A 56,699-nucleotide genomic window follows, 5' to 3' on the forward strand; every position below is an offset into this window, starting at 1 on the left:
TGTGCGGCGGCGGCCTTGGGGTGGGGTTTGTTTGTTCGGGTTTTGTGGCGGGGGGGGGGGGCCGGCCCCCCCCCCCCGGTGGCGGCCCCCGCCCGGGGGGCCCCGGGCCCCGGCCCCGAGGCCCAGTATCTCATCGCCCTTGTGCAGGACGCTGCCGCGTACGCTCGCCGCCGGCGGCAGAAGGCCGGTGGCGCCGAGCAGCGACACACTCTTGCCCGAGCCCGATTCGCCGACGATGGCGAGTGTCTTGCCTGGCCCGACTCCAAACGAGACGCCATGCACCACGTCCACGCCGCCGAACGCGACGCGCAGATCGGCGACAGAGAAGATGGGCACGCGCGCCTCCTTTTGCCGGTCCGGCCTTGCTACTGCTTGAGAGCGATGTTGGTGATGTCGGCATTCACCGCCAGCGACGACCACACCCAGTTGGCGAGGCGATCGGAAGTGACCACGACCTTGCGCTTCTCGAACAACGGAATCCACGGCAGATCGGCGGAGACGAGCTTGTCGGCCTTCGTCCAGATCGGCCCCGGATCGTCGGAGGGATAGGCCTGTGCCGCGAGCTTGTTGAGTTCCGGATTGCTGTAGCAGATGGCGTGGACGTTGCCGGTGCCGCAAGGTGCCGCGTCCGAATTCAACCAGCCGCCAAGCAGCATGCGCGTGCTCGGTCCCTGCCAATCCGGGGAGAATGTTCCGCCCAGGGAAAGATCCCAACGGCTCTTCGGATCCTGGATGAAGGCGTACCACTGTGTCGGCGGGATCGGGATCAGGTTGAGCGTGATACCCGCTGCTTCCAGATCCTCCTTCAGGGTCACGGCAATCGCTTCGAACTGCGCGTTGCCGCGATAGATGGCGTCGAAGGCGATGCCGTTCGGATAGCCTGCCTCGGCAAGCAATTGCTTGGCCTTGGCCGGATCACCCCTGTAGCCTTCGGTCGGGTACGGGTCGAACTTCTCGAAACCGAGGATGGTCGAGGTGATGATCTGGGTGAGCGGCACGGCGCCGATCGAGCCGGCCTGGGTCTGCGCCAGATGCTCGCGGTTCACCGCATAGGTCAGCGCCTGCCGGACCTTCAGCTTGCGCAGCGCCTCGGCCCCGTCGCTCTTGACCTCCGGCCGCTGGTTGAAGGTGATGAAGTTCGCCGATCCACTGTTCGTCACATGGATGTCGGGGCTCTTCTGCGACAGGAAGCGCTGGATCGTCGGAATGGGCGGGATGTCGAGATAGAGCGACAGATCGGCCTCACCGGCGATGATCTTCTGGACGACGCTGTCCTCGCTGTTGGCGGTGAAATCGATGTCGATCTCATCGGCATAGGCCTTGCGCGCCTGGTCGGACTCCGGCTTGAAATTCTTTGCCTTCTTCAGGACCAGCTTCTGACCCTGCTCGTAGGTGTCGACATAGTAAGGGCCGCTGGACGGCAGGTTCTTGCGCGACTCCAGCGAGTCCGGGAAATATTTGGACGCGATCTCAGGCGCCACCGGCGACACGAAATTCATCGAAAGGATGTTGAGGAAGTCGTAGTTCTTGGTGTCCGACTTGATGACCAGCGTGTGCTCGTCGGGAGCCGAGACGCCGGCAATCTCGTGCGTGTCGGTGAAAGCCTTGGTCGCCGCGAGATCGCCTGTCGGCACTTTCGCGAATTCCTTGCAATAGTCGACGAAGCCGGAGATCACGAGGTTGAAATAGTTGATGGCGGCGACCTGCTTGTTGGGATCGCAGAAGCGCTTGACGCCATAGACGAAATCGCTGGCGACGATCTTGCGCTCGAGGCTGCCGGAGAAGAACACGTCGTCCTTCAAATGGAAGGTGTAGACCTTGCCGTCGTCGCTGATGTCCCAGGACTTGGCGAGATCCGGCACGAGCGTGGTGTCCTCCTTGAGGCCGGCTGGCGAGCCGGGATAGGTCACCAGCTGGCGCGTTGTTGCGCGCAGGATTTCCCAGGAATCGATGCTGTAGCCGGTGAGCGGATCGAACGCATCGAGATCGGACTGGATCGAAGCAATGCGCAGGACCCCACCAGGCTTCAGATCTTCCGCCTGCGCGGATGAACCAAGAACATAAATCGACAGAATGCCACCTGCAATTCCCAATAGTAACTTACGCGCAACATGTGTTGTCATTACTTCTCTCCGATTATAAATAATTCTTCAAAATACCATTGCATTTAGCGAGAATAATTTTGAGATAAAATTACCCATTTTTCAAACACACTTTCAAAATACATTTTATATTAGCTCCGCCTGTCAAAACATTGTTCCGGAATGAGGCAAGGCCGGCGCCGTGAACAGCGTGTCGAGCGTTTCGACCGCAGCCCGGTCGAAGTCGCCGAGGCGCCCCGTCTGCGCGAGCTGCCACCACTTCACGCCGCCGAGATAGGCCGCCGAAACCGCGGCCACGTCCGTCACCACGGCGGCGGACAGATTGGTGCGCTCGGCTCCTTCTGGCGAGAGGCGCAGCCTGGTCGCGTTCTCGGGCAGGATGGCATCGGAGACTTCCAGCACGACGCTGCCCTGCCCGGCATAGGACCGGGCTGTTAGAGCCTTTTCAGCGTCCAGGAGCCGCAGCCATGTTTCGTCGCGCGCCGCCGAAACGCGAACGCTTCGAAAATCCTCGAACAGCCACGGCAGCAGATCGTCCGCGGGACGGCTCCAGAAGACGATGCGATGCGGCAGGTCGACCGCCAGCAGATGTGCGACCAGCGCGACATAGGCGGCCGGACTGTAGGCCACGATATCATCGACCACGATGGTGCGTTCCGAGCTGGTGAACCAGCTGTCGAGGCCGACAGGGTGATAGCGCACGAACCCGGTTTCCGAACCCTTGTCGCCGTGAACGGCGACGTAGTTAGGCGTGCCGCTGTGCGTCTGGCGCAACGCCTGAAAATCCCACCAATAGGCCGAGCGTGTGATGACGCCCGCGCGCGAAACAGGCTGACCCGCGTAGATGCGCGCCTGTATCGCCCAGGCATCGTCGCTGTCGATCAGCCGAATCTTGTCGGAGTACGTCAGCCCTGCCCGCAGGCGCGCGCGCTGGGTGTCGACTTCCAGGCTGACAGAAGTATTGGCGATCGCATAGCCAAAGTTGCCGTAGATGCGCGCGTCGGAGGCCCGCAAGGTGGCCGCCGCCTCGCCCTGTTCGCGCGCGGCGCGCAGCTGCGCCTTGAACAGCGCCGTGGCGGCGCCACGCCGCGTATGGGTGGGCAGCACGCCGACATGGGTGACCGCGGCCTGCGGCAACCAGGCGCCGCCGGGAACCGCGATCCGTCCCGAATAGGAGTCGGTTGTGCCAACGAGCGTCTCGCCGTCGAAGGCGCCCCAGGTGCGATCCGGCTCGAACAGTCTGTCGATCAGCGCGTCGTCGATCGGGCCGAGCGGCGGCAGGCCGACCATGGCCGTGCGGAAGGTGCGTGCGGCCTGCGCGAGTTCGGCCTTCCCGGTCAGCAGGCGCACATCCGATATCATGATGCCTTCCGCGTGGGCACGGCTTCAGGCTTGTGCGCTTCCGGCTGCGGCGGCTGCGCATAGGTTCGCGGTCTCGGCAGCGTTTCGGCCAGCAGATATGTGCCGACCTCGCGCGCCCGGTAGGAGACCGGATCGTGGACGGTATGGGTGCGCGCGTTGCGCCAATAGATGTCGAGGCCATATTTGTTGGCCGTCGAGCGCGCGCCCGTCGCTTCGAAGATGCGCGCCGTCACGTCGAGCACGACGTCGTTGGCGACGATCTTGCCCTGGTCGATGATCGTTGCGAGTTCGCCCCATTGCTGCGCCGTCACCGACGCTCCGGCATGCAGTGCCGCCTCGTAAAGCGCCGCGGCCTTGTCGGCGATTGCTATGCCCGCCGCAATGCCGGCGGATAGCCGGCCGAACAGCACCAGATGGTAGGGATCGTCGATCGCCCGTTCCAGCCCGGACTCCGGCCAGGGCCGGCCGAAGCGGCGGACATGATCGGCGGCGGCGGCAAGAGCGCCCTCGGCGATGCCGAGATAGAAATTGATGAAGATGAGCTGGCTGAACAGGACGCGCAGGCCGTCGCGCAATTCGACATCGCCCTCATAATCGTCGAGGGCGCTGAGCAGCTCATCCTCGAAGACTTCGACACGGTCGAAAATGACACTGCCGCTCGCCGTCAGTCTCTGGCCGAGATTGTCCCAGTCGCCGCCGAAGCTGATGCCCTGGCGCGTCGGCGGGATCTGATAGTGAGCGCGTTTGCCGTTGTCCCAGAGGCTGACGGTGATGACTTGGGCCACCGAGGCGCCGGTTGCGAAGGTGCGTCTGCCGTTCAGGAAGCGGCGGTCGCCGACATGCTCGATCTCGTTCCACTGGTCGCGCGGGTTGCTGACGCCGCCCTGGAACCAGCCTTGTGCGCCGACGCCACGCGCCGTCTTTTCCCACTGCTGACGCGTGCCGAGAATGTAAGTCCAGACACCGTTGGAATAATGATACGCGATCAACTGTCCGATCGAGCCGTCGGCGGCCGCGATGATGCGGCTGATCTTGAGCGCCTGGACGAGGTTTGCGCCGGCGCCGCCGAATTCGCGTGGCGCAGCCAAGCCGAGCAGGCCGCTGTCGCGCAGCAGCGCCAGTTCTTCCACCGGGTCCTTGTTCGCCCGGTCGCGTTCGAGCGCCGTTGCCGCGAGTTGCTGCGCCACGTCGCGGGCCTTCTCGGCCCAGGTCTCGAATTCGGCGTCGCTGAGGCCCGGATAGATCTGAATGTCCGACATTGTCTTCTCGTCATGCTCCATTGTCGCGTCCACCTGAGGCCGCACATGTTTCAGGCTGCGAGCAGCCCCTTCGATTTCAAGACCGCCAGCGCGCCTTCGGCGAAATGATAGGCTTCCTCGACATGCGGCTGGCCCGACAGGATGAAGTGGTCGAAGCCGACGGCGTGGTACTCCTCGATGAGGGACGCGACCTGCTCGTGGCTGCCGACGATCGCCGTGCCGGCGCCGCCGCGAACCAAGCCGTAGCCGGCCCACAGATGCGGCGATATTTCGAGATCGCGCACGCTGCGCGCGGTGAGCGCCGCGGTGCCGCTGTCGCTATGCAACGCGTTCATCCGGCGCTGGCCGGCCGATTCCGTGCGCGCCAGGATTGCCTGCGCCTGCGCGATCCGCTCCGGCGTCAGTCTCTCCAGCAGCCTCTCGGCCTCCTCCCAGGCCTGCGCCTCGGTATCGCGACTGATGACATGCAGGCGTATGCCGAAGCTTAGTTTGCGGCCCTGCGCGGCGGCGAGTTCCCGCACATGGCCTATCCGGGCAGCCTCGGTTGCCGGGCTCTCGCCCCAGACCAGATAGGTGTCGACATGGCGCGCGGCGACCGCTTGCGCAGCACCACTTGCGCCACCGAAGAAGATATCGGGAAGCGGCCATTTGCCGAAATCGATCTGGGCGCCTTCGATGTCATAGTGCTTTCCCCTGAAATCGAAGCGCCGGCCCGAACCGGCTGGCAGGACCACGCCGCGCAGGATCTCGAGGAACTCTCCCGTGCGTTCATAGCGCTGGTCGTGGCCGAGATGATCGCCGAAGCGTTTCTGCTCCCGCGGATCGCCTCCGGTGACGACGTTGAGCAGCAGCCGCCCACCCGATATGCGCTGAAGGGTCGCCGCCTGGTGGGCGACCAGCGTCGGCGAGATCAGGCCGGGACGGAAGGCGACGAGGAACTTCAACCGCGTCGTGACCTGCGCCAGTGCTGCCGTGACTATCCAGGCATCCTCGCACCAGGTTCCGGTCGGCGTCAGCACGGCTTCGAAGCCTAACGTCTCCGCGGTCTTGGCGACCAGCGAGAGATAATCGAGGCTCGCTTCCCGAAACCGCGATCGTGACGGGCCGTTGCCGAGATGGGAATCATCGCCAGAGCCGACGATTTCCCGGCTGTCGCCGTTGGTCGGCAGATACCAGTGGAGATGGATGCCGCTCACTCGGCCGCCTCGACGATGGTACCCCAGTTCGAGCGGTCGCGTGCGGCTGTTCCCGGGTGGTCGTCGCGCAGCAGCCGCTGGCCCGCTCCCTGGAAGCGCTCGCGGATCGTGGTGCCGGGCGCGCCACGTTCCCGGATGCGACCCCGCCGCCGCAGCTCCGGGACGACGAATTCGATGAAGTCCTCGAACGTGCCCGGACTGACGACATAGGCCAGGTTGAAGCCGTCGACGCCGGATTCATCGGCGATGCGTTCGAGCTCGTCGGCGATCCTCTGCGGTGAGCCGACCAGCTTGGGATGGATGCCGCCGAGCCCGATATACTCGGCGATCCCGGCCACGGTCCAGCGCCGGTCGGCATCGATCCGCGTCAGATTGGCAAGGGCTGAACGGCCGGCATTTGTCTCGATATATTCGAGCGGGTGGTCGAGTGGGTATTGCGACCAGTCGACGCCGGTCCATGCCGAAAACAGCGCCAGGGCCGCTTCGACACTGGTGTAGGATAGATAGTCCTTGTGCTTGGCCTCGGCCTCTTCGTCCGTGGCTCCGGTGATGACGGTGACCGCGGTGATAAACTTTATCGCATCCGGCGCCCGTCCGAGTTCGACGGCGCGGGCACGGATCGCCTCGACCGAGCGGCGGATGGAGGCCGTGCTGGTGCCGCCGAGGAACACCACCTCGCCGTTGCGAGCAGCGAATTCGCGCCCGCGCGGCGAGGTTCCCGCCTGGAACAGAAGCGGCGTGCGCTGCGGACTGGGCTGCGCGAGATGCGCGCCGGGCACGGAGAAATATTTGCCGTGATGGCCGATCGGATGGACTTTGGAAGGGTCGGTGTAGAGCCCCTTCTCGCGATCGTGCACGACCGCCCCGTCCTCCCAGGATCCCTCCCAGAGCTTGTAGGTGACATCCAGGAATTCCTGCGCCAGATCGTAACGCTCGTCATGGTCGATCTGGCGCTCCAGGCCGAGATTCTTCGCCGCCGATTCCAGAACCGAGGTGACGACGTTCCAGGCGATGCGGCCCTTGGTCAGATGATCCAGCGTGGTGAACTTGCGGGCCAGGAGATAGGGCTGCTCGTAAGTGGTCGACACGGTGATGCCGAAGCCGAGATGCCTGGTGGCGGCGGCCATTGCCGAGACCAGCAGCAGCGGGTCGTTGACCGGCGACTGGGCTGCGGTGCGCAGCGACGCATCCGGTGTCCCCCGGAAGACATCGAGGTGGCCAAGCGCGTCAGCGAGGAACAGCGCGTCGAAGCCGCCGTCGTCGAGCAGCTTGGCCAGCGAGGTCCAGTATTCGAGGCTGGTGTAGGTGTTGGCGCGGTCGCTCGGATGACGCCAGAGGCCCGCCGACACGTGACCGACCACGGTCATACCGAAGCCGTTGAGGATGAGAGGCTTGACCGCCTTATGGGTGGAACTTGCCATGCTTCGGCTCACGAATAGTAGGTTGGCGGCGGCACACGGCCGTTAAGCGCGAAGTCACCGACTTCCAGCACCTTGTAGTGGACGGGATCATGCAGGCTGTGGGTGCGGACGTTGCGCCAGTAGCGGTCGAAGCCGAACGAGCGCGCCGTCGAGCGGGCGCCGGTGAGCTCGAATATCCGCGACGTCACTTCTAGGGCGACCTCGGTCGAATGCACCTTCGACTGGTAGGCGATTGCCGCGGCATGGCCACGCTCTTCCGCGGTGAGATCCCTGCCTCGCTCGAAGGCGCGCTGCACGGCCTCGCCGGCGGCGTCCGCGAGCGCCTGCGCGGACGCCAGCGCGATCGAAAGCCGGCCGAAGCGCTCGACAACCAGCGTGTCCTCGGAGGCTTTCTTTGCCGGCGAGGACAGCCATGGCCTGCCGCGTTGGGTGATGTAATCCCTGGCGTCTTCCAGGGCAGCAAGGGCGGTGCCGAGATAAAGTTCGCCGAAGGCTGCATGAACGATCGGCACATGCAGCGTGGCATGCGGCGGATGAACCGTATCATCAGGCCAATGCCCGACCAGATCGTCGGCGGATGCGGCGACATTTTCGAGCGCCGCACTGCCGCTCACCGTCAGCCTCTGGCCGATATTGTCCCAGTCATTGCCGAAGCTGAGGCCTGACGTGGGGTTGGCGACGATGAACTGGCCGATATGACCGCTGGCATCGGTGCCGGCGATCCGCGTGCTCCCGGCAAAGCGCACCCAGACCTGCAACGTGTCGGCCACTTGTGCACCACTGGTGAAAGGCTTGGCGCCGTTGAGCACGAAACCGCCGTCCACCTGCCTCGCCTCGACAAGCGGCTCATAGGCGGCCTGCGCGATGCCGGCATGAAACCAGCCCTTGGAGAGAAAGCCTTGAAGCCGTCTTTCGATCAGGGACTTGTTGTCGCCGTCCAATCCGATTGCCGTGCCGAAGAGATGGTAGATGACGATCTGGGCTATCGATGTATCGCCCCTGGCCAGGATGCGGACGATCCTGAGCACTTCGGCCGGCGTCGCGCCACCGCCGCCAAATCGCTTCGGAATATAGATCGTCAGCAGGCCGGCCAGACGCAAAAGGTCTATCTCGGCATGCGGGGCGGCCCCGGCCAGATCGCGCGCTGCAGCTGTTCGCTTGAGTTCGCGCACGACCTCCTCGGCCTTCTCGGCCCAGCCTTGGAAATCGCTGCGCTGTTCATGCTGAACGGTGGCGTGGATGGTCATGATGCCAAAGCCTCCGGCTGACGGCCCTGCGAGAAAGCGTGTTGCGCCGCCGGATGATCGGCGGGCACCCGGTTGTCACGCCCGAAGAGCCTGGACCGCAGCGAGGGACCGACATCCTCGCGAATTCGTCCGCGCTTCCGCAGCTCGGGAACGACGTGGGCGGAGAAATCGATGAAGCTGCCGGGGCTGACCACATGCGTCAAATTGATGCCGTCGGTGTCGGTGGCTTCCAGCCATTGCTCGAGCTCGTCGGCAACGGTCTTGGGGCCGCCGACAAAGGACTTGCCGCGCCCGAAACCGCCCTCCGGCGAGAACGCCTGGCGCAAGGTCCACTGGCGGCCCGACGACGGGTCATCGAACATGCGCAGCAGGGAACGGTTGGAATCGGTTTCGGTGTAGCGGATAGGCTGGTCGAGATCGTGCCTGGAAAAATCGATGCCGGTCGTTGCCGAATAATGCACCAGCGCGCCTTCGACATCGTAGTGCGACCTGTAGTCAGCGAGCTTGGCGGCCGCGGCGGCGTCGGTTTCATCCGTGATCACCGAGACCGCGGATATGAACTTGATGCTGCCTGGAGCCCTGCCTTCATCGCGGGCAAGCCGCTTCACCTCAGCGACATTGCGGCGGATGCCATCGACATCGGCGCCGGCGACAAAGACCACCTCCGCGTGACGAGCGGCAAAGCGCTGGCCGCGCGGCGAACCGCCCGCCTGGAACAGCACCGGCACCCTCTGCGGACTGGGCTCCGAGAGATGCGGACCCGGAACGTTGAAGTAGCGACCGGAATGAACGATCGGATGGACCTTTTCCGGATCGGTATAGAGACCGTCCGGGTTGGCGGCGCTGCCGCGATCACGCACCAGGGCACCGTCTTCCCAGGAACCCTGCCAGAGCTTGTAGGCGACATCCATGAACTCGTCGGCGATCTCGTAGCGCTCGTCATGCGCCACCTGCCTGTCGAGACCGAGATTGCGCGCCGCGCTGTCGAGCTGCGAGGTGACGACGTTCCAGGCGATCCGCCCCTTGGTGAGATGATCGAGCGTGGTGAATTTGCGCGCCAGCAGATATGGCTTTTCGTAGGTCGTCGAAACGGTGACGCCGAAACCCAGCCGGCTTGTCGCGCCGGCAAGCGCTGAGACCAGCAACAGCGGATCGTTGACGGGGGACTGCACGCCCTTTGCCAGCGAGGCGTCGTACCCACCGCCATAGACGTCGAGAAGGCCCAGCGCGTCGGCGATGAACAAGCAATCGAAGCCGCCCTCCTCCAGTGCTTTGGCAAGCTCGATCCAGTAGTCGAGCTCGGCATGTCGATAGGCCTGGTCGGCCGGATGACGCCAAAGGCCGTAGGCGACATGGGAGACGGCATTCATGGTGAAGCCATTGAGAATAATAGGAGATTTTGCCATATGACCACCCAGACAAACGCGCTCAGCACGGGATCGATCTTTGTCTATGGATTTAGTGTAATTCAAAGCATCGCGCGTGGAGATTTTTCCTAAAGATCGCGGTGTTTGTGACAATCCATTACTGGATGGTGTCGAAGCGGCCAGTCTCGAGCCGCATCACCAAGGTTGTCGTCAAGCCATGCGGACAATCCATGCCCAGCTTCGCCGAACTGCGGCAGCGCATGGCTGCCCTGCGCGATGCGACCCAGGGCGTTTCTCATCAATGTGGCATACAAGCACCGCGGGAGTGCAAAACCGGCGCGATAGTTTCAGATTCTGCCAGCCGAATTGAGGGAACCACTCAAGCCAGTTCGAACCGCTCGATGGCGCGCATGATGCCACGCAGCTCGGCGAGGCCTTTCAGCCGGCCGATCAGCGAATAGCCGGGATTGATCCTGGTCTTGCCGATATCGTCGGCGAGCAGATGGCCATGGTCGGGCCGCATCGGAATACGCCAGTCGGCACGGCCCTCCCGGCGGCGGCGCGCCTCTTCCTGCATCAGAGCCAGGATCACATGCGCCATGTCGGTGCCGCCCTCGAGATGCTCGGCCTCGTGGAACGAGCCGTCATCCTCGATGGTGATGTTGCGCAGATGGACGAAATGGATGCGGTCCGCGAACTCCTTGACCATGGCGACGATGTCGTTGTCGGCGCGTGTCCCATAGGAGCCAGTGCAGAACGTCAGGCCGTTGGCGGGGCTGTCGACGGCGTTGAGGATGAAACGCGCATCCTCGGCGGTCGAAACGATGCGGGGCAGGCCATAGAGCGAGAAGGGCGGGTCGTCGGGATGGATGCACATGCGCACCCCCTCCTCTTCGGCCACCGGAATGATCTCGCGCAGGAACCAGGCAAGGTTGTCGCGCAGCTCCTTTGGTCCGATCGCGTCGTATTCCGCCAAGGCCTCGCGAAAACTGTCCCTGTTATAACTGCGCTCGGTTGCCGGCAGGCCGGCGATCAGGTTGCGCTCGATCCTGTCGATAGCTTCGCTGCTCAATTCCTTCAGCCGCGCTTCCGCCTCGGCGATGCGGGCGGGGGTATAGCCGGCCTCGGCATTGACGCGCTTCAGCACGAACAAATCGTAGGCCGCGAAATCGATGGCGTCGAAACGCAGTGCATAACCGGTCGTGGGAAGCCGATAGGCGAGATCCGTGCGCGTCCAGTCGACCACCGGCATGAAATTATAGCAGACCGTCGCAATGCCGGCCTTGGCGAGCGCGCGGATTGAGTCGCGATAGTAGCCGGCGTAGCGCTCGCGTTCCGGCGTGCCGATCTTGAAGGAGTTGTGGACCGGGATGCTCTCGACCACCGACCATTTCAGGCCGGCGGCCTCGATGACACGCTTGCGCTCCAGAATGCTCTCGAGGGCCCAGGCGCGCCCGTCATAGATATCGTGCAAGGCGCTCACCACGCCGGTCGCACCGGCCTGCCTGACATGATCGAGCGTTACCGGGTCGTTCGGTCCATACCAGCGCCAGCACTGTTCCATTGCCGCTTCCTTCTGCGAGAGAACGGCAACCTATTGTTGGACCACGATGGGTGTCAAACTAGGAACGGTTTCGGACAGCGAATGAAGGAGTTTTCCCAATGAAGGATTTCGACGGCAAGGTGGCTTTGGTGACGGGCACGACCGGGATTGGCCTCGCAACCGCCAGACGCCTCGCTGCAGGGGGTGCTGCGATCGTCGCCTGCGGCATCGACCGCGCGGCCAACGCTGCGCTGAAATGGGAACTGGAAAGCTCCGCAGCCGGGGCGCTGGTCATAGACGCCGACGTCTCCGTGCCCGATCAGGTTCGCGACGCGGTCGCGACTGGCGTCGAGCGGTTCGGCGGCCTCGATATCATCGTCAATTCGGCGGCGGTGCATCCGTACGGAACCGCGACCAGCACCGATTTCGAGACCTGGAACAAGGCGATGTCGGTCAATGTCGGGTCGATCTATCTGACAACGCATTTCGGCATCCCGGAAATGGTCCGAAGGGGCGGCGGCGCCATCGTCAACGTCGCTTCGGTGCAGGGCTTTGCCTGCCAGCAAAACGTCGCCGCCTATGCCACCACCAAGGGCGCCATCCACACGCTGACGCGTGCCCTGGCCCTCGACCATGCGCGCTCGGGCATCCGGGTCAATTCCGTCAGCCCCGGCTCGATCCGCACTCCGATCCTGGAAAAGGCCGCGCGTGGCGACAATGGCAGCGATGCCGATGTAGAGGCCGCCTACAAGCGCTTCGGCGAAGCGCATCCCATCGGGCGCATCGGCGAGCCGGAGGAGGTGGCGGAACTCATCGCTTTCCTGTGTTCGTCGAAGGCCGGCTTCTGCACCGGCGCGGACTACAAGATCGATGGCGGCCTGACCGCCGGCATCGGCGTGAAGTAAATCATGAGGGGTCGGGCGACCGGGAGTCGTTGACGTCCGACTATTTACACTTCGCCATTGAAGGCCGAGACAGGCTGCACGGTGAGCGCGCCCCGGCGCCGCACCCTAGCGAAACTTCGGAAACGCGCCGCCAGCCGGCGCGTTGGCCCAGCTCTGCAAGGTCTGGCCGCCGTCGATCAGCCAATCCACGCCTGTGACGTGCCTCGCCTCGTCGGAGGCCAGGAAAGCCACGGCGGCCGCGACATCGTCCGGCTGGCCGATGCGGCGCAACGGAATGCGGTCGGCGAAATGCTGGACGCTGCTCTTGAATTCGCCGTCGCCGGAAACCGGCACGCCAAGCGTCGTCTCGATCACGCCGGGGCAGATGGCGTTGACGCGTATGCCGTAAGGCGCGGCATCGAGCGCTGCGACCCGCGTCAGGCCGACCACCCCGTGTTTGGAAGCGACATAGCCGGCACCACCCGAAAGGATGTCCCAACCGGCCATGGACGAGCCCATGTTGACGATCGAGCCTTCGGTCCCGGCCTCGATCATCGCCCGAAGCGACGCCTGCAGCACGAGGAAGATGCCGCGCAGATTGATGCGGATGGTCGTATCCCAGTCTTCGACCGGCAGGTCGTGAACGGGAGCGACGACGCCGGAAATTCCGGCATTGTTGAACACCACGTCGAGGCCGCCGAACGCCTCGACGATCGTTGCGACGGCGCGCCGCACATCCGCTTCATCGGTGACGTCAGCCTCGATCGCCAGGGCGTCGTCGCCGAGGGAGCTGGCCAATTGCCGCGCCGCCGCGCCATTGCGGTCGACAATGGCGACCCGCGCGCCTTCGTCAAGGAAACGCCGCACCGCTGCGCTGCCGATCGCGCCGGCGCCGCCGGTGACGAGGACCTTTTTCTGGTCGAACCGTTTCATCCTTCGGTCTCCGGCTTTGGATAGGAACGCCATGAATACTTTGGTTCGAAACCGATCGTTTCGCGCGCATGGACCGTGTCGAGCACGGCGCCGAAGCCGGCGATCGGCCGCGACAGAGCGACATCAGGATAGACCCGGCGCACGAGCGCTTCGGTCTCCTCTTCCATGAATGTGTCGGCGGCGCTCAGGAGGACGCGCAGATGGCCATCGCCTTGCCATTCAAGCGCCCGCAGGAAGCCCTGCCCGGCGTCGCGCGCATCGAGATAGGCCCACAGGTCGCGGGCACTGTCGGCGGTGGCGCGGCGCGGCCCGACGCCCTCGAAAAAAGAACCCGGCGTCTGGATCCACGGCATGCGGATACTGACCGCCGAGAAGGCCCCCCGGCGCACCGCCGCGTCGACGATTTCCTCGCCCAGCCATTTCGACAGGCCGTACGGGTCCTGCGCGCCGACCGGATGGTTCAAGTCGACCGGCAGATAGGGCGGCCGCACAGGTTTCTCGAAAAAGGGATAGCCGAAAACGCTGAAGGACGAGGCATAGACGAAGCGCCTGGCGCCGGCCATGGCAGCTGCCTCGACCACATTGTAGGCGGTCGTGATGTTGGTCTTGAACACCTCGCCGCCGGCCCGGCCGGTCGGCCGCGGAATGGCCGCGACATGCACAACGGCATCGCAATCGCGCACCAGCTGCAGTGTCGATCCCAGATCGGTCAAATCGGCGGTTGCGTGGCGCCATGCGACCTCACCCGGCACCACGGCATCGACACCAAGCACATCGTGGCCGGCCGCAACCAGAGCCTCGGCCACATGGCGGCCAAGCAGGCCGCTGGCTCCGGTGACGATGGTTTTCATATCTCGGCCTCGGCTCCGCAATTAAGCGGCTTGAATATTGTTGATGGTCATACAAATCGAGCACATGCCTGACAAGCGTTGTCAAGGCCATTTCGCGATGGACAAATAGCGCATACGCTTGTCGGAGCGCGGTGCGCAAGGCCGACCAGCACGCTTTGCGTCGAACGGGATTGACTTGGCATCCGCTAGGGTTTTTTGTATGAGCATCAACGATCGGTCAAAGGAGCTCGCCATGTCCGTGGACAGTTTTTCCTCACATCGGCACGATGACGCGGTGCGCCTCGATCCACGCCGTGTAGCCGTTATCGTCATCGATATGGTCAATGAGTTCTGCAAGCCCGGCGGGGCCATGGTCCTGCCTGGGTACGAGACGCTGGTCGCGCCGCAACTGGCCGTGATCGAGGCCGCGCGCGCCGCCGGCGTGCCGGTGATCTGGGTCCATGACAGCCACCGGCCGGGCATGCGACGCGAGCGCGAATGGCTGAAGCGCACACCGCATTGCCTGGATGGAAGCTGGGGGCCGGAGATCATCGAGGATCTCGGCGCCCGCGATGACGAGATCCATGTGATCAAGCGGCGCTACTCGGCCTTCTTTCAAACCGACCTCGACCTGACGCTGAAAGACATGCAGACCGATCAGTTGATCATCTTCGGCGTGGTCACCAACATCTGTGTGCGCTCGACCGTCCATGATGCCTTTTTCGAGGGCTATGAGGTGGTGGTGCCAAGCGATTGCTGCGCGGCGACGGGACCACGCGAGCAGGAAAGCTCGCTCTATGACATAGCGACCCATTTCGGCGTGGTCAGCGATTCGGCTGATGTCGTCGCAGCCCTCCGCGACGGGAGGTCGCTTCAACCAGCGGAGGTCGCGGCTTGAGCTTTTTTCAAACCGGCGACATCCAAGACAGCGGCGATAGGAGTCCGGTGTGACGACTGAAAAGAAACCGCAATCCGAAAAAGGCGCGACGCCGAAAACGCCGAGCGGCTATGCACCCCCGAGCCGCGAGCAAGTGCTGCAACAATACGCCGAGACCGGCTATGAATTGGACCGCCACCCGGCGCACGTCATCCGCCGGGCGCATCAGCGCGCGACGTTGCGCTTCCAGCAGGTGATGGCCGGCGAAGACCTTTCGCCAACGCAATTCGCGGCGCTCGCCACGATCCTCAAGCATGGCGAAGTCTCGCAGAACCATCTCGGCCGGCTGACGGCGATGGACCCGTCGACCATCAGCATCGTCATGCGCAAACTGCTCAAACACGGGCTGATCACGCGCAGCGCCTCCGAAACCGACCAACGCCTGACGATGATCGCGCTGACCGGCAAAGGGACCGACTATACGCTGGAGCGGCTCGAACGCAGCGTCGAGGTCGGGCGGCGGTTCCTGTCGCCGCTCTCACCGGCTGAGCAGGCGACGCTGCTTCGCCTGCTCCAGCGCATCAACGACGACGACCCATCGAATGGCGACGGCGGCAAATAAGCCGCGTCCAGTCCTTTTTTCCATAACAGCAAAAGTGAGAACCGATGTCGTCCGACTCCCAGTCGTCTGCCAACACGCTCGTCGTCCGCAATATCGGTCTCATGCTGAGTGGCGATCTCGCACAACCGATCATCGACGCCGACACCATCGTCGTGAGCGATGGACGCATCACCAGCATTGGCAAGGCAGGCGACATTGATGGCGGCAGCGCGGCGACGATCATCGATGCGATGGGCTGTGCGGTCTCGCCGGGTCTTATCGATAACCACGCCCATCCGGTGGCCGGCGACTGGACGCCTCGGCAGAACCAGATCGGCTGGATGGATTCGACTGTGCATGGCGGCGTCACCACCATGATCTCGGCGGGTGAAGTCCACACGCCGGGCCGACCGCGCGACCTTGTCGGGCTGAAGGCGCTGGCGATCGCTGCCCAACGCACCTTCTCCAACTTCCGTCCGAACGGCATGAAGATCCTGGCCGGGGCACCGATCCTGGAACCCGGCCTTACCGAGGAAGACTTCCGCAGTCTCGCCGAGGCCGGCGTGACGCTTGTCGGCGAGGTCGGACTTGGCGGCGTCAAGGACGGGCCGACCGGCCGGCAGATGATCGCCTGGGCGCGCAAATACGGCATGACCTCGATGACCCACACGGGCGGTCCATCCCTGCCCGGCTCCGGCCGCATCGGCGCGGATGTCGTGCTGGAGGTCGACGCCGACATCGTCGCGCACGTCAATGGCGGGCCAACCGCCCTGCCCGACGCGGAAATACGGCAGATCTGCGAGAAGGGCTCGAGGGCGCTTGAAATCGTCCATAACGGCAATTTGCGCACCGGACTGTTCGTGCTCGACCTGGCAAGGCAGCGCGGCGAACTTTCGCGCGTCATCCTCGGCACCGACAGCCCGGCCGGATCCGGCGTGCAGCCGCTCGGCATCCTGCGAACCCTGACCATGCTGGCTTCGCTGGGTGGTATCGCGCCGGAAGTGGCGTTCTGTCTTGCCAGCGGCAACACGGCGCGTGTGCGCGGACTGGATGATCGCGGCATCATCGAGGCCGGTCGCGCCGCCGACCTGATCTTCATGGATCAAGCGATCGGCGGTGCCGGCGACGGGCTGCTCGACAGCGTGGCGCTGGGCAATCTTCCAGGCATTGGAATGGTCGTCATCGACGGCGTGGTGCGGACCGGCCGGAGCAGAAATACGCCTCCGGCGATGCGGGTGCCGGAAGTCCTGGCGGCCTGACGGTCAGCCGACGCCGTCAATCCCGACAATCTTGTCCTTGGTCAGCCCGCCGACGCGCGGGTGCGGCCTGCCGGAATCGGTGACGGCGATAGCGACGACGATCTCGTCGGCCCGCGGTGCGTCGGGAACACGAACCTCCATGCCGTCGAAATGGCTGCGCACCCGCGCCGCATCCTTGTGACCGAGCGGAATATCGAGCGGCACGCCGAGGCCGCCGCGCTTCTTCGATGAAGGAATGAGCGCGGCCCCCTTGCCGAGCACATCGCGGAACGGGGCACCGAGCTTTGGATGAAGGATGGCGGCGGCATGTTCGAGCTCACCGTCGGCGCCGACGGCGGCGGCCTTGCCGAAGCTCTCGACCCGGTCGCCGGCAATGCCCAGAGCAGCGACGGCGCGCTTGGGCAAGATATCTCCCAATGCTTCGCCTATGGCGCTCAGTGCCGACAGGTCCTCGACGTAGGTACCCGCATAGGGGTTGCGGATCACCGCGATGGCTGCGGCACGCCGCGTCGGCGGATCGACGGGCCGCCCGCCTTCGATCCGGGTTTCCTCGACGATGGTGATGATACGGCGGATTTCCGGGTTCATCGCAATCCGTCCCCGCCCTTTTTGGCGGCGGCGCAATGGCCCCCGACCCGTGCATGAACGCGTGCGCCGGTGGTCATCGCCAGGATGACGGCCATTTCGTCGCCGCGCGGCGCATCGGCAATGCCGATCTCGATCGCATCGAAATGGCTGCGCACATAGGAGGCGTTTATGTGCGTGATCGGGATATCGATGCGCGTTCCGGGGCCGCCGACCTTCTTGGTCGAAGGCACGATCGCCTTGGCATTGCCGAGCAGTTCACGCATCGCATAGCCGCCCGGATTATGCCAGAGCGCGCCGTGTTCAAGCTCGCCGGCGGCGCCGACTATGGCACCCTTGCCATAGCCTTCGATGGCCTGGCCGCCTTCACCAATGGCGTCGATCAGGCGCCGAGCCATATCGAGACCGAGCGGCTTCAGGTCTTCCATGAAGCCAGTGATCTCTTCGACATAACGTCCGGCAAAAGGGTTGGCGATGACCGCGACGACCGCGCCCCGCTTGAGCGGGCGTGCCGCGTGGGGTCCGCCCTCATGGAATATCTCTTCGACCTGAACCAGAAATTTCCTGACCACCACAGCCGGCATCGTTCGCTTCCTTCATCCCGTCGTTCATAAAAACTCATTAGAGTATCAACAATTATGCCCATGGACATTTGTCAAGCGCAGACGTCGAGCAAGTGGGCGAAGGGCCAAGAAAACTGCATCGGATGACGATTGACAGCCTGTTAAGCCGCTCCTAAACTCATATGACCATCAACGAACTCGCCGTTGTCCCGGCGGACACGTGGGGATGGTCAAAGCGTGGCTTCAAAAGCTGAAAAAAGCTGAAGGGGAATGACATGAAAAGGGCGCTCAAGAGTTTATTTCTGGCCGGCACGATGCTTGCCATTTCGTTCGGACCGGCCGCGGCACAGGCCAAGGTTTCCGTGGCCGCCATCTCGGGATATTTTGCCCAGGGCTTCGGCGTTTCGATCGTCAACGGCCTCAACAAGGCCAAGACCGATTTCGGCATCGACCTCAAGCTGGTCGACACCGGCAATCGCGCGCTCGACTACCAGCAGCAGTTCGAGAATCTTGCCAAGGGCAAACAGTACGACCTCATCTTCGTGATGGGCTGGGAGCTGGTGGACTCGCTGCAAAAGGTCAGCGCCGAATATCCTGACCAGCGCTTCGTGTTCATCGATGGCGTCCTCGACAACCCCAAGATGATCTACGCCAATTTCGCCGAGGAGCAGGGATCCTTCGTCGCCGGCGCGCTTGCCGGCATGATCGAAGCCAAGGGCACCGCCTTCGACAAGATCGGCGACGGCAAGGCGATCGGCTTTGTCGGTGGCCGAGATATCCCGGTGATCCGCAACTTCCTGGGCGGCTACGAGCAAGGCGCCAAATATGCCGCGCCCGACGTCAAGGTAAACTCCGTCTTCGCCGGAACCTTCGACGACCCGGCCAAGGGAAGCGAACTTGCCCAGGCGCTTTACGGCCAAGGCTCCGACATTGTCTACAACGTCGCCGGCCCGACGGGTGAAGGCGTGATGCAGGCAAGTGCCGCGGTCGACAAATATTCGATCGGCGTCGACATCGACATGTGTGGCTCGGCTCCCGGAAATGTGCTCGCCAGCATGCTGAAGCGCGGCGACATCGCCGTCTACACGCTGATCAAGGACGAGGTCGAGGGCCGCAAGATCACCGCCGGCACCCGCACTTTCGACCTCGCCTCGGGCGGTGTCGAGGTCAAGGTCTGCGATGACATCGCCGCCAAGATCCCGGCAGAGATGACCGCCAAGCTCGATGAGATCAAAAAGGGCATCGTTGACGGCAAGATCGTGATCGCCAAGGCAAAATAAGCCAACAACAGCGCCTCCCTCCCAAGAAAGCGCTACACTGATCCGCCGCGGCTTGCCGCGGCGGATCAGTGTCCAATCTGCGAGAGCCACGTTGTCGAACACGCCGGGGTCGCCGACCCTCCACAGCAATGCCGCGATGGCCGTCGAGTTGACTGGCATCACCAAGCGTTTTGGCGCATTCGTCGCCAATGACGGCATCGACCTTGCGGTCCGCTGCGGCGAGATCCACGCCATCATCGGCGAGAACGGTGCCGGCAAGACGACGCTGATGAACATCCTGTTCGGCCTCTTGCAGCCGGACGAAGGCTCGATCCGGCTGAACGGTGAAGAGATCGTGATCGCCGACCCGTCCGTGGCGATAAAGGCCGGCCTCGGCATGGTTCACCAGCATTTCAAGCTGGTTCCCTCGCTCTCGGTTGCCGACAACGTCTTTCTCGGTATGGAAATCCGTCGCCATGGGCTGATCGACCACGCCGCACAAATTGCGCGCACGCGCGACCTGTCGAAGCGCTTCGGCTTGCAGGTCGATCCGACCGAGCGCGTCGGGCTGCTCTCGGTCGGCATAGAGCAACGCATCGAAATCCTGAAGGTCCTGGTGCGCGGCGCGCGCACCATCATCCTCGACGAACCGACCGCCGTGCTGACGCCGCAGGAGAGCCGTGAGCTGTTCCAGACGCTGCGCAGCTTCGTGGGCGAGGGCATGACGGTGGTCTTCATTTCGCACCACCTGGAAGAGGTGATGGAAGTGTCCGACACGGTGACGGTGCTGCGCAATGGCAGGAAGGTGGCGACCCGACCGACGGCCGAGCTCAGCAGGGACGAGTTGGTGCACATGATGGTCGGCCGCGAGGTCAGCTTCGACCGCCGGGCGCGTGCGTCGCTGCACGGCGATGTAGTGCTCGAAGTGAAGGATCTGTGGGCGCGCGACGATCGCCTGCTGCCGGCCCTTCGCAACGCCAGTTTCACGGTCCGCTCCGGCGAGGTGGTGGGGATCGCGGGTGTGGCCGGCAATGGACAGACGGAACTGGCGGAAGTGCTTTCGGGCTTGCGGCCGGCAAGCCATGGCGGGGCGTGGCTGAAGGGCCGGAATCTCACCGCTCTCTCCCCCGCCGCGAACCGCCAGGCAGGCCTCGCCCATGTTCCAGGCGACCGCATGGTGCGCGGGGTCGATCGCAACGCTTCGATAGCGGCCAACACCCTGATGGGCCGCCAGCATCGCGCACCATGGAGCCGCGGCGGCATGCTCAACTGGAATGCCATAAATCAAAACGCCGAAACGCTGATCAAGAGCTTCGATATTCGCGCGCGCGGACCGAGCGATGCGGTCAAGCGGCTTTCGGGCGGAAACATCCAGAAGGTCGTTCTGGCACGCGAATTCACCAACGGCGCCGATTTCCTGCTGATCGACCAGCCGACGCGCGGCGTCGACATCGGCGCCCAGGAGGCCATTCATGACGAGATCATGCGCCAGCGCGCCGCCGGCCGCGCGATCCTGCTGATTTCCGTGCAGCTGGACGAACTGGCCGCCCTTGCCGACCGCATCCTGGTGATGTTCAACGGGCGGATCATGGGCGAGGTCGCCGGCGACGATGCCGACGAGGAGCGCATTGGCATGATGATGGCAGGCGTGGCCGCGCCGGAATTTGCCGCGGAGACCGCATCATGACAGACCATTTGCGTGCCGTTTCCGGCCAGGTGATCGCCATCGGCGTGGCGCTGCTGATGGGCGCGATCATCATCCTCATGGTTGGCGAAAGCCCGATGCGTGTGTTCATGACACTGTTGCGCGGCGCCTTCGGCGATCAGGAGAAGATTGCCGGGACCTTGCTGCAGACGACGCCGATCCTGATCTGCGGTGTCGCTGCGTGCATCGGCCTGCGCGGCGGCATGTTCAACGTCGGCATCGAGGGCCAGCTGTTCCTCGGCGGCTTCGCCGCCGCCTGGGTCGGCTTTGCCATGCCCCTGCCCGCGGGCATTCACACGCTGGCCGCGCTTGCGCTCGCGGTCGTGGCAGGCGCGGCCTGGGTCGCCATCCCCGCCTACTTCCGCGCCCGCTACAACACCAACGAGGTCGTCTCGACGATCCTGTCGAACTACGTGGCGGTGCTGCTCACGTCCTATTTCACCATCTTCCTGTTCAAGCGGCCGGGTGGCTGGTCGGAGACGCCGCCGATCCTGGCGACTTCCTATCTGCCGGAGATCTTCACCTTTTCGCGGTTGAACTGGGGCCTGGTCATTGGCCTGGTGCTGGCGGTCGGCGCAGCCCTTGTCTTCCGCTACACCAAATGGGGTTACAGCGTCACGATGGTCGGTTCGGCGCCGAAATTCGCCGAATATGGCGGCGTCAACGTGAAACGGCAGGGTTTCCTGGTCCTGCTGCTTTCGGGGGCCGTCGGCGGGCTGGCCGGCGGCGTCGAGACGCTCGGCGTCCATCACCGCTTCATGGAAGGATTTGCCCCCGGTTTCGGCTTCGACGGGCTGATCGCCGCCCTGCTTGCCAATGGCTCGCCTGTCGCCACCGTCTTCACCGCACTGTTCTTCGGCGCCCTGCGCAACGGATCGCTGCTGCTCGAGGTCGATACCAGCGCATCACGCGAGATCATCACCGTGATCCAGGCGCTGATCATCCTCAGCGTCTCGGCCCAGGTGCTGGTGAGAAAGCGCGGCGACAGCCAGGCAGGGGAGCGGCGATGGAAATTCTAGACAAGCTCATCAACGTCGCGCTGATCGCGGCGACGCTTCGCACCACCGCGCCGATCCTTCTGGTCGCGCTTGGCGGCTCGTTCACCACCAAGGCCGGCATCTTCAACATCGGCCTCGAGGGGCAGATGCTGGTCGGCGCCTTCTTCGCCGTCCTTGGTTCGATCTGGACGGGTTCCGCACTGGCGGGCGTCGCCTGCGGCGTTGCGGCGGCGCTTGTCTTCGCCCTGATTTTTGCTGTCCTGGTGGTGAGCTTCAAGGCGAATGAAGTGGTCGTCGGGCTGGCGCTCAACATCCTGGCCGGCGGCATGACGATCTCGCTGATGAAAGCGATCTTCGGCACGCGCGGCTCGATCGTCGGCCACGGCATCGTCGGCCTGCCGAAAGTCCAGCTGCCCGGTGCCCGCGACCTTCTCGGCTCATGGGCGCCGCTGATCTCCGGCTTCACGCCGCTCGTCTATGTCGCCTTCATCGCCGTGCCGCTGCTGGTCGTCTGCTACAAGCGGACGCGGCTCGGCCTCTATATCCGCGTCGTCGGCGAAAAGCCGGAAGCCGCCGAGGCGCTCGGCATCTCGATCACCCGCGTCCGCTACATCGCGTCCCTGCTGTGCGGATTGCTGGCGGGCCTCGCCGGCGCTCATCTGTCACTCGGCTACATCACCATGTTCACGGAAAACATGTCTTCGGGCCGTGGTTTCATGGCGGTGGCGATCCTGATCTTTTCCAACGGCGATCCGCTGAAGGTGCTGGCCGGCTGCCTGCTGTTCGGCTTCGCCGATGCTTTTTCGTTGCGCCTGCAGACGTTCGGCTATCCGTCCTACCTGGTTCTCACCGTCCCTTATGTCGTCGCGCTGATCGCATTGTTCGCGCTGTCCTACCGGGCGCGCCCGAGGATTATCGCGGAGACGCTGGAATCGATGCGGAAGCTGCTGTCGGTAGACAAGAACACTGAACCCGGCCGCAAAAATCCCCAGTGAAGGAAGCCTTTATGGAACGCATAATCCTCGACGTGGATTCGGCCGGCGACGATATTCTCGCCGTGCTGTTTGCAGCGGTCAATCCGACGCTCCGGCTCGAGGGGGTGACCACCGTGACCGGTGCGGCCGGCCCGATCGAGCAGGTCACCAACGTCGTCCTCAACACGCTGACGCTCGCCGGGCGTGACGACATCCCGGTTCACGCCGGCGCGTGGCGGCCGATCGTCGGCAACGCCAAGGCCGACATGGAGGCGCCGGTGCATTTCGAAAAGCGCCTTGTCGCCCGTTTCGGCGATCGCCTGAAGAAGTTCAACCCGCCGGCGCCGACGCCGGTGCGGCAGGCCACGTCGGGACATGCGGTCGATTTCATCATCGGCACGGTCATGGCCAATCCGGGCGAGATCACGCTGGTGACCACCGGCCCGCTGACCAACGCGGCGATGGCGCTGTTGCAGGAGCCGGGATTGACCGGTGCACTGAAGCGGCTGATCGTGCTCGGCGGCAATTTCCAGACGCCGGGCAACATCACGCCGCTGTCGGAGTACAACATCTGGGCCGATCCGGAGGCTTCGCGCATCGTGCTGAACGCCGATGTCGAGAAGATCCTCGTGCCGCTCGACATCTGCGAGGACAACCGCGTCGCCGATTCGATGCTGACACGCGACGACATCGCCGACATGCAGGCCGTCGCCAAGGACAATCCCGTCCTTGAGATGATCGCCGACAGCTTCCCGATCTATATCGACATCTGGCGCGAATTCTTCGACCTCGTCGGGTTCCCGATGGACGACGTGATCACCGTGGCGCTGGCTTTCGATCCCGGCCTGGCGACGATGACCGAGCCGCTGTTCGCCGACGTCGTGCTCGACGGCAGGCTGGCGCGCGGCCAGACCGTCGCCTATCGCGGCCGGCAATTGCTGCCCGGCGGCGGGCCCAAGACGACCCGCATCTGCACCGGCCTGGACGGCCGGCGTTTCCTCGACGGCTTCAAGAAAACCATAGCGCGCTACGAGCGGGCGGCGTGAAAGACGACATGATGACCAAGCCAACTCCTATCCTGTTCGACTGCGACCCCGGCCACGACGACGCCATCGCGCTGGTCATGGCGCATCGCTCGCCTGCCATCGAACTCATCGGCGTCACCACGACCTGCGGCAATGCGGAAGTCGAGAAGACGACCGCCAATGCCTTGCGCATCCTGGAGTATATCGGCGCCGGCGACGTGCCAGTCGCTCAAGGGTGCCACCGCCCGCTGGCGCGCCCGCTGGTGCTCGGCACCGCCGATGGCCCGAGCGGCCTCGAGGGCTCGCCCTATCTGCCGCAGGCGACGATCAAGCCGGTCGACCAGCATGCCGTCGATTTCCTGGCCGACAGGCTGCGCGCCGCGCCCGAACCGATCCTGGTCGTCGCCACTGGCCCGCTCAGCAATATCGGCCTGATGATCCTCAAACATCGCGACGTGCTGCCCAAGATCAAGGAGCTGATCTGGATGGGCGGCGTGTTCTACCGCAAGAGCGAGATCATCACGCCGACCGAGTTCAACGCGTTCTGCGACCCCGAAGCGCTGAAGATCGTCCTCGACAGCGGCGTGCCGATCCTGATGGTCGGCCTCGACGTCACCATGCAGGTGCTGATCGAGGCGCCGCAATATGCCGAACTCGCCACCATCGACACGCCGCTCGGACGGCTCGTCAACGACTGGCTGCTGTTCTACGAGAAGCTGCACCGCAACTCGATGGGCGTCGGCGGCGCCATGCACGATCCGCTGGCGCTGGCGCTGGCCATCGACCCGACATTGGTGCGCACGCGCCCCGCCCATATCGGCGTCGACCTGTCCGGCACCTACGCCTTCGGCGCGACCATCGCCGACTACTGGGGCGAGCGCGGTGAAAAGGACAATGCCCGCATCGCCCATGAGGTCGACGCGGACCGCTTCTTCAAGCTGATGTTCGATCTGCTGCGGGACTGAACGGAGCGCGAGCAGAGGGTACGTGGCTAGCGGAACAGATATTTCGAGACTTCCGGGTTGCCGCGACGCCACATCACGTTGTCCAGGAAGTAGTGGTGCACGTTGATGAATATCCACGCGATGAAGAGGAAAAGCGACGAGCCCAGTACCTGTTTGTCGTAGGGAATCAAGGCACTCAGCGCCATCGGTATAAGCCAGAAACCAAGAGCGCCGAGAATTGTGCCGGCGATGATGAATATTAGCACCCGCAGCCTGTATAGCGGTCCAAGAATAGACAGCCGCTTGAATCCCGAATCCTCAACGGCATCCGCGCGGTCGCGTTCGACATTGGTCTGATACCGCCAGACGACCGCCAAGTACTGCAGCGAATGGAGCGCCGGCACCACAAGCAGCCAAAGCGGATTCAACCTCACGAGCAATATCCAGGCATAAAGGGTCACGATATAGGCGACGACGCCGTTGTACGGTAGTGCACCACCATGCTTGTGCCAGCGATGGCCGAACATCACAGCGGTGGCCGCCGAGGAAGCAGCGGCTACTGCGAACGCGATGTTGATGAGCCATGGGGGGACAGCAAATGTATAGTAGTCTAGGCCCAGGAACTGCTGTTCGGTGATCACCACATTTGTCTGAAGCCAGGCGAACAGCCACACGGCATAGCCGTTGAACAGCAGCACTTTCTTGTCCCGATCACTGAAGAATCTACGCTTTAGCACAGCGTCCACCATCAGCATGCCGTAGCCTTGCTTTACGTAGTGCCAGCCCACAAAGAAAAACATCGCATTCGTTGCATAGCCCAGCAGGCGAGCGTTGCCGGTTGTCGCGCCGTAGATAAAGAAAGCGCCCATGGCCAGCGGGACGACAACGCCGGCGAAAATGTAGCGAAGCTGGAGATTCCTATCGTATCCGTCAGCGCGCACTTTGCGCGCGAAATTGCGATAGAAAATCTGATACGAGTGAGCAAAGTGGGGGTGGTTTATGAGATGGGACAGCAAGAACGCCGAGAGCCCTACAACACCTTCGTACCTGAGAGGCACAAAATACAGGGCCGGCAGGATCAGGAACGCGCTCCCGCCAAGCATGAAAAAATCGATGAGCGGACCAAAGAGGTATTTCTGCGCTGGTGCAGCGACCGAGACCGGAGCATGTACCGAAAGGTGAAGTGCCATACTGCCTTCTCCTTGTGATCGTTTATGTAGTCACAAAAAGCCCTATTTGAATGAGGTCTTTGCACGACTGCGGGTGGCGGACAAGAATCGGTCTTCACCGCCAATCGAGTGACGACAAAGATGGTATCAGCATTGGGGTGGTTCGTTCGTAAGCGTGGTATTCCGGGAACGTCTGTCGCAGGATGGCCTCCTCATTCTTGGCGCGCCGGTACTGCAAAAGAAATTGGAGGACACCCAGCGCCACCATCAACGCCGAAAAATGCGAAATAATAACTCCGGAAACGAAAATCGCCTCACAGACATAGAGCGGATGGCGAACAATAGAATATGGACCTGAGGTAACAAGCTTGCGCGCAGTGGCCATGATGGAGAAAGAGCGTCCAAGCCAGTAGAGACAAAAAAACGAACTAACCGTGCCAACGAAAATCAGGCAGAGCGCTGTCACTTGCACGGTTTCGCTGTCCACTGCCGGGATCAAAAACGCTGCAACCAAGATCAGGAATGTTCCTGCTACAGAGGTTACTCTCGACTCGATGCCTCGCGCAGTTCCCTTCGGCGGAAGGCGCCAGACTGTCATAACAAGCTGCAACACCATAAAGGCGATTGTGCCGGTTCGAGTAACGACGGCCAAGGAACTCGCCGAAGTTTCCTGCTGAAAAGTGACGAACAGATGAATCGCACCAAATGTCGTCAAAACCGTTACAACAAGGACGATGACCACACGACCGATAAAATCCTCTGTTAACATCCTGCTCCCCACTTCAAAGATTCACTGAAGCATCGCATTCCCGCTTCGACAAGAAAAATGTTTATTAATAGTAAACATAGCTCGGCAGGTCTACAGCCAACCAACGCCGATTTATTTGCGCCCTTCTCGTTGTTGCCCATAGCATTAAGCCATCGAGTAGCTGTAGATGTGGAATACGATCGTGCAAATCACTGCCATCGAGATCGGCACTCCGAAAGGGACGACGCCTTTGCGATCCATATGCTGGATGTAGAGCCGGAACGCGCCTTCAGGCAGCATGAAGGGGGTTTTCACCACAACTACCGTGACCAGGGCAAAGACCAGCAACAGCATGGAAAACAGGACGAGGCCGCTGCCCCCGATCAAGAATGGCATGACCGCCATCAGCTTGACGTCGCCGGCGCCGACCTTGCGCAGGACCCAGAACGGAAAAAGCGCGACAAACAGCAGAAGCCCGGCGAGAGCGCTCAGCCCCATGTCCCACCACGATCCGGACTGAAGTGAGAGCAGCAGCAAGCCCCCAGCCCCCAGGCAGAGCAGCAGCAGCACGTCGCGATTGGAAATCTTCTGGGTGGTGAAATCGAGCCAGGCAATCCTTGCCAGCAGAGGGATGGCGAGCACTTTCAGCAGCAGTGCTTCGACGAGCAACATGCTAGCGCTCGACGTTCTGCACGCTTGACGACAAAAGCTTCAGATTGTTGGCGACGGTCGGGTCGTTGGGCGCCAGTTCGTAAGCCTTGAGGAAGTTCGAGCGTGCATCCTGCAGCTTGCCGCGCAGCAGGAAGGAATAGCCGACATTGTTGTAATATTCGGGCGTCGCGCCGACCAGCTTGAAGGCCCTGGCATAGGCCCGGTCGGACAGGTCGAAGCGGTGGATCCGGTCGGTGCAGGCGGCCAGCCCCATCCAGGCGTTCCCATCATTGGGCGCCAGCTGTGTCGCCTTGAAGAACAGCGCGCCGGCATTGCCGTAATTTTCGGCGCGGAACTGGTTCTTGGCTTCTGCCACAGCTTGGTCCGATGCATAGTATTCGACATCGCTGACCGTCTTCAGCCCGTCGAAAGCATCGCCAAAAGACGTCACGTCGCCTTTCGACGGCTCGTTGGTGCGCACGACACCGTCGGTTATATCCGTCTGGCAACCGGCAAGCACCGCCATGAGCAGACAGGCCGCGGCCGCGATAACCCTCTTCATAATGTGTCCCCTAGGGTCCCCGACTCACATTAGGCCCAAATGATATACCAAACTAGAAGAAAATGCCCTTCATGCGAATGACCACAGGCAGCATCACTACCATCATGACGACAGGGAAGATACAAAGCCCGAGTGGGATCATCATCTTGACCGGAAGCGCGTTGCCGCGCTCCTCGGCGCGCAAGATCCGCTGGCTACGCATCTCATCGCTATAGACGCGTAAGGCATCCGTCAGACTGGTGCCGAGTTCCTCGGATTGTCGAAACAGCACCGCCAGGGCTCGCGCTTCGTCCAGCCCGATCCGGTCCGAGAGCTCGCGCAATGCCTCGCGCAAGGGTTTGCCGGCGCGCAGCTGCAAATTCATGATTGCAAGCTGGATGCCGAGCCATTTGTGGGTTCCGGCCAATTCGCTGCCGACGCGCTCGACCGCCGCTTCCAGGCTCATGCCCGCATCGGCGCAAGTGATCATCATGTCCATGAAGTCGGGAAAGCCACGACGATAGGTTTGCTTCTGCCGATTCTCGAATCGGTCGAGCGCGATACTGGGAATGACGATGCAGCCAAGTCCGATCAAGGCCGAGCCCAGGAATGCGAACAAGCCCGGCAGTTGCGCGGGCAGCACACGCGACAACAATGCATACATGGCAAGAAATCCGATACACACTGCCGCGAGGCGGCATAGCGTGTAGATTACCGGGGCGCTGGATTTGTAAAAACCGGCCCGGAACAACTTCGCCTCCAGAGCATTCGGTTCGCCACGTTCTTTCTCCAGAGCGCGAAAATAGGCGTCGACAGGCCGTTGCGCTGAAATCCTGTTGATTTCCTGCTGGGCGTAGAGCGAGCGACGATCGGTAATCCCTTCCGACAAAAGGCTGCGGGCCACCAGACGTCTGGTCTGAATGACAGGGATGAAGGTGAACGCAATCAGCAGGAATAGGACCGCCGCCGCCGAGAAAACAGCAATGGACAACAATATGTTCAGATTTTGAAGATTTGAAAACAAGATTTGTCTCGCTCGTCAAAAATCGAAAGTGACCATTCGGTACATAATGAAGTCGCCCACCAGCGCCCAAGCTCCAAAGATCACAAAGACCGGGATGAGTATAGGACTGTCCCAGACGTCGCCGTAATAGCTTGGAGCGATGAGCATTAAGATGCCGAACATGAAGATTGGAAAGAGCGAGATGATCCAGGCTGACATCCTGCCCTCAGCGGAAAGTGCCTTAATCTTGAGCCGCAGCTTACGCCGCTCGCGCAATACGGAGGACAAGTTCGACAGGATGCCGGTGAGATTGCCGCCCGTCTTGGCCTGGATGGAGAGCGACACTGACAGAAGATGAAGGCCTTCAAAGCCAACCCTTTCCGACAGTTTTCGAACCGCCTGTTCGAGGCTGAGCCCAAAAGTGACTTCGTCGGATACGATGCCGAATTCGGTGCCTAGCGGATCAGGCATTTCGCGCGCGACCAATCCGATCGCCACAGTGGTCGGATGGCCGGCGCGCAATGAGCGCACGATCATGTCGAGTGCGTCGGGAAGCTGGGCGGCGAATTTCAGGATTCGCTTGTTTCGCGCACGCCGCAAAACGAAAATCGGTAGGAGGAAGCCGATAAAAACAAAGGTGACAGCTGCAGCAAGGACCGAAACCCCCAGAATCAGATTCAGCAACAGCGCCAATACGGCCCCCGCGAAGATGAATACTGCTGCAAAGGACAGTGGATTGCCAGTTATTCCGGACTGTGTGTAAAGCCTGTTTAGCGCGACCGCACCAAAGACGAAGTCGCCCGATGCCGTCAATCCACGCTCCTGTAACAATCTCTGGAGGCTTTGTTCGGCGGGCGCCTCCTCGCCCAGCCGTTGCAAGCGGCGATTTATTGCGCCCGCGCGAGCACGCCTTCCCGCAAAGGACATGTAAAGGGATTCGGCAGCAAGGATCACCGATGCCGCCGCCAGCACGTAGATGAAATAAAGGAGCGTCTGGCCGGTCAGCATCAAAGCGCAACCTGCGGATTGAAGGCGTCCTTGGCGAAATGATGGCCGAGTGTCGCCGCCTCCTGAGCAAAGCGCGGCCGCACACCGGTGGCGCGAAACTCGCCAATAATGGCGCCTTCAGCAGTCACGTCACGGCGGACGAAATGGTAGATTTCCTGCATCTGAACGATATTACCCTCCATGCCGGTAATTTCCGATATGGACGTCACCCGCCTGCCGCCGTCGGACAGGCGCTGCGTCTGGACGATGATGTCGATGGCCGAGGCGATCTGCGCCCGGATGGAATCGTTGCTCATCGGCATGCCGGCCATTCCGACCATCTGTTCCAGCCGCGAGATCGCATCGCGCGGCGTGTTGGCATGGATTGTCGTCATCGAGCCTTCATGGCCGGTGTTCATCGCCTGCAGCATGTCGAAGGCTTCCTCGCCGCGCACCTCGCCGACGATAATGCGATCGGGCCGCATGCGCAGCGCGTTCTTCAGCAGTTCGCGCTGGCGCACTTCGCCCTTGCCCTCGACATTGGGCGGGCGCGTCTCGAGCCGGCCGACATGTGTCTGCTGCAATTGCAATTCCGCCGCATCCTCTATGGTGATCAGCCGCTCCTTCGAGGGAATGTGACTCGACAGAGCATTGAGCAAGGTGGTCTTGCCACTGCCGGTGCCGCCGGAAACCAGGATCGATTTGCGCGCCTGCACGGCGATCCGCAGCAGTTCGATCATGGGCGGGCGGATCGAATTGAATGCCATCAAACGTTCGAGCGAATAGGGATTTTTCGAGAATTTGCGGATCGACACCAGAGGGCCGTCTACCGAGACCGGTCGCACGGCGATATTGACGCGTGAGCCATCCTCCAGCCGTGCATCCACCATCGGCACAGATTCATCGACACGCCGGCCAATGGCCGAGACGATCTTGTTTATGATCCGCAGGAGATGCGCCTCGTCGCGGAACCGTATCGACGTCTCCTCGATCATGCCGCGCCGTTCGATGAAGACCCGCTTGTGGGTGTTGATCAGGATGTCGGAAATCGAGTCGTCTTTCAGCAGAGGTTCAATTGGCCCAAGACCAAGCATCTCGTCGGCCGTGTCGCCGGTCAGCTGGTCTAGCTCACGTGCATTCAACGGCATGCCGCGGACACGAACGAATTCGCGCACGATGGGGCGGATCTCGTTCAAGATCTCATCCTTGGAGGCATTTTCAAGAGCGGTCAGATTGAACCGATCGATCAGGTGGCGATGAAGCTCGACTTTGAGTGTCAGGAAGTCTTCGCCATGCGATTCGATGTCGACGGCTGGCGAAAGGGCCGGAGCAACAGGCAGTACAGCCAGTGAATCTATCTTCGGCGCTGCCTGCTGCTCGCTAGGCCCCTTGATGAACCGCCCCAGCATAATCGCTTATACTCCCCTTAATCCCTTATTAGGGGAAACTAACTGTTAACCACGGGAGGCACAAGCGCCCAGGTGGTCGGCGTAGCCTCAATACTTTCTACATAGTTAAGACCAGGAGGCTGTAATAACGCGCTTATTTGATAGGGCTACCGGTTCGGGGTCAGGTTCTCGATACCGCTTTTCGGGCTCATCCTATTTCCCGGGACAAACCACCCGGCATGGGCGGCTAAGTCCTTAGATATAAAGGAATATGCAGTACCCCTAATGCTTCCTCAATCTTGCCACATCCACGGCCAAATTGTGAACGAATGGTTAAGGACGATCGAAAAATGAAAAGAATCAAACCCTTGCTAAGATTCGACTTTGCAATCTTCTTGCCGAATCACGTATATGAAAGTTAAGGAACCCTTAATCTCGTTTGACTCTGCGTTTTCACGCGACCTAGGATCGTTGTGACGGGGGATGCTTGGGTATGGATTTCATCTCTTGCTCTGTCTCGTCGGGTTCAAACCTCCAAAGGGAGAAATTGACATGAAGAAGCTCATGACGATGACCCGGCAGTTCCGCGACGATGAAAACGGCGCTGCCATGGTCGAATACACTATCCTGCTCGGCATCATCACCGTGGCGGTCATTGCTTCGGTTATCACGGTCGGCACCTGGGTCACCGGTCGCTGGACCGGCCTGACAACGGCGCTGGCCACGGTGCCTGCCCTGCCGGGTTGATTGCTTAGCCGAAGCTCAGGGAGAGGCCCAAGCCGGAGAGTTTGGGCCTCCTTCCGGCAACTACAGCCCGAAGTAATAGAATGTAATGGATTAACCTCTGTATGATCGGATAGGCTTTATGCGTGCCAATACCGTCATCATGATCGTTCTCGCCGGCGTGTTCGGCGTGCTGGCAGTGGTGCTCGCCAACATCTGGCTGGCCAACCAGCGCAGCGCGATGGCGCATTCCAGCGACGTCCCGCGCGACACAGTTGTGGTGGCAGCTGTCGCCCTCAAATTCGGCGACGCGCTGACATCAGACAAACTGCGCGAGATTGCTTGGCCGGTCGGCGCAGCACCGGCTGGCGCCTTCAAGACAACGGAGGAAGCCTTGGCCGGCGACGCCCCCAGACAGGCATTGCAGTCGATTAGCGTCAACGAGCCCATACTCGCCACGAAGATCACCGGCCCCGGCCAGCGCGCCACGCTGTCAGCCGTGCTCGGCGAAGGTATGAAGGCCGTATCAATCCGGGTCAACGATGTGCTCGGCGTCGCAGGCTTCGTTTTCCCAGGGGACCGGGTCGATGTTCTCCTGACGCGAACGACGCGTGGCGACGATGGCGCAGACAGGAGTTTTGTCGATGTGCTGCTGCAGAGCATGAAGGTGCTTGCCGTCGACCAGGTGGCCGACGAAAGCAAGGACAGCCCGACGGTGGTGAAGTCGGTCACGCTCGAAGCCAGCACCAGGGATGCGCAAAAACTGACGCTAGCAGCAGGGGCGGGACAATTGTCACTAGCGCTGCGTCAGGCAGCAGCCAGCCAGGGCGAAACGACCGAACGCATCACACTTTCCGACCTGACCGGCGAAACGCCGGCCGATGTCGCCGCCAGGCAGGCGGAGCTCAACAAGAAGGCAACGGCCGAAGCAGAGGCTGCCGCCGAGCGCAAGCGCGCCGAGGACAAGATTGCCGGGTTGACCCAGGCCGTGGAGCGGGTGGGAAGCCGTCTCGACGAGTTGGGCCGGGTCAAACCAGTTCCTGTCTCGGCACCGGAGACAAAGGAAATCGTCAAGGAAGTGGTCAAATACGTGCAGCCGGAGCCGCCGGCACGCGCCACGATCGGCGTATTCAGGGGTGTGAAGCTCGAAACATACGACGTGCCGCGAGAACAATAGCTAAGCGCGGCGAAATGGGATGCTGCCACCGGCAGCGAGTGGGGAGACGGGGATGCGGGGATATTGCCTGGGGATAGCGACGGCCGCGTTGTCGTGCTTGGGGGCGCTTTTGCTGTCGAGCCTGGCGGCCGGCGCAGCCGACCGCTTCATCGATGTGTCGACCCCCAGCGTTCATCGGATTTTCCTGCCGATGTCGCAATCGGTAACGATCCAGGTGAGTGCCAATCTGGGCGATATCGTCGTGGGCGACGAGAAGATCGCCGACGCACAGCCGATGACCGACCGCACGCTCTATGTCATCGGCAAGGGGGCCGGCACCACAACGGTCAATCTGTTTTCGACGGACAAGCGCTCGCTCGGCGCCCTCCAGATCGAGGTCGGCGTCGACGTCAGCGACATGGCGCAGGCGATCCGCCAGGTGGCGCCCAAGTCGCGCATCGAAATCGGCTCGGTCAATGGTAGGGTGAGACTGGGCGGCCATGTCAAGGACGGCGCCACGCTGGCTGCGATCATGGACGTGGCGAAGCAGTACGGACCCGACGAGATCATCAATTCCGTCACCGTCGACGATAGCCAGCAGGTCAATCTCGAAGTGCGTGTGCTGGAAGCCAAGCGCAATGCCGGCCGCGATCTCGGCGTGTCGATCAGGAGCACCAACGGCAATGGCACAACCCGTACCGGCACCGGTGTTGCGGCCGTTGACGAGGACAACATCGTGCTCGGACCGGGCGGTCTGCTCAGTGGCCTGCTGTCGAACACCAATCCTTTCGCAGCGCTGATCACCCGCGTCATCGACAGCAACATCAAGGTCGACCTGATCATCGAAGCGCTGGAAGCCAAGGGCGTGGTGCGCACGCTGGCGGAGCCCAACCTGACCACACTTTCCGGCGAACCGGCCAGCTTCAATGCCGGCGGCGAGGTCCCGATCCGCAGTCTCAACAAGGATGGTGAGATCCAGATCGAGTACAAGCAATTCGGCGTCAATCTTCGGTTCACGCCAGTCGTGCTCGCCGACGACAAGATCCATATGAAACTCGCGCCGGAGGTCAGCGACCTGACAGGTTTCACCACCGCCGGCGACCCGATCTTCACCAACCGTAAATTGGATACCGTGGTCGAGTTGCGCGACGGCCAAAGCTTTGCTGTCGGCGGGCTTTTGTCGAGCAAGACCACCAAGCAGCAGGAGCAGGTGCCGTGGCTCGGCCAGGTGCCTGTGATCGGGACGCTGTTCCGCAATTCGAGCAGCCAAAAGGAAGAGACCGAGCTGGTCGTCATCGTCACGCCGCACATCGTGCGGCCGGTGAAGCCCGGCGAGCAGTTGGCGACGCCGTTCGACAAGACACGGCCAGCCAACGATCCGGAATTCTTCGTGCTCGGCCAGCTTGAGGTGACCAAGGATATGGTCCGAAAATATGAGCTGGGCGAAGGCGTCACCGGCCCCTATGGCCACATGCTCGACTTCAAATCGAAGGACAAGATGCTCTATGTCAAGAAATAGCGCCTTGATCCTCATCCTGTGCGCCAGCGCGCTGTCGGGCTGCGCCGCGGACTATCTGAATCACTATGATTCGGTGACCCTGGCTGCTGGCGACACACAGAAATTCAATTCGATGCTGCAGACGGTCGACCCGCTCAATCCTAACGCAAGGAATACCAAGATCGAGGGTGACGGCGCGCGCGCCGCTGCCGTTGCCCAGGCCTACAAATATCCACCGCCGCCACCGCCGCCGCCGGCGATCACGGTCAATGTCGGCGGGTCGGGTGTGACACAGTAAACCGAACAGAAGGATGCGGTTTCAATACGCCGAGCAATACGAGGAAACCTGGCGTCAGGGGAGCAAAAAGTAGGCCATGCTGCGGACCATTCGCGCGTTCTGGCACGATCAGAGGGGAATAGCGCTGATCCTCGTCAGCATCACGCTGCCGGCGATCATCGGCTTTTCGCTGCTGGCGATCGACATGAGCCGGGTCAACAACCTGCACAATGATTTGCAGAAGGGTGCGGACGCCTTTGCGCTCGCTGGCGCGGCCGAACTGGATGGGGCGTCAGACGCTATTGTCCGTGCTGACAGGGCGATCGGTACACTCGTAAGTAATCAATACGCCTTCTCGACAACGTCAGGCCCGCCTCCAACACTCTTAGCCTCAGGCGTGACACGTCGCTACCTTCGCTCGTTGCCGGCCGACGATAATCTTCCGATTGCCGCAGCCAACATGATCACCGACGAGGTGGCTGATGCAAAACTTGCCCGTTTCGTAGAAGTCACCGCAACTCCGGTTGGGTTCGGCGCAATTTTCCCGGCCTCCTTTTTGGCGTCCGGCTCTAGCAATGGTTTCAATGTGGGGGCCGTCGCCGTGGCGGGATTCACCTCCGGCGTCTGCGACTTCACGCCGGTCTTCATGTGCAATCCCTATGAGATGGTTAACGGCACCAACGACGCTGGTGGATACACATTGGCGCAGGCCGTTTCCGTTCCGTCTGTCCATCGTCGACTGATCGAACTGAGGAAAGTCGGAAGCGGTGCGGCCGCGGGTCCAGGCAATTTCGGCTTTCTGGAGCCCCCGTCAGGTGTGGGGAACGGTGCCCAAGCCCTGGCACAAACTATTGCAACATCGAAGCCAATTGGCTGCTACAGCTCGGCCAGCGTCTCGACGAAGACCGGTCAGAACGCCGGTCCAGTGCAGGACGCCTTCAATGTTCGTTTTGGAATTGGAGCTGGCGGCACTTTCGATAGCCCCGAGTATGGTCCTTCTGCGAATGTCCGAAAAGGGGCAAAACAGGTCAAAGGCAGCGCAAACCAATGCCCTGCCATGAACCAGCTTTCGTTCACGGAAGCTGGAACAAAGGGCCTTCCTCGCGATGCGACGACCCCCTATCAGGGCGGCCGGATGGGCGACGGAAATTGGGATTTCGCAGGCTATTGGAGCACCAACTTCGGTTCCGTTGCCTATCCATCTTCATGGGATACCACCAAACCGACGCGCTATGAGGTCTATCGTTACGAGATATCGGCCGGATTGGTTGGCACCGCTTCGACGGGTGGAGAAATCGGAACCCCGTCGGCAGGGTGCCAACCGCCTGTCACCACAGTTGATCGCCGCTTGCTATATGGTGCGATCCTCAATTGCGATGCACTCGAAGCTGGGGGCAACGATCTGTCCGGCCACAGCACCAACCTGCCGGTCGAAGCTTTCGGCAGCTTCTTTATCACCGAGCCGGTTATGTCTGCGTCCGATGATGCGTCGGTGATGGTCGAACTGGTCGACATTACGGGTCGCGGCGGGCAGAGTACGCTGGACAATTTCCTTCGTGACGAAACACAGCTTTACCGGTGATGGCGATGATTGGCACGCTGTCCCGATATCTGAATAGATTTCGCCGCGACAGCCGCGGGGCGGTTCTCGTCGAAATGACTCTGATTACGCCGCTGATGCTGATCCTGTCGGCGGGCGTGTTCGAGTTCGGCAATCTGATCCACGATAAACTGCTGATGGAGGCTGGGCTTTCGGATGCAAGCCGCTTCGCCGCGCGCTGCAACAGTCAATTGTACACCCAGGCTGGGCTGGCAGCGATTAACTGCGCGGATATTGCTGCCAATATAGCCGTCTTTGGCAAGGCGGTGGTGGTTCAGACAGATGCCCCGCGCGTCGCCGGTTGGCAAAAAGCGGGGGGGACATCCAACAATGCGACAGTGACTATAGCGGCCTCTGGATCCTGCCACGATGCTGTGCAAGCTGGCGTCACCCAGTATCGCTCCACCACGGCACAAGTCTGCATCGTCAGAGCGGACGGCAGCTACCCATATACCGGTGTCGGCATGCTGTCATTTATCGGCATCGGGCCGATTACGCTTCATGGCTTCCACGAGGAGCGGTTGATCCGGTTCTGATCATGATCAAGCGCTTTGCAAAATCAGAAGACGGCGCGGCAATGGTCGAAATGACCATCGTATCGACACTGCTTTTTGCCCTTGTCCTCGGCTTCGTCGATTTCGGCAACGCTTTCTATCAATGGAATGCGGCGACCAAGGCCGTCCAGATCGGCGCTCGACTGGCGTCGATCTCCGATCCGATTGCGCCGCAGATTTCCACAGCTGGCCCGACTGCGACGCCGGGAGCGCCAGTGACCGCAGGCTCGTTTGACTATGTCTGCAACGGCGCAACATCGACCTGCAATTGCACAGGCGCCTATTGTGTCGCAAGCACGTGGTCAACAGCAAATTTCAGCAGAATTTTTGCCGGCGACGACGGCGCGTGTGGTGCGGTAGCTGGCAGTCGTCCAGGCATCTGCGACTTTTACCCTTATTTGACACCAGCAAACATCGTCATCCGCTACTCGGCCACAGGGCTTGGCTATCAGACCCGGCAGGGCGGACCTGTGCCGACAATAACCGTCAGCCTTCAAAATGTGACCTTCCGGTTCTTTTTCCTGCAGGGACTGATGGGTTTTGCGGATATCACCATGCCCTCCATGCTGAGCACGGTCACGGGCGAAGACCTAAAGAGCACCGCGCCATGAATGCCATCAACACCAAGGTTACACCGACCAAGCGCAAGCAGGTTGCGCTGTTTTCGTCGGATCCGAATTTCAAGCGCGATGTGGCGACGCGGCTCGATGCGCTGGCGATCTATGATGTCAGGGTTTCCGAGACGAGCGACTTTCTAAAAGGTCCGCCCGCGGAGACGCGCCCTGGCATCGTCATCCTCGATCTCGGCAATGGCGAGCTGCTCGGCAGGCCGGGCATCGTCGAGGCGCGCGCACTGTGGGCCAGCGTGCCGCTGATCGCGGTTTCCGATGAGCTGAGCTCGGAACAGACGCGCGTTTTGGTGCGCATGAACGCTTCGGACTGGCTGCACAAGCCGCTCGACGGCAAGGAGCTGCTCAATGCGGTGACCTTCCACGACACCGGCAACCAGGGAACCAAGAGCCGGATCATCACCTTCATCAGCGCCAGCGGCGGCGCCGGCGCCACGACGCTGGCGCTGTCGGCGGCCGAATTCCTGGCTTCGAAATCGGCTGAGCGCGCGGCGTCCACCTGCCTCGTCGACCTGGATTTCCAGAGCGCCAATTGCGGCGCCTATCTCAATTTGTTCAACCAGTTCGACCTTGCCGGCATCATCGGCCAGCCGGAGCGGCTCGATGTCGAGCTGATGGACGTCATCAAGCTGTCGCGCCCGTCCGGGCTCACGCTCTACGCATTCGAGCGGCCGCAACTGCCGTTCGAGCCGCATGGCAGCGATTTCGTCTTCCGGCTGCTGGATCTTGTCGCCTACCGCTTCGACGACATCGTCATCGACCTGCCCAATCTGGAAACGCCCTGGCACAATTCCGTGCTGTCGACGAGCGACGAGATCTTCATCGTCTTCGAACTCAACGTCGCGTCGCTGCGGCAAGGCAAGCGGCTCTACAAGAAGATCCGCGAGTTGCGCGGCAATGCGGTCTCGATCACGCTGGTCGCCAACAAGCACAAGCGCAAATGGTTCGGGAACCATTTTTCGCGCAGCGAGCTCGAAAAGATCTTCAAGGCGCCGCACATCAAGTCGGTCGCGCTCGACAACGCGCTCCTGACCGACGCGCTGAACAGGGCCATCCCGCCATCCGAAGTGGATGGACGGGCGCGCTTCAACAAGGATCTGAAGCGGATGTTCAAAGAGCGGCTCGATGACGCTGCCCGATAGATATCGGATCGCTCCAAAGCTCGCCGGCGCCTGCGTGCTCGGCGTGGCGCTGGCGCTGTCCGTCCACGATTTCGCCGAGGCGCGATCGGCGCTTTCGGAGCGGCCGCCGCTGCCGGCGATGGGACCCAGCCTGCGCAAGGCCGTTGCCTTTAGAACCGCCGAGCAGCCGGGCACGATCATCATCCGCAAGGACGAGAAGGCGCTTTACCTGGTGACCCGCCAGGGCCAGGCGCTGCGCTACCAGATCAGCGTCGGGCGCGACGGGTTCGGCTGGACCGGCACCGTCAAGGTCGGGGCGAAGACCGAATGGCCGGAGTGGCGCCCGCCGCAGGAAATGCGGGCCCGCCAGCCGGAGCTGCCGAAAATGGTGCCCGCCGGCCCCTACAACCCGCTCGGCGCAAGGGCGCTCTACCTGTCGCGGGACGGGCGCGACACGCTCTACCGCATTCACGGCACCAACGCCCCGTCGGGTGTCGGCTTCGACGGGACATCGGGCTGTTTTCGTCTCACCAACACGGATGTGATCGATCTTTTCAAACGCGTCGCTGTCGGCGCAAAGGTGGTGGTCCAATGACGATGATCAGCGAACCGGACATGCCGGCGATCGATATCGGAAACCAGGAACAGCGCGACCCGGTTGCCACCGAGAAATTCAGCAAGGCAAAGACGATCGGCGTCATCGTCGCCGGTGGCGCGCTTCTGATCACCGCGGTCAACATGGCGGCCGCGGTCTATCTCTACCGGGGCATGAGCGACCTGCGTTTCGTCGAAGCGCGGCTGGAGCAGCTCGGCGCGTTCGAGCAGCGGATCGCGGCCCGGCTCGACACGGTCAACAACGGCTTCCAGAGCCGGTTCGAGAAACTGGACAGCCAGTTGCAAGGCAGCTTCAACGAGATCGATGCCAGCATTGCCCGGTTGGGGCAGAATGCGCCGGTCGCCGGCGGCGAGGCCATGCCGGGTGCGGAAGAACCGTCCGAATTCGCCACCAGCACGCTGGCGCAAGCGCCCGAAGCCCTCGACGGCGAGAGCGCGAGCGAACCCGGCGTCATCGAAGCGCCCGCACCCAGGAAGAGAATCGCATCGGCCTCGCCCCCTGCTCCAAGCTCCAACTACCAGCGCATCCAGCAGCCCGACGGCAAGGTCTATTACCGCCGGATCAACTAGACCCGGCAGAGCCCGGAGCGGGCGGGTTGCAGGGGGCGATCGGTCTAGAGATCGCGCTGCAGCGCCAGGATACGGATGGCCCGGACGGACCGCTCCCGCGCCTCAGTGAGGAAGGCGATGTGGCAGTAGGCACAGGCCACGATGCCCAAAAGCAGAACCAGGCTGTTTTTCAAGGTGAAATCGACGGCCAGCGAATACGGAAGACCCTTGGGCGACGTGAATTCGGCAATCGTGCTCGCCGTTTCCGAATGGCTGCCGACGGCGATCATCAGGCCAGCGAAAATCAAGGCGACGTGGTTGGCGAGGAACGAGAATGCCGACTTTTTGGTGTGGCACGCCACCCAGCAGACGATCGCTGCCGCGGCAAGAATGACGGCGTCGACAGCCATGGAACCACCCAGCCAGACATCGACCTGCTGCCAAAGCACCGTCGACAGAGGGCGCAGTTCAAGCCATAGCCACCATGCGGTGGGGCTGGCTGGATAGGTGCCCAGCAACAAGGTCGCCACGCGCTCCCCTGCCAGGACCGCCAGAATGAGAAACGGAAAGGCGAAAAGCAGGAGCGGCTTGCGTTTCATGTTCCCTCGACAATCTGCAAGCCAGGATAGACCGCATAGATTGCTCAAGGCTTAACAACCCTACTTCCGGCCCTCCCCCGATTGCGAGCGTTCGAGGACGGCGAAGAAGATCACGGTGAGCAGAAGGACGATCAGCAGCAGCACGAACGCGGCGGCCGCGCCTTCGTTGAGCGAAAGGCCGAGAAAGGCACGGCGATAGGCAAAGAAGCTCAGCACTTCGGTCGCATTGCCTGGCCCGCCCTTGGTCAGGACATAGGGCAGATCGTAGGTCCGGAACTCGTTGATCAGCTGGATGATGATGGTGATCGCCGCGACCGGCCGAAGCATCGGCAGCGTGATGTAGAAGAATTGCTGCCAGCCGCGTGCGCCATCCACTTCAGCTGCCTCATAGGGATCGCGCGGCAGAGCGGCGAGCCCCGCGGCGAGGATCAGCACGACGAAGGACATTTGCTGCCAGATGTCGATCGCCGCCATCGTCCAGAGCGCCATGCCTGGCGTGCCGAGCCAGTCGAGGCGCGGCAGGCCGAACGTTTCCATCAGATGATTGGCGATGCCGAGATTGGGCTGGAGCAGCATGCGCCAGATCAAGGCGACGCTGATCGGCGACATCGCCATGGGAATGGTCAGAATCGCGAAATAGACCGGCTTCATCCGGACCGTCCGGTTGAGCATCAGGGCAATACCGAGCCCGATCACGAATTCGCCGACAACCGTCACCGCCGAATAGCGCACGGTGAGCCAGAGCGCGTTCCAGAACAGCTCATCGCCGATCATCGAGGCGAAATTCTTGAACCCGACAAGCGGCAGAAGCTGCGGCTTGATCAAGGTCATCGAGGAGATCGAGAGGATGCAGGCATAGGCCAGCGGAAAGCCCATCACGATCGCCAGCAGCAGCAGGCCGGGCAAGGCAAAGGCCCAGCCGGCCCGCCACTCGCGGCCACGGGCAGCCCATCCTTTTTTGATCGCATTGTGCATCGTAGCCGAGCCTTGGTCGGGGTGGCGTTGCTGATCTCGTCAAGATCCGGGGTCTGGACAAGTCCGGCGCGGCTGACACCGCCGCGCCGGATCTCCTTGCCGAGCCGGACCGCTATTTGTCGAGGAGCCCCTGCAAGCCGTCGGAAGCCGCCTTCAGCGCCGCGTCCGATGTCGCCTGGCCGCCAGCCGCCAGCGAGAGCTGGGTACCGAGCAGATCCTCGTATTGCGCCGAATAGGTGAAGATCGGGAACGACTTGCCGGTCGCCACCACATCCTCGGCGGTCTTGTAGAAGGGATATTTCGCCAGCACCGCCGCATCGGCATAGACATCGCTGCGCACGGGCGCGTGGCCCTCGAGCGCGCGCTTCACCGAAACATCCTTGCTCTGCACCCACTGGATGAAGGTCCAGGCGGCTTCCTGCTCTTCCGGCGACGTGTTCTTGGGAATGCCCCAGCCCCAACCGCCGCTTTCGCCGTGGCCACCCGGCATCACCGACAGGCCGACCTTGCCGGCGACCGTCGGACACTTCACGGCATCGTCCATCTGCGGCAGCATCCACCAATAGGTGACCATGCTGAAGGCCGAACCGCTGCACATCAGGCGCATGGTGTCATCGAGCGTCGCCGACACGGCACCCTGCTGGGCGCCGTGCTGGATGTTGTCGACATAGAGATCGAGCGCCTTCTTGGCCTCTGCCGTGTCGAGGCTCGCCTTGCCGTCGGCATTGAGATAGCTGCCGCCGGCGGAGAACAGGTAATTGGAGAATTCCATGCTGTTGGGATCGCCGCGCTGGCCCTGCATCGCGGCTCCGGCGACGCCGGCATTGGCCTTCATGAATTTGGAAATCGTCACATAGTCTTCGAGCGTCGTCGGCAAAGCGAGCTCCTTGCCGGTTGCCGTCTTGTAGGCGGCCTTGAGCTTCTCGTCGCCGCTCAGGTCCGTGCGGTAGAGGAGGCCCATCGAGTAGTTGTACATGGGCACCAGGAACAGCTGGTCCTTGGTCCGGCCGAGCAGGTCAAGCGTCGAGGGAATGAAGGGGCTCAGATCGTATTTGGATTTCTCGACGAAGGGTTTCAGGTCGGCCAGCCAGCCGGCCGCCGGAAATTCGCCGGCCCACAGGAAGTCGACCTCGAGCACATTGTAGTAGCTCTGCGACGCGGTCAGCTGGGACACCAGCTTGTCGTGCATGTCGGGATAGCCGATCTTCTCGAACTCGACCTTGATGCCGGTCTGCTTCTCGAATTCGGGCAACAGCGCTTCGATGATCTTGGTTTCCGGCACGTCTTCCATCAAGGCGTGCAAGGTGATGGGCTCAGCCGCCCTGGCCGGAAGCGATGCGCTGACAACCGCTGCCCCGCTCACGGCCGTCATCAGCATTTTGATCAAGGTCTGCTTGTTCCAAGTCATAACTCTCTACTCCTCTTTCCCTCTGGACGCGGCGGTGATCCCGTCACGATTTAATAACCGGCTAGCGAGCCATGTCGGCTCTCGGAGCGACCGGCCTATTTCACGCTGCCGAACGTCAAGCCCTGGACGATGAAACGCTGGATGAAGCGGGAAGCCACGACCAGCGGCAGGATGGCAAGCACGACGCCGGCAGAAACCTTGGCGATCTGGACGCCGTTCGAGGTCTGCAACGCGGCGAGCGCAACCGGTATGGTCGCCGTCTTCGGCCCGCTCAAAACCAGGGCAAACAAAAACTCATTCCACGCCAGGATGAAGCCGAGCACGCCGGCGGCCGCGATACCGGGCATCGACACCGGCAGCACAATGCGCCAGAAGGCGCCCCAGGCGGTCGCGCCGTCGGTCATCGCCGCCCACTCCAGATCGACTGGAATGCCTTCGAAGAAGCCCATCAGGATCCAGGTCAGGAAAGGCAGGTTGAGCGCGGCATAAACGATGATCAGCCCGGTCAGCGAATTGCTGAGCTCCAGGCTTCGGAACAGCGTGAAGGTCGGCAGCACCAGCGCCACGGGCGGCAGCATTTGCGTCGCCAGAACGGCAAAGCGCGCCCAACGACCGCCCGTACGGAAGCGGGCGAAGGCATAGCCGGTGGTGGCGGCGAAAGGCAAAGCGAGCAGAACCGAGCCGAGCGCGACGATCAGGCTGTTGAGGTAGGACTGACCGAAGCGACCTGACAGCAGCGCCGAATAATTGTCCGTCGTAAAGGCCGGCATCAGCTCGTTGCTGTAGGATAGCTGCTCGGGCACGAAGCTCGTCCGCAGCACCCAGAGCGGCGGCAGCAGCACGATGGCGCAAACGACAATCAGCCCGAAATGCAGGCCGAAGCGGCGGCGAAAGGCAGGCCGTTCGTTTCTGTCCATCATCGAGTGGCCCCCATGAGGCTCGGCCGCGCGATGACCAGTTCGGTCTCGGGATCAAACAGGTGCATTGGCAGCGGGTCGATGTAGAGCTCGACGATCGAGCCGACGGGCGCCGTGAAATAACGGCTCAGGCGGGCGGCGATCTCCAACGGCTTGTCGTCTCCGGCGGGGTGGGCATGATCCTTGCCGGTGGCCTGACCCGCGATCTGGCCGATCAGGACGTTCTCGGCGCCGAGAGCCTCGACGGCCACGACCCGTACGGCAATCTTCTGCCAGTCCGGCTTGTCGGCGCGTTCGTGGAAATCTTCGGCTCGAACGCCCAGAATGACGCGGCGCCCGACACGCTCGCCATAGGCGTTGCGGTGGCGGGCGGGGACGGTAAGCACGGCACCACTGTCGGTCACGACGGAGAGCCCTTCGCCAGGTGCGGGCTGAAGCGTGGCCGGAATGAGGTTCATCGGCGGCGTCGCCAGGAAGCGCGCGACGAAGGTGTTGACCGGGTCGGCATAGACTTCAAGCGGCCGGCCGGCCTGGACCAGGCGACCATCGCGCATGATGCATATGCGATCGCCCATGGTCATGGCCTCGACCTGGTCATGCGTGACATGGACGATGGTGCGGCCAAGGCGCCGGTGCAGCTTGACGAGTTCGAGCCGCATCTCTGCACGCAGCTGCGCATCGAGGTTGGACAGCGGCTCGTCAAGCAGGAAGGCCGCCGGTTCGCGAACGATCGCCCGACCGAGCGCGACACGCTGCCGCTGGCCGCCCGAAAGCGCTGCCGGCTTGCGGCCGAGAAGATTCTGCAGCCCGAGCAGGTTAGCGGCGTCCGCAATCTTGGCATCGATGACCGCTGCGTCGGTGCCGCGCATCTTCAGCCCGAAGGCCATATTCTGCCGCACCGACATATGCGGATAGAGCGCGTAGCTCTGGAAAACCACCGCGACGTTGCGGTCGCGCGGCGCGACATTGGCGACGCTCTTGCCACCGATGCGGAGATCGCCGGAAGAGATACTCTCCAGGCCGGCAATCATCCGCAGCGTCGTCGACTTGCCGCATCCCGACGGGCCGAGAAAGATCACGAATTCACCGTCAGGAATGGTGAGATCGACCTCATGCACCCCGTAATTGCCATTGCCGTAGAGCTTGGAAACGCGATCGAGCTCGATAGACGCCATAGACTTTCCTCATGAACCCGTCTGACCCGGCTGAACGCCGAAGGCCGGAGTCGAGCGAACGGTCATCTTAGAGAACAAAATATAACATTGAAAGCCTGCCTTCTGATCATATGTGTTCACTTTTTTTGGATGGCGCGTGCCAGCATCAGGATCCGGTTACAGCCGCCAAAAGCCGTCAGGTCATGTAGACGCCGCCGGTCACGTTGACCCCCTGGCCAGTCATGAAGCGGGCTTGATCCGAACAGAGGAAGACGACGACGTCGGCGACATCCTCCGGCAGCTCGAGCCGGCCGAGCGGCGTCTGCGCGATATAGTCGGCGACCACCCGTTCGGGCGTGACTTGCCGCAGATGCGCCTCCCACTCGACTTCTCGCGATTGCATGCCGGTCTTGACGAACCCCGGGCAGACGGCATTGACGCGTATCCCTTTGGGCGCGAGCTCGCGGGCAAAGGCCTGCGTCCAGCCGAGCACGGCGAACTTGGACGCCGAATAATGCGCCAGGAGCGGCGCACCGACCTTCGCGGCAAGCGAGGCGGTGTTGACGATGCAGCCCGTGCCCTGCTTGACAAAATGCCGTCCAGCGATCTGATTTGCGAGGAACACCCCGCGCGCATTGACCGAGAAGTTGAAGTCCCACTCCTCGTCGGTCAGATCCAGCGCATGCTGCATGGTGGACACGCCGGCATTGGCGATCAGGATGTCGCAGCCGCCAAGCGCTTCCAGTACGGCGGCAAAGGCCGCCTCGACGGAATCGCGACGGCGAACATCGACCGTGACGGCGACGGCACCGCCGCCAATCTCCTCGGCCGCCTTGCGCGCCGCGTCGGGATCCAGATCGCCGATCGCCACGGCGACACCCTGCCGCGTCAGGGCGGTCGCGATCGCGCGACCGATCCCCGCGCCGCCACCCGTCACAAAGGCACGCTTGCCCGCGAGTTCGGCAAGCACTGGAGGAATGACGGAGACAGCCGGCATGGTCGTATTCTCTCTGCTTGGTGGCGGAATGCGATCTGTTGATATCGAGATGCATACCAATAAATTCGAACGCTGCAAACATATTTTTGTTTGAAAATGTTCGATCATGCGGTAGAGTTGAAGTTGCAGACCGCTTCGTCAGCGGCTTACCCACCGGATACATCGATGGCCGACGACACCGCCTCTCCCCTATCGTCCACGCATGGCGCACCGCGTGATGCCGATCGTCAGCGCCTTCTCGCGCACGATCGACAAGCCCGCATCCTCGCTTTCCTGCGCCGGACGGGGTCGCTCACCGTCGCCGCGGCAGCGGCCGAACTCGCCGTTTCCGACATGACGATCCGCCGCGATCTCGTCGAACTGGAACGCGAGGGCAGGCTGGTGCGAATCCATGGCGGCGCGATCGAGGCCGATAACCCGCCGCTGGTCGCCATGGACAGTGAGGAGCCGAGTTTCGATTCGCGCTTGCGCCAGCGCCGTGACCCGAAGGCCGCGATTGCCGCCGCCGCGGCCGCCTTGGTTTCGGGATACCGCACGATCGCATTGGATGTCGGCACCACCACCTATCTGATGGCCGAGCACCTCAAGGACCTTCCGCACGCCAAGGTGTTCACCAACAGCCTCAGGATCGCGGCGGCGCTGAACGGCGGTATGCCCGAAGTCTATGTTGCCGGCGGCCGCGTACGAGCCGACGAGATGTCGACCGGCGGACCCGCGGCCATCGCCCAGTTCGAGGCGCTGTGGTTCGACGTCGCCGTGATCGGCGTCTCCGGCATCACGGCGGACGGCCTTTTCGACTATTCCTTCGATGATACCGATATGAAGCGCGCCTATCTGAGACGCTCAGGCACCAAGATCGTGCTCTGCGATTCCGCCAAATTCCTGCGCATGTCGCTGGTGCGGATAGCGCCACTATCGGACATCGATATCCTCATCACCGATGCCGAGCCGCCGGCCAAGATCGCCGCGGCGCTCGCCGCGGCCAAGGTCGACCTGCGCATCGCGCCGCCACTGACGCGCGACTGAGGCGCAACATTCTCACTTTATCCCCAAGGAGACGACTCGATGGTATTTGAATTTTTCGGCGACAAGAAGAAGGCTGTCATCTCGATGGCCCACATCGGTGCCCTGCCGGGAACGCCCCTCTATGATGCCGATGGCGGCCTCGACAAGCTGATCGATGGCGTGCTCTCCGACATTCGCAAGCTGCAGAGCGGCGGCGTCGATGCCATCATGTTCGGCAACGAGAACGACCGCCCCTATGTCTTCAAGGCGCCGCCCGAAGGCATTGCCGCCATGACTGCGATCGTCCAGGCGGTGAAGCCCGAACTGAAAGTGCCGTTTGGCGTCAATTATCTCTGGGATCCGACCGCCAGCGTCGCGATCGGGGCTGCCACCGGAGCCCGTTTCGTGCGCGAGATCTTCACCGGCCTGTTCGCTTCCGACATGGGCTTGTGGGAGCCCGATTGCGCCGCCGCCTCGCGCCTGCGGCACAATCTTGGCCGCGACGACATGAAGCTTCTCTTCAACATCAATGCAGAGTTCGCACACTCGCTCGACCAGCGTCCTATTGAATTGCGCGCCAAGAGCGCGGTGTTCTCGTCGATGGCCGACGCCATCCTCGTTTCCGGTCCGATCACTGGCCAGCCGGCCGACCAGTCCCACCTGCGCAGCGTCTGCGAGACGATCAAGGACGTGCCGGTCTTCGCCAACACCGGCGTGAACATCGACAATGTCCGCGATGTCCTTTCGCTGGCGAGCGGCGTCGTGATCGGCACCCATTTCAAGATCGATGGCAATACCTGGAACGCCGTCGACGGCGATCGGGTCAAGCGCTTCATGGACGTTGTCGCCACCTTGCGCTGAGGACGGCTTCCACGGCGATGCCGGCCACCGCCGGCTCGCGGTGATCATATCGATCGTTGCGGGCCGGCGTCCGGAATGATCGACTGGTATCGAGCAGTGGGACACAACGAGGCAGACAGGTTCGCCCGCCTGCCCTTCCCGGCATTTCAATGGATTCGACATGGCGTTCGTTCTCGGTCTCGATATCGGCACCACCTCGACGATCGGCATTCTGATCCGGCTTCCCGATCAGGTGCTGGGCCTCGCCTCGCGCCCCGTCACGCTGCATTCCGAGCATGCGGGCTGGGCCGAGGAAGATCCCGCGCAATGGTGGATCAATGTCCGCGACATCGTGCAGGAGTTGCTCAGGACCGGCGGCATCAAGGCCGAGGAGATCGTGGCGGTCGGCACCACCGGCATGCTGCCGGCGGTCGTTCTCCTGGACGACCAGGGCGAAGTGCTGCGGCCAAGCATTCAGCAGAGCGACGGCCGCTGTGGCGCCGAAGTGGCCGAACTGCGGACCGAATGCGATGAGGCGGCTTTCATCGCCAAGGCCGGCAACGGCATCAACCAACAGCTCGTCACCGCAAAGCTGCGCTGGATAGAGCGTCACGAGCCGGAGGTGTTCAGCCGCATCGCCACCGTTTTCGGCTCCTATGACTATATCAACTGGCGCCTCACCGGCGAACGTGCGGTCGAGCAGAACTGGGCGCTGGAGGCAGGCTTCGTCGATGTTTCGACGCACCGGATCGACGACGATCTGGTGGCGCTCGCTCACATACCGCGCTCGGCCGTGCCACGAAAGATCGCCTCGCATGAGATCCTCGGTTCCGTCTCGGCGAAGGCCGCGGATGAGACCGGCCTGATGGCGGGAACACCTGTCGTCGGTGGTGCGGCCGACATGATCGCTTCCGCGCTCGGCGCCGGAGTTGCCAAAGCAGGCGATGTCCTCCTGAAATTCGGCGGCTCGGTCGATATCCTGATCGCCACCGATCAGATCAAGCCAGATCCGCGCATGTATCTCGATTACCATCTGGTGCCGGGCCTGTTCATGCCCAATGGCTGCATGTCGACCGGCGGCTCGGGCCTCAACTGGTTCGTACGCAATTTCGCCGGCGGCGAGATGGTCGCGGCACAGGCCGAGGGTATTTCGGTACACCAGCGGCTCGATGCGCTGGCGGCAGAGCGTCCCGCCGGTGCCGATGGCCTCATCATCCTGCCCTATTTCCTCGGCGAGAAGACGCCGATCCATGATCCAGCGGCCCGTGGCGTGATCGATGGGCTGACGCTGTCGCACGATATCGGCCATGTCTGGCGCGCTTTGCTCGAGGCCTATGCCTTTGCCATCGCGCATCATGTCGAGGTGCTCAACGACATGGGCCACCGGACCGAGCGCTATCTCGCCTCCGACGGCGGCTCAAGCAGCAAGGTCTGGATGCAGATTGTCGCGGATGTCCTGCAAAAGCCGGTCCAACGCCTGACCGGGCACCCCGGCTCTTGCATCGGCGCTGCCTGGACGGCGGCGATCGGCGTCGGCCTAACCGACGACTGGTCGGGCGTTTCCGGTTTCGTCAGCTTCGCCGACCGGCTCGATCCCGACCCGCGCAAGGCTGACATCTACCGCGACGGCTATCGCCGCTATCGCGATCTTTATGCGCGCCTGTCGGCTCCTGGCGCGACCAGAGCGGGATCGTCATCGTGATGTATCGCGCCGTCGCCTGGGACATCGACGGAACGCTGATCGACAGCGAGCCGTTGCATCATCAATCCCTCCTCGCCGGCTGCCGCAACTGGAACGTCGATCTTGACGACCTGCCCGACCAAGCCTTTCGCGGCATCCATATGGGCGACGTCTGGACAATGCTGCGTCCGCGTCTCCCAGTCGGGCTCGACCAGGCGGAGTGGCTCGCCGCTATCAATGCCCACTACGTCGCGAACCGGGCGAACGCCGTCCCAATCCCCGAGGCGGTCGAGACGATTCGGACCCTGGCTGACCGCGGCGTCCCGCAGGTCTGCGTCTCGAATTCCGGCCGGCAAGTCGTCAATGCCAATCTCGATGCGCTCGGCGTGCTCGATCATATGAGTCTCACAATCAGCCTCGACGACGTGTCGGCCGGCAAGCCCGACCCCACGCCCTATCGCGAGGCCTGCCGGCAGCTCGCCGTAGCTCCAGAGTCGGTGGTGGCCGTGGAAGACAGCCGCACCGGCACTAAGGCAGCACGAGCCGCCGGTCTGTTCGTGGTTGGCTATCTCCCCAGCGGCGGCCTGCTCGGCGACGTCGATCTCAGCACCAACCGTCTGTCGTCGATCCTGGATCTGTTTCCAGGCTGAGGGTTTGCGCGTCGTTACCTTCCAGGTGTGCGCTTGACCATGCATTCAGGATCGTAGCGTGATGGCAACTGATCGATTCACATCGACCGGTAGGAATCCCCCTTGCGCCTCGGCGTCGTGAAACCGCAAACGACACCACACCAGGATGGACGCTTGATGAACGACCTCCCCCAAACACTTGCAGCGGACTCGCTCGGGCCAACCGTGACGATTGGAGAAATCCTGGTAGAGATCGTCGCGAGGCAGACAGGCACCGGCTTCCGGGAACCTATCGACCTCATTGGCCCCTTTCCGAGCGGCGCGCCCGCCATCTTCATCGATCAATGCGCACGTATGGGCGGAGCGGCCGCAATGGTGGGCGTGGTCGGCGACGACGATTTCGGCGTCGTCAACGTGGAGCGCCTGAAGCGGGACGGCGTAGACACTTCCGCCATCGCTGTTTCCCCGGATTATCCGACGGGCAGCGCCTTTGTTCGCTACCGCACGGACGGAAGCCGCGATTTCGTCTACAACATCGCCAAATCCGCCGCCGCTCGACTGGAATGGACCCCGCAGGTCGAGGCGCTGATCGCGCGTTGCGGGCATATCCATGTCATGGGAACGGTGTTCGCAAGTCCCGCAGCCTGGGCGATCACCGAACGCGCGATCCCGCTGATCAAGGCACGCGGCGGCACGATGTCGCTCGATCCGAACCTGCGCAAGGAATTGCTGGCGCACGGCCAGACCGAGGAGAAATTCGCCGGCCTGGTGGACGAAGCGGACCTGCTGCTGCCGTCGGGCAATGAATTGTTCCTGGCCGCCGGCATGGACGGGGAGGAACGCGCGATCGAGGCGCTGTTCAGACGAGGGGTCAAGGAGATCGCCGTGAAGCGCGGCGAACATGGCGCGTCAGCCCGTCAGAGCACGGGCGCCAGCACCGATTGTCCCGGCCTGATCGTCGAGGAAACGGACCCCACCGGCGCCGGCGACTGTTTCGGGGGAGCCTATGTCGCATGCCGGCGGCTGGGCATGGCGCTGCAGACGGCGCTCGAATTTGCCAACGCGGCAGGGGCGCGCAACGTCACACGCCTCGGCCCCATGGAGGGAGCCGGCACGCGGGCCGAGCTGGAAGATTTCATGGCAAGAACGGCGAGAAGAAATTGATGCGTGGGGCGATCGAAGATGTGCCGGCCCTGCACAGGGAAGGCAAGAAAATCGGGGTGACCTCGGTGTGTTCGGCGCACCCGCTGGTGCTGAAAGCCGCACTGCGCCATGGCCGGGAAACCGGCACCACCGTCCTGATCGAGGCGACGTGTAATCAGGTCAATCATCTGGGTGGTTATACGGGCATGACGCCGGCCGATTTCGCGGCGATGGTGGAAGCGCTCGCGGCAGTCGAGCAGTGCCCGGAAGAGCTGATCGTGCTTGGCGGGGATCATCTCGGCCCTAATCCCTGGAAAGACCGGCCCGCCGAGGAGGCGATGGCGCAGGCCGGGACGATGGTCGATGCCTATGTCCGCGCCGGCTTCCGCAAGATCCACCTCGATGCTTCGATGGGCTGCGCGGGTGAACCGGCGACGCTAGACGACCACACGGTGGCCGGGCGCGCGGCCAGGCTGGCGGGCGTCGCGGAGCAGGCGGCAGCGCAGAGCGGCGGGGCAAGCCCGGTCTACATCATCGGGACGGAGGTGCCGCCGCCCGGTGGCGCCGATCACACATTGGATGCGATCACCCCGACCAGTCCGGAGGCCGCTCGCCAGACACATGCCATTCACGCTCAAGCATTCCACACAGCCGGGCTTGAAAGCGCATTTTCCCGCGTCATCGGGCTTGTGGTGCAGCCGGGCGTGGAGTTCGGCAACCAGAATGTGATTTTCTACGATCGGGCAAAGGCCCGCGACCTGGCGGCAACCCTCGACAGATTGCCGTCGCTCATTTTCGAAGCCCATTCGACGGACTATCAGGGTGAGAGGCCGTTGCGTGAACTCGTCGAGGACGGCTTCGCCGTCCTCAAGGTCGGACCCGAGCTGACCTTCAAGCTGCGCGAGGCGCTGTACGCGCTCGACCTGATCGCTTCCGACCTGGTGCCTGACTATGGCGAGCGGCCGCTTTACCACGCAATGGAAGAGCTGATGCAAGGCACCCCCAAGAATTGGGCAAGCCACTATCATGGAAGCGATGCCGACAAGCGGACGCTGCGCCACTACTCCTATTCCGATCGCATCCGATATTATTGGGCGATCCCGCAAGCCCGTGCCGCCTGTAACCGTCTCTTCGATACGTTGAACGGCCGCAAGGTGCCGGTGACGCTGTTTCTCCAGCACCTGCCTTCTGCAGTCACATGGGCTGGCCGCGCCTGCGACGTCGAGGATATCGCGATCGGTCACGTCCGGCGGAGCATCGAGGCCTACGCCCGGGCATGCGGCACCTGAGATCCTCGTCCGGCACTTCAAGGCCAGAGCGGATGGGCTGGCGGGCGGCAGGAACGCTTACAGCGATGGTCCCAATCGTATCGGGCTGCCGTCGCTGAAACGGGATTGACGGAACCTGTGGAGATTGTGCCCGGTCTCGTTGCCCTGGATCAAATCGGACAGGATGCGGCCCATTCCGGGTCCTATGCCGAAGCCGTGGCCGCTCATCCCGGTCGCTATAACGAGACCCGGGATCGCAGCGGCGCGATCGACGATGGGCACGACATCAGGCATCGCATCGATCATGCCCGCCCAGCTCGCCTTGAGCGGTACAGTCGTGAACTGAGGGAAAAGCTCCCTGAACCCGCGGTCGATGGTGCGGAGCGCCGACGTCTCGGGAGCGGGATTGAGGACCCGCATCCGTTCGAAAGGGCTTTCTTCATCCGCGTTCCATCTGCGCGGCGTCGACCAGCCATCCGGGTATCCTCGCGGCGCGGCCGGCAGGTAGCGCGTGCCGAAGGGATTGGCCATCAGGGCGCTGAAATATTTGCCCGCATGGCGAAATGCGTCCGGCCCTATGTAGAGTTGGCTGCTGCCTCCCGATGCGAGCGTATACCCGCCATCCTGCCTGCGCCGGAAAGCGATGCGTTCGTCCGCGGCGGCACCGGCGTGGATCTCCGGCATCGGGGCTGTCGCGGCGACGGTCGCCCTGACGCTGAGCTGCGGAATTGAGATGCCGTGGGCGCGCAGAAAGAGCGACGTCCACGCGCCGCTGGCGACGACGACGCTCGAGGTCGCGATGTGCCCTTTCTCGGTCCAGACGCCACTGATGCGTCCCGCGGAGATGTCGAGCATACGTGCCGCGCAATTCTCGATGATCGTCACACCTTCGCGGGCCGCCAGGCGAGCAAGCGCGGGCACCGCGACCCAAGGTTCCGCCCGCATGTCCGATGGGGTGATCATTGCGCCTTTGAACGGTCGCGACATGGCCGGGATCAGGCTTGCCAACTCACCTTGGTCGAGGAGACGCGTGTCGACGCCATGAGCCTGGGCAATCTCGAGAAACTTCGCGAAACCGGCCATCTCCTTGTCTGTCCGCGCAAGATAGGTAACGCCCGTCTGCTTCAGTCCTATGTCCTCGCCACATTCCTGCGCCAGTTGCCGCCAGAGGCGCTGCGCTTCGATGACGATCGGCAGTTCGTCGGCATCGCGGCCCTGCTGCCGGATCCAGCCCCAATTGCGCGAGGATTGCTCGGCGGCGATGCGGCCCTTTTCCAGCAGCGTCACCGAGACGTTCCGTCGCGCCAGGAACAGTGCCGTGCTCACGCCAATGACCCCGCCGCCGATGATCACGACGTCCGAAGTCTTCGGCAGGGGCTGCTGGAACTGGATCGAGGTGGCCTCGGTGAAGGGGAAGATTGTCAAAGAGCACCGTCCTTCTTGGTATGCTGCGGCGACATCCAGCCCACGCTGGCAGCGAGATCTGGGCAGCGATATCTGGCCGCCGTGAAATGTCGATACCACGCGAGGAGATTGATCGTCAGCTACTGCTTGCCGACAAGGACGGCGACAGATCGCGGGTCTGGAAGCCCCTCTGGACAATGAGTTTTGAAACTGCCGGCCAAAGGCTGGCGACTGTGCAAGCGTGCCCCACTATTGCGTTATCGGCGGCGGCATCGTCGGCCTGGCGACGGCCATGCGGCTGGTTGAGACATATCCCGGCTGCAGCCTGATGCTGTTGGCCGGAAATACTGTCCGAGCCTCGGCCTCGCCGACCTGCTCCCGCACGAAGCAGGCATCCGCGCGCAAGCCGTGCGCAAAGACAGTGCCCTCATCCATGATTTCCTGTTCGCACAAACGGACCGCATGCTGCACGTCTGTAACGCCCCTTCACCCGCCGCCTCCTCGGCGATCCCGATTGCAGAGATGATTCGAGATCGCCTCATGCAGGGCTGCTGAAAACGAGGCGGTATGCATGGAGCCGCAACGCCCGCTGAACGCTGGAGTATCCGTCTTGGCCAAGAAAGGGATTGGGGCACCGGCCGCGGGCAACGCAGCTTTTGCGTCAGAACCAGATCCGCTCACCACCGGGCCAGCAATTCCCCTCCCGGCGAGAAGGTACTTGGCCTGCCGGCTATAGCCGCTCGGCCTCAGGCCTGCGGTTTCCGCAAGCGTTAGCCTCCTGTGGACGCCGGCATTTTTGGCTGCGCAAAGATCTCAAGCGAAACGACGGCCAACGTCGTTGGCAGGTTCGACCGTCATAGGCATAGCTCGACGAGCTCCCTATGGTACACGTCCACAGGATGCACTGACACTCAAGCCAGCTTGGCTAAGCTAGAAATCTTTAAGTCTTTGAAATTACTTGACTATTTATGGTACCGTTGGCTGGGATCGAACCAGCGACCTCCGGATCCACAATCCGGCGCTCTAACCATCTGAGCTACAACGGCACGTTGCCCGAGCGGATCGAAACAGAAACTCATCCGCCCGCTCTGTCGTTCGGCGATGCGTCCTTACGGGCTTATGGATTCTAATTCAAGGCTTTTGGAAAGCAAAGGTCACTTCCCCACATCGACGCGGCATTTGCCTGGCAAGAAGGACCAGGCGCCGGACAAAGAAAAAGGCCGGCGGGAGGAGGTGCCGGCCTTTTCCTGTTACGAGCCAGCGGGAGGAGGTGCTGGCTGGTCACCCCGGGGAACAGAGGGAGGAGGTTCCACTCACCGGGTATTCCTTGATGGCTGCCATCATACACCTGATCGTTTTTAAGAAAATGCGACCTTTTGTTGCATCTTCCGATCATGCGCAAATGTTAGGCAACCTTGATTTCCTTCATCGCCTTCTCGAAGGCGGTCTTGATCGGCTTGGAGACGTCCTCGGCCGCCTTGGAGGCAACGGCCTGGAAGTCCTTGGCCTGCTCGACGGTCGATTCGACGCGCTTGCGCAGGAAGGCGGTCTGCAGCTCGACGACTTCCGACAGCGACTTGGCGCCGATCAGGGCCTCGAGGTGGGAAAAACCGGCCTCGGCATTGGCACGCAAAGCGGAGATGGTCTTGAGCGACAGGTCGTTGGAAACGGTCTTGGCGGTCTCGTAGGTCGACTCCAGAGCCTTCTGGGTCTCCTCGGCGCCGGTCTTCAGCTTGGCGTAGGCCTCTTTCGACTGCTCAACGCCCTTTTCGGCGAAAGCGCGGATCTGGTCGGTGGCCTTGGAAGCGTCGAAGCTCGGGAATTCAACGTTTTCGATCGTCTCGGCGGTCTTGGTCCTGGACATTTTCCATCCTTTTCAGCGGCAGCGGCTTTGACAGAAAGCCGTCTCGTTCATGTATGATGGCAATATAAAGGCAAATTTTGTGCATTGCAATATCTTTGTTGCAGTGCACCATAAATTTCTTTGGGCCGTTAACCAAGAGCCCAGATTCCAGCCTTTGCACGTTCTGGCTTGTGGACCTTCGCGCCTCCGGCTTTTATTAACAAAGCGTTAACTGCAAAATCGCCGCTCCGTGAGGTCCGCCAAGCGCATGCCGTCCGAATATTCCTTCCTCGATGTCGCCGTGCTCGACGCGGTCCGCCAGCGCTTTGCGGCAGGCGACGCGATCGCGATCCTGTCGGCGGATCTGGAGCAGGTGATCTGGGCCAACGGGCCAGGAGCCGCGATGTTCGGTTATCCCGACATCGAGGCGATCATCGGCGCCTCGGCGCAGTTGCCCGTGATCGCCAGGCGCCAGATCATGGCGACCAGCGGATTTCCCGAGATTGGCAGTGACCGCGCCATCATGGTGCGGCTGGCGACCGGAATGACCAGCCGCGCCGTCGGCTTCCTGGCCAGTGCGGTGACCATGCCGGACGCCGAAAAGGCTATCATGCTGGCAGTGCCGGCGGCTCAGACGGGCTCGCGCAGTGCCGGCGAAATCGCCGCGCGCGCCATTAGCGGCTTCACCGAGGA

55 protein-coding genes, 1 tRNA gene and 1 pseudogene (1 of these 57 running past the window's edge) are annotated in these 56,699 nt (G+C 62.4%); 28 read left to right on the forward strand and 29 right to left on the reverse strand.

The window, feature by feature from the left end; genetic code table 11:
- The 9 genes from NKK51_RS25475 to uxuA form a co-directional block, all read right to left on the reverse strand.
- Positions 1-483: ATP-binding cassette domain-containing protein (locus NKK51_RS25475; RefSeq protein ID WP_352554981.1), on the reverse strand; the 483-nt coding region annotated here is incomplete at its 3' end.
- Positions 366-2,123: an ABC transporter substrate-binding protein gene (locus tag NKK51_RS25480; protein ID WP_352554982.1), complete on the reverse strand. Its 1,758-nt coding sequence runs from the start codon at positions 2,121-2,123 to the stop codon at positions 366-368. The genes NKK51_RS25475 and NKK51_RS25480, both read right to left, overlap by 118 nt.
- A gap of 123 nt (positions 2,124-2,246) precedes the next feature.
- Complete coding sequence (locus NKK51_RS25485) at positions 2,247-3,464, reverse strand: GNAT family N-acetyltransferase (RefSeq protein ID WP_128302608.1); 1,218 nt, start codon at positions 3,462-3,464, stop codon at positions 2,247-2,249.
- On the reverse strand, positions 3,461-4,723 hold the full coding sequence (locus tag NKK51_RS25490) for an acyl-CoA dehydrogenase family protein (RefSeq protein ID WP_352554983.1): 1,263 nt from the start codon (positions 4,721-4,723) through the stop codon (positions 3,461-3,463). The genes NKK51_RS25485 and NKK51_RS25490 overlap by 4 nt, the downstream gene beginning before the upstream one ends.
- 50 nt (positions 4,724-4,773) lie before the next feature.
- Entirely contained in the window at positions 4,774-5,919 is a 1,146-nt protein-coding gene (locus NKK51_RS25495; RefSeq protein WP_032908642.1) for an LLM class flavin-dependent oxidoreductase, read from the reverse strand.
- Entirely contained in the window at positions 5,916-7,340 is a 1,425-nt protein-coding gene (locus tag NKK51_RS25500; protein WP_023809091.1) for an LLM class flavin-dependent oxidoreductase, read from the reverse strand. Before NKK51_RS25500 ends, NKK51_RS25495 begins: the two co-directional genes overlap by 4 nt.
- Positions 7,341-7,348: 8 nt before the next feature.
- The gene (locus tag NKK51_RS25505; protein WP_352554984.1) at positions 7,349-8,587 is read right to left on the reverse strand and encodes an acyl-CoA dehydrogenase family protein; all 1,239 of its coding nucleotides are present in this window, start codon (positions 8,585-8,587) and stop codon (positions 7,349-7,351) included.
- Positions 8,584-9,993 carry an LLM class flavin-dependent oxidoreductase gene (locus tag NKK51_RS25510; protein ID WP_352554985.1) on the reverse strand — a complete coding sequence of 470 codons (1,410 nt, stop codon included), beginning with the start codon at positions 9,991-9,993 and terminating at the stop codon, positions 8,584-8,586. The genes NKK51_RS25505 and NKK51_RS25510 overlap by 4 nt, the downstream gene beginning before the upstream one ends.
- A 340-nt stretch (positions 9,994-10,333) precedes the next feature.
- Entirely contained in the window at positions 10,334-11,518 is a 1,185-nt protein-coding gene (gene uxuA, locus NKK51_RS25515) for a mannonate dehydratase (RefSeq protein WP_023809095.1), read from the reverse strand.
- A gap of 98 nt (positions 11,519-11,616) precedes the next feature.
- On the opposite strand from uxuA, the gene NKK51_RS25520 reads away from it, so the two are divergent.
- Positions 11,617-12,402 (forward strand): SDR family NAD(P)-dependent oxidoreductase, encoded by a 786-nt coding sequence (locus tag NKK51_RS25520; RefSeq protein ID WP_023809096.1) that lies wholly within the window; start codon positions 11,617-11,619, stop codon positions 12,400-12,402.
- A gap of 105 nt (positions 12,403-12,507) precedes the next feature.
- Here NKK51_RS25520 and NKK51_RS25525 read toward each other — a convergent pair whose 3' ends face one another.
- A complete protein-coding gene (locus NKK51_RS25525; RefSeq protein ID WP_023809097.1) occupies positions 12,508-13,314 on the reverse strand; it encodes an SDR family NAD(P)-dependent oxidoreductase in 807 nt (268 codons plus the stop codon).
- Positions 13,311-14,165 (reverse strand): NAD-dependent epimerase/dehydratase family protein, encoded by an 855-nt coding sequence (locus tag NKK51_RS25530; RefSeq protein ID WP_023809098.1) that lies wholly within the window; start codon positions 14,163-14,165, stop codon positions 13,311-13,313. Before NKK51_RS25530 ends, NKK51_RS25525 begins: the two co-directional genes overlap by 4 nt.
- A 232-nt stretch (positions 14,166-14,397) precedes the next feature.
- Between NKK51_RS25530 and NKK51_RS25535 the strand changes: the two genes are divergently transcribed.
- From NKK51_RS25535 to NKK51_RS25545, 3 genes are read left to right on the forward strand one after another with little or no spacing between them, the layout of a single operon-like run.
- Positions 14,398-15,042, forward strand: a complete 645-nt coding sequence (locus NKK51_RS25535; protein ID WP_352554986.1) for a cysteine hydrolase family protein — start codon at positions 14,398-14,400, stop codon at positions 15,040-15,042.
- A gap of 49 nt (positions 15,043-15,091) precedes the next feature.
- Positions 15,092-15,643, forward strand: coding sequence for a MarR family winged helix-turn-helix transcriptional regulator (locus NKK51_RS25540; RefSeq protein ID WP_352554987.1), 552 nt, complete (start codon positions 15,092-15,094; stop codon positions 15,641-15,643).
- Between the two features lie 44 nt (positions 15,644-15,687).
- Positions 15,688-16,881, forward strand: a complete 1,194-nt coding sequence (locus NKK51_RS25545; protein ID WP_023809101.1) for an amidohydrolase family protein — start codon at positions 15,688-15,690, stop codon at positions 16,879-16,881.
- A gap of 3 nt (positions 16,882-16,884) precedes the next feature.
- Here the strand turns inward: NKK51_RS25545 and NKK51_RS25550 are convergent, their stop codons facing one another.
- Entirely contained in the window at positions 16,885-17,469 is a 585-nt protein-coding gene (locus NKK51_RS25550) for an amino acid synthesis family protein (RefSeq protein ID WP_023809102.1), read from the reverse strand.
- Complete coding sequence (locus tag NKK51_RS25555) at positions 17,466-18,050, reverse strand: amino acid synthesis family protein (RefSeq protein ID WP_352554988.1); 585 nt, start codon at positions 18,048-18,050, stop codon at positions 17,466-17,468. Before NKK51_RS25555 ends, NKK51_RS25550 begins: the two co-directional genes overlap by 4 nt.
- 254 nt (positions 18,051-18,304) lie before the next feature.
- On the opposite strand from NKK51_RS25555, the gene NKK51_RS25560 reads away from it, so the two are divergent.
- The 6 genes from NKK51_RS25560 (at position 18,305) to NKK51_RS25585 (ending at position 24,955) form a co-directional block, all read left to right on the forward strand.
- The gene (locus tag NKK51_RS25560) at positions 18,305-19,309 is read left to right on the forward strand and encodes a BMP family lipoprotein (protein WP_013530296.1); all 1,005 of its coding nucleotides are present in this window, start codon (positions 18,305-18,307) and stop codon (positions 19,307-19,309) included.
- Positions 19,310-19,445: 136 nt separating this feature from the next.
- Positions 19,446-20,975, forward strand: coding sequence for an ABC transporter ATP-binding protein (locus tag NKK51_RS25565; RefSeq protein ID WP_502902497.1), 1,530 nt, complete (start codon positions 19,446-19,448; stop codon positions 20,973-20,975).
- Entirely contained in the window at positions 20,972-22,012 is a 1,041-nt protein-coding gene (locus NKK51_RS25570) for an ABC transporter permease (RefSeq protein WP_352554990.1), read from the forward strand. Before NKK51_RS25565 ends, NKK51_RS25570 begins: the two co-directional genes overlap by 4 nt.
- A complete protein-coding gene (locus NKK51_RS25575) occupies positions 22,000-22,986 on the forward strand; it encodes an ABC transporter permease (RefSeq protein ID WP_352554991.1) in 987 nt (328 codons plus the stop codon). The genes NKK51_RS25570 and NKK51_RS25575 overlap by 13 nt, the downstream gene beginning before the upstream one ends.
- 11 nt (positions 22,987-22,997) lie before the next feature.
- Positions 22,998-24,011 (forward strand): nucleoside hydrolase, encoded by a 1,014-nt coding sequence (locus NKK51_RS25580; protein WP_352554992.1) that lies wholly within the window; start codon positions 22,998-23,000, stop codon positions 24,009-24,011.
- Complete coding sequence (locus NKK51_RS25585) at positions 24,008-24,955, forward strand: nucleoside hydrolase (RefSeq protein ID WP_024502284.1); 948 nt, start codon at positions 24,008-24,010, stop codon at positions 24,953-24,955. Before NKK51_RS25580 ends, NKK51_RS25585 begins: the two co-directional genes overlap by 4 nt.
- A 26-nt stretch (positions 24,956-24,981) precedes the next feature.
- Here the strand turns inward: NKK51_RS25585 and NKK51_RS25590 are convergent, their stop codons facing one another.
- The 7 genes from NKK51_RS25590 to NKK51_RS25620 form a co-directional block, all read right to left on the reverse strand.
- Complete coding sequence (locus NKK51_RS25590) at positions 24,982-26,124, reverse strand: hypothetical protein (RefSeq protein ID WP_352554993.1); 1,143 nt, start codon at positions 26,122-26,124, stop codon at positions 24,982-24,984.
- A gap of 94 nt (positions 26,125-26,218) precedes the next feature.
- Positions 26,219-26,872, reverse strand: a complete 654-nt coding sequence (locus tag NKK51_RS25595) for a methyltransferase family protein (RefSeq protein WP_352554994.1) — start codon at positions 26,870-26,872, stop codon at positions 26,219-26,221.
- A gap of 144 nt (positions 26,873-27,016) precedes the next feature.
- Positions 27,017-27,523 (reverse strand): prepilin peptidase, encoded by a 507-nt coding sequence (locus NKK51_RS25600; RefSeq protein WP_352554995.1) that lies wholly within the window; start codon positions 27,521-27,523, stop codon positions 27,017-27,019.
- A gap of 1 nt (position 27,524) precedes the next feature.
- The gene (locus NKK51_RS25605) at positions 27,525-28,064 is read right to left on the reverse strand and encodes a tetratricopeptide repeat protein (protein ID WP_352554996.1); all 540 of its coding nucleotides are present in this window, start codon (positions 28,062-28,064) and stop codon (positions 27,525-27,527) included.
- 52 nt (positions 28,065-28,116) lie between these two features.
- Positions 28,117-29,067, reverse strand: coding sequence for a type II secretion system F family protein (locus NKK51_RS25610; RefSeq protein WP_352554997.1), 951 nt, complete (start codon positions 29,065-29,067; stop codon positions 28,117-28,119).
- A gap of 15 nt (positions 29,068-29,082) precedes the next feature.
- Positions 29,083-30,054 (reverse strand): type II secretion system F family protein, encoded by a 972-nt coding sequence (locus NKK51_RS25615; protein ID WP_352554998.1) that lies wholly within the window; start codon positions 30,052-30,054, stop codon positions 29,083-29,085.
- Entirely contained in the window at positions 30,054-31,442 is a 1,389-nt protein-coding gene (locus tag NKK51_RS25620; protein ID WP_352554999.1) for a TadA family conjugal transfer-associated ATPase, read from the reverse strand. Before NKK51_RS25620 ends, NKK51_RS25615 begins: the two co-directional genes overlap by 1 nt.
- Before the next feature lie 531 nt (positions 31,443-31,973).
- Here NKK51_RS25620 and NKK51_RS25625 point away from each other — a divergent pair.
- The 10 genes from NKK51_RS25625 (at position 31,974) to NKK51_RS25670 (ending at position 40,164) form a co-directional block, all read left to right on the forward strand.
- Positions 31,974-32,168: a Flp family type IVb pilin gene (locus NKK51_RS25625; protein ID WP_352555000.1), complete on the forward strand. Its 195-nt coding sequence runs from the start codon at positions 31,974-31,976 to the stop codon at positions 32,166-32,168.
- Between the two features lie 118 nt (positions 32,169-32,286).
- Entirely contained in the window at positions 32,287-33,321 is a 1,035-nt protein-coding gene (gene cpaB / locus NKK51_RS25630) for a Flp pilus assembly protein CpaB (RefSeq protein ID WP_352555001.1), read from the forward strand.
- 52 nt (positions 33,322-33,373) lie between these two features.
- Complete coding sequence (locus tag NKK51_RS25635) at positions 33,374-34,819, forward strand: type II and III secretion system protein family protein (RefSeq protein ID WP_352555002.1); 1,446 nt, start codon at positions 33,374-33,376, stop codon at positions 34,817-34,819.
- Entirely contained in the window at positions 34,806-35,096 is a 291-nt protein-coding gene (locus tag NKK51_RS25640) for a hypothetical protein (protein ID WP_352555003.1), read from the forward strand. Before NKK51_RS25635 ends, NKK51_RS25640 begins: the two co-directional genes overlap by 14 nt.
- Before the next feature lie 76 nt (positions 35,097-35,172).
- Positions 35,173-36,657: a TadE/TadG family type IV pilus assembly protein gene (locus NKK51_RS25645; RefSeq protein ID WP_352555004.1), complete on the forward strand. Its 1,485-nt coding sequence runs from the start codon at positions 35,173-35,175 to the stop codon at positions 36,655-36,657.
- Positions 36,658-36,662: 5 nt separating this feature from the next.
- The gene (locus NKK51_RS25650) at positions 36,663-37,211 is read left to right on the forward strand and encodes a TadE/TadG family type IV pilus assembly protein (protein WP_352555005.1); all 549 of its coding nucleotides are present in this window, start codon (positions 36,663-36,665) and stop codon (positions 37,209-37,211) included.
- A gap of 2 nt (positions 37,212-37,213) precedes the next feature.
- Positions 37,214-37,840: a TadE/TadG family type IV pilus assembly protein gene (locus NKK51_RS25655; protein WP_352555006.1), complete on the forward strand. Its 627-nt coding sequence runs from the start codon at positions 37,214-37,216 to the stop codon at positions 37,838-37,840.
- Complete coding sequence (locus NKK51_RS25660) at positions 37,837-39,000, forward strand: CpaE/TadZ family protein (protein WP_292630759.1); 1,164 nt, start codon at positions 37,837-37,839, stop codon at positions 38,998-39,000. Before NKK51_RS25655 ends, NKK51_RS25660 begins: the two co-directional genes overlap by 4 nt.
- Complete coding sequence (locus NKK51_RS25665; RefSeq protein WP_352555007.1) at positions 38,984-39,574, forward strand: L,D-transpeptidase; 591 nt, start codon at positions 38,984-38,986, stop codon at positions 39,572-39,574. The genes NKK51_RS25660 and NKK51_RS25665 overlap by 17 nt, the downstream gene beginning before the upstream one ends.
- Positions 39,571-40,164, forward strand: a complete 594-nt coding sequence (locus NKK51_RS25670) for a hypothetical protein (protein WP_352555008.1) — start codon at positions 39,571-39,573, stop codon at positions 40,162-40,164. The genes NKK51_RS25665 and NKK51_RS25670 overlap by 4 nt, the downstream gene beginning before the upstream one ends.
- 44 nt (positions 40,165-40,208) lie before the next feature.
- Here the strand turns inward: NKK51_RS25670 and NKK51_RS25675 are convergent, their stop codons facing one another.
- From NKK51_RS25675 to NKK51_RS25700, 6 genes are all read right to left on the reverse strand, one after another.
- Positions 40,209-40,742 carry a hypothetical protein gene (locus tag NKK51_RS25675; RefSeq protein ID WP_352555009.1) on the reverse strand — a complete coding sequence of 178 codons (534 nt, stop codon included), beginning with the start codon at positions 40,740-40,742 and terminating at the stop codon, positions 40,209-40,211.
- Between the two features lie 60 nt (positions 40,743-40,802).
- Positions 40,803-41,717 (reverse strand): carbohydrate ABC transporter permease, encoded by a 915-nt coding sequence (locus tag NKK51_RS25680; RefSeq protein WP_352555010.1) that lies wholly within the window; start codon positions 41,715-41,717, stop codon positions 40,803-40,805.
- Positions 41,718-41,829: 112 nt separating this feature from the next.
- Positions 41,830-43,125 (reverse strand): extracellular solute-binding protein, encoded by a 1,296-nt coding sequence (locus NKK51_RS25685; protein WP_352555011.1) that lies wholly within the window; start codon positions 43,123-43,125, stop codon positions 41,830-41,832.
- Between the two features lie 95 nt (positions 43,126-43,220).
- Positions 43,221-44,045 (reverse strand): carbohydrate ABC transporter permease, encoded by an 825-nt coding sequence (locus NKK51_RS25690; protein WP_081734746.1) that lies wholly within the window; start codon positions 44,043-44,045, stop codon positions 43,221-43,223.
- On the reverse strand, positions 44,042-45,217 hold the full coding sequence (locus NKK51_RS25695; protein WP_352440768.1) for an ABC transporter ATP-binding protein: 1,176 nt from the start codon (positions 45,215-45,217) through the stop codon (positions 44,042-44,044). Before NKK51_RS25695 ends, NKK51_RS25690 begins: the two co-directional genes overlap by 4 nt.
- A gap of 175 nt (positions 45,218-45,392) precedes the next feature.
- Complete coding sequence (locus NKK51_RS25700) at positions 45,393-46,193, reverse strand: SDR family NAD(P)-dependent oxidoreductase (RefSeq protein WP_127292989.1); 801 nt, start codon at positions 46,191-46,193, stop codon at positions 45,393-45,395.
- Positions 46,194-46,358: 165 nt separating this feature from the next.
- Here NKK51_RS25700 and NKK51_RS25705 point away from each other — a divergent pair, with 165 nt between their 5' ends.
- The 6 genes from NKK51_RS25705 to NKK51_RS25730 all read left to right on the forward strand — a co-directional run bounded on the left by NKK51_RS25705 (position 46,359) and on the right by NKK51_RS25730 (position 52,780).
- On the forward strand, positions 46,359-47,219 hold the full coding sequence (locus NKK51_RS25705) for a DeoR/GlpR family DNA-binding transcription regulator (RefSeq protein WP_352440770.1): 861 nt from the start codon (positions 46,359-46,361) through the stop codon (positions 47,217-47,219).
- 39 nt (positions 47,220-47,258) lie between these two features.
- The gene (locus tag NKK51_RS25710; protein ID WP_023809131.1) at positions 47,259-48,059 is read left to right on the forward strand and encodes a BtpA/SgcQ family protein; all 801 of its coding nucleotides are present in this window, start codon (positions 47,259-47,261) and stop codon (positions 48,057-48,059) included.
- 160 nt (positions 48,060-48,219) lie between these two features.
- Positions 48,220-49,740, forward strand: a complete 1,521-nt coding sequence (locus tag NKK51_RS25715) for an FGGY-family carbohydrate kinase (RefSeq protein WP_352555012.1) — start codon at positions 48,220-48,222, stop codon at positions 49,738-49,740.
- Positions 49,740-50,369 (forward strand): HAD family hydrolase, encoded by a 630-nt coding sequence (locus NKK51_RS25720; RefSeq protein WP_352555013.1) that lies wholly within the window; start codon positions 49,740-49,742, stop codon positions 50,367-50,369. Before NKK51_RS25715 ends, NKK51_RS25720 begins: the two co-directional genes overlap by 1 nt.
- Positions 50,370-50,525: 156 nt before the next feature.
- Complete coding sequence (locus tag NKK51_RS25725) at positions 50,526-51,512, forward strand: tagatose kinase (protein WP_352555023.1); 987 nt, start codon at positions 50,526-50,528, stop codon at positions 51,510-51,512.
- Positions 51,512-52,780, forward strand: a complete 1,269-nt coding sequence (locus tag NKK51_RS25730; RefSeq protein ID WP_352555014.1) for a D-tagatose-bisphosphate aldolase, class II, non-catalytic subunit — start codon at positions 51,512-51,514, stop codon at positions 52,778-52,780. The genes NKK51_RS25725 and NKK51_RS25730 overlap by 1 nt, the downstream gene beginning before the upstream one ends.
- A gap of 57 nt (positions 52,781-52,837) precedes the next feature.
- Here the strand turns inward: NKK51_RS25730 and NKK51_RS25735 are convergent, their stop codons facing one another.
- Positions 52,838-54,184: an NAD(P)/FAD-dependent oxidoreductase gene (locus NKK51_RS25735; protein ID WP_352555024.1), complete on the reverse strand. Its 1,347-nt coding sequence runs from the start codon at positions 54,182-54,184 to the stop codon at positions 52,838-52,840.
- A gap of 318 nt (positions 54,185-54,502) precedes the next feature.
- Here NKK51_RS25735 and NKK51_RS25740 point away from each other — a divergent pair.
- A pseudogene (locus tag NKK51_RS25740) lies at positions 54,503-54,718 on the forward strand (L-2-hydroxyglutarate oxidase); the annotation flags it as partial.
- 414 nt (positions 54,719-55,132) lie between these two features.
- Here the strand turns inward: NKK51_RS25740 and NKK51_RS25745 are convergent.
- Positions 55,133-55,209, reverse strand: a tRNA-His gene (locus NKK51_RS25745).
- A 359-nt stretch (positions 55,210-55,568) separates the two neighbouring features.
- Positions 55,569-56,027, reverse strand: coding sequence for a phasin (locus NKK51_RS25750; protein ID WP_013530255.1), 459 nt, complete (start codon positions 56,025-56,027; stop codon positions 55,569-55,571).
- Positions 56,028-56,274: 247 nt separating this feature from the next.
- Between NKK51_RS25750 and NKK51_RS25755 the strand changes: the two genes are divergently transcribed.
- Positions 56,275-56,699 carry the start of a PAS domain S-box protein gene (locus NKK51_RS25755; protein ID WP_352555015.1) on the forward strand. It continues 3,355 nt past the right edge of the window, so 425 of the gene's 3,780 nt are visible here — the first part of the coding sequence; it begins with the start codon at positions 56,275-56,277; its stop codon lies beyond the right edge, outside the window.

This window comes from Mesorhizobium sp. M0011, from assembly GCF_040324155.1.
Taxonomy (GTDB): domain Bacteria; phylum Pseudomonadota; class Alphaproteobacteria; order Rhizobiales; family Rhizobiaceae; genus Mesorhizobium.

Coding starts and splice junctions, on each gene's coding strand:
- NKK51_RS25480 (WP_352554982.1), bottom strand. CDS start 2,123: ATGACAACACATGTTGCGCGTAAGTTACTATTGGGAATTGCAGGTGGC.
- NKK51_RS25485 (WP_128302608.1), bottom strand. CDS start 3,464: ATGATATCGGATGTGCGCCTGCTGACCGGGAAGGCCGAACTCGCGCAG.
- NKK51_RS25490 (WP_352554983.1), bottom strand. CDS start 4,723: ATGTCGGACATTCAGATCTATCCGGGCCTCAGCGACGCCGAATTCGAG.
- NKK51_RS25500 (WP_023809091.1), bottom strand. CDS start 7,340: ATGGCAAGTTCCACCCATAAGGCGGTCAAGCCTCTCATCCTCAACGGC.
- NKK51_RS25505 (WP_352554984.1), bottom strand. CDS start 8,587: ATGACCATCCACGCCACCGTTCAGCATGAACAGCGCAGCGATTTCCAA.
- NKK51_RS25510 (WP_352554985.1), bottom strand. CDS start 9,993: ATGGCAAAATCTCCTATTATTCTCAATGGCTTCACCATGAATGCCGTC.
- uxuA (WP_023809095.1), bottom strand. CDS start 11,518: ATGGAACAGTGCTGGCGCTGGTATGGACCGAACGACCCGGTAACGCTC.
- NKK51_RS25520 (WP_023809096.1), top strand. CDS start 11,617: ATGAAGGATTTCGACGGCAAGGTGGCTTTGGTGACGGGCACGACCGGG.
- NKK51_RS25525 (WP_023809097.1), bottom strand. CDS start 13,314: ATGAAACGGTTCGACCAGAAAAAGGTCCTCGTCACCGGCGGCGCCGGC.
- NKK51_RS25530 (WP_023809098.1), bottom strand. CDS start 14,165: ATGAAAACCATCGTCACCGGAGCCAGCGGCCTGCTTGGCCGCCATGTG.
- NKK51_RS25535 (WP_352554986.1), top strand. CDS start 14,398: ATGTCCGTGGACAGTTTTTCCTCACATCGGCACGATGACGCGGTGCGC.
- NKK51_RS25545 (WP_023809101.1), top strand. CDS start 15,688: ATGTCGTCCGACTCCCAGTCGTCTGCCAACACGCTCGTCGTCCGCAAT.
- NKK51_RS25550 (WP_023809102.1), bottom strand. CDS start 17,469: ATGAACCCGGAAATCCGCCGTATCATCACCATCGTCGAGGAAACCCGG.
- NKK51_RS25555 (WP_352554988.1), bottom strand. CDS start 18,050: ATGCCGGCTGTGGTGGTCAGGAAATTTCTGGTTCAGGTCGAAGAGATA.
- NKK51_RS25560 (WP_013530296.1), top strand. CDS start 18,305: ATGAAAAGGGCGCTCAAGAGTTTATTTCTGGCCGGCACGATGCTTGCC.
- NKK51_RS25565 (WP_502902497.1), top strand. CDS start 19,446: ATGGCCGTCGAGTTGACTGGCATCACCAAGCGTTTTGGCGCATTCGTC.
- NKK51_RS25570 (WP_352554990.1), top strand. CDS start 20,972: ATGACAGACCATTTGCGTGCCGTTTCCGGCCAGGTGATCGCCATCGGC.
- NKK51_RS25575 (WP_352554991.1), top strand. CDS start 22,000: ATGGAAATTCTAGACAAGCTCATCAACGTCGCGCTGATCGCGGCGACG.
- NKK51_RS25580 (WP_352554992.1), top strand. CDS start 22,998: ATGGAACGCATAATCCTCGACGTGGATTCGGCCGGCGACGATATTCTC.
- NKK51_RS25590 (WP_352554993.1), bottom strand. CDS start 26,124: ATGGCACTTCACCTTTCGGTACATGCTCCGGTCTCGGTCGCTGCACCA.
- NKK51_RS25595 (WP_352554994.1), bottom strand. CDS start 26,872: ATGTTAACAGAGGATTTTATCGGTCGTGTGGTCATCGTCCTTGTTGTA.
- NKK51_RS25600 (WP_352554995.1), bottom strand. CDS start 27,523: ATGTTGCTCGTCGAAGCACTGCTGCTGAAAGTGCTCGCCATCCCTCTG.
- NKK51_RS25605 (WP_352554996.1), bottom strand. CDS start 28,064: ATGAAGAGGGTTATCGCGGCCGCGGCCTGTCTGCTCATGGCGGTGCTT.
- NKK51_RS25615 (WP_352554998.1), bottom strand. CDS start 30,054: ATGCTGACCGGCCAGACGCTCCTTTATTTCATCTACGTGCTGGCGGCG.
- NKK51_RS25620 (WP_352554999.1), bottom strand. CDS start 31,442: ATGCTGGGGCGGTTCATCAAGGGGCCTAGCGAGCAGCAGGCAGCGCCG.
- NKK51_RS25625 (WP_352555000.1), top strand. CDS start 31,974: ATGAAGAAGCTCATGACGATGACCCGGCAGTTCCGCGACGATGAAAAC.
- cpaB (WP_352555001.1), top strand. CDS start 32,287: ATGCGTGCCAATACCGTCATCATGATCGTTCTCGCCGGCGTGTTCGGC.
- NKK51_RS25635 (WP_352555002.1), top strand. CDS start 33,374: ATGCGGGGATATTGCCTGGGGATAGCGACGGCCGCGTTGTCGTGCTTG.
- NKK51_RS25640 (WP_352555003.1), top strand. CDS start 34,806: ATGTCAAGAAATAGCGCCTTGATCCTCATCCTGTGCGCCAGCGCGCTG.
- NKK51_RS25645 (WP_352555004.1), top strand. CDS start 35,173: ATGCTGCGGACCATTCGCGCGTTCTGGCACGATCAGAGGGGAATAGCG.
- NKK51_RS25650 (WP_352555005.1), top strand. CDS start 36,663: ATGATTGGCACGCTGTCCCGATATCTGAATAGATTTCGCCGCGACAGC.
- NKK51_RS25655 (WP_352555006.1), top strand. CDS start 37,214: ATGATCAAGCGCTTTGCAAAATCAGAAGACGGCGCGGCAATGGTCGAA.
- NKK51_RS25660 (WP_292630759.1), top strand. CDS start 37,837: ATGAATGCCATCAACACCAAGGTTACACCGACCAAGCGCAAGCAGGTT.
- NKK51_RS25665 (WP_352555007.1), top strand. CDS start 38,984: ATGACGCTGCCCGATAGATATCGGATCGCTCCAAAGCTCGCCGGCGCC.
- NKK51_RS25670 (WP_352555008.1), top strand. CDS start 39,571: ATGACGATGATCAGCGAACCGGACATGCCGGCGATCGATATCGGAAAC.
- NKK51_RS25675 (WP_352555009.1), bottom strand. CDS start 40,742: ATGAAACGCAAGCCGCTCCTGCTTTTCGCCTTTCCGTTTCTCATTCTG.
- NKK51_RS25680 (WP_352555010.1), bottom strand. CDS start 41,717: ATGCACAATGCGATCAAAAAAGGATGGGCTGCCCGTGGCCGCGAGTGG.
- NKK51_RS25685 (WP_352555011.1), bottom strand. CDS start 43,125: ATGACTTGGAACAAGCAGACCTTGATCAAAATGCTGATGACGGCCGTG.
- NKK51_RS25690 (WP_081734746.1), bottom strand. CDS start 44,045: ATGATGGACAGAAACGAACGGCCTGCCTTTCGCCGCCGCTTCGGCCTG.
- NKK51_RS25695 (WP_352440768.1), bottom strand. CDS start 45,217: ATGGCGTCTATCGAGCTCGATCGCGTTTCCAAGCTCTACGGCAATGGC.
- NKK51_RS25700 (WP_127292989.1), bottom strand. CDS start 46,193: ATGCCGGCTGTCTCCGTCATTCCTCCAGTGCTTGCCGAACTCGCGGGC.
- NKK51_RS25705 (WP_352440770.1), top strand. CDS start 46,359: ATGGCCGACGACACCGCCTCTCCCCTATCGTCCACGCATGGCGCACCG.
- NKK51_RS25710 (WP_023809131.1), top strand. CDS start 47,259: ATGGTATTTGAATTTTTCGGCGACAAGAAGAAGGCTGTCATCTCGATG.
- NKK51_RS25715 (WP_352555012.1), top strand. CDS start 48,220: ATGGCGTTCGTTCTCGGTCTCGATATCGGCACCACCTCGACGATCGGC.
- NKK51_RS25720 (WP_352555013.1), top strand. CDS start 49,740: ATGTATCGCGCCGTCGCCTGGGACATCGACGGAACGCTGATCGACAGC.
- NKK51_RS25725 (WP_352555023.1), top strand. CDS start 50,526: ATGAACGACCTCCCCCAAACACTTGCAGCGGACTCGCTCGGGCCAACC.
- NKK51_RS25730 (WP_352555014.1), top strand. CDS start 51,512: ATGCGTGGGGCGATCGAAGATGTGCCGGCCCTGCACAGGGAAGGCAAG.
- NKK51_RS25750 (WP_013530255.1), bottom strand. CDS start 56,027: ATGTCCAGGACCAAGACCGCCGAGACGATCGAAAACGTTGAATTCCCG.